Raw genomic sequence first — 57671 nt, forward strand, 5'->3', positions numbered from 1 at the left:
CGCTTCGGTGACTGCGCACCCGGCAGATTGGCCGGGCCTGTCAGGCCGCGATAGCCGGGATCGCCGCCGACCCGGGTGACGATCGCCTTGGCCGACAGCCAGACGTCTTCCAGTGTCGTGCCGATCACGCCGACGCAGCTGTGGCTCAGGTGGTCGTAGGATCCGCTGCGGTTGATGCCGCCGGTGCTCGGCTTGAAGCCGACGCATCCGCAAAAGCTCGATGGCCGCAATGTCGAGCCGACGACCTGGCTGCCGAGCGCGAGCGGCACGAAACCGGCACCGACGGCGGCCGTCGATCCGCTGCTGGAGCCGCCGGGCGTGCGCTTGGGATCATGCGGATTGGTCGTCTGTGCAAAGGTCGGTGAGGATGCAAATTCGGTCGTCGTCGTCTTGCCGAGGATGATGGCGCCTGCGTCCCGCAAAGCCTGGACCGTAGCGGAATCGCGCCCACTTTTGAACCCTTCCCACATGGGTGACCCCTGGCCGGTCGGCATGTCGACGGTTTCGATAATGTCCTTGATGCCGACCGGCATGCCGTCGATGGCGGAAAGCGGTTTGCCCGCCGTCCAGCGATCCGTCGATTCCTGCGCCTCGCGACGCGCGCGCTCGATGTCGATCGTCACGAATGCGCGTACCACGTCCTCGCTTGCGGAAATCTTCGACAGGCAGGTTTCGAGAAACTCGGCGGGGGATGATTTGCCGCTGAGGAAGTCGGGCGCGAGGGAGACATAGGAAGGCGAGGTCATGCGATCTGATCCTTTTTGCTGTCGTGAGTGATGGGAAGCGCCTGAACAGGCGGGGTGATGGAGATCGGCTGTCCTCTCGCTATGGCGAAGGCAAGGCCGGCGATCGCCATCAGAAGGGCATTGGCGATCAGGCCTCCGGCGGAACCGACCGAGCCGAAATCCGCAACGCTGCCGATCATGATCGGACCGATGACGAAACCCGCGTCGCCGAAGGTGCGCATCAATCCCATTGCCGGGCCATATTGCCGGACCGGTACGATCTCCGCGATATAGGCGGCTGTCGCAGGTCCGTTCAGGCCTCCGCCGATGCCGAGAACGGCGATGCCGATCCACAGCATCGCGACGCTATCACCGAAAGCGATCCAGATCAGTCCGATGGCGGTCACGATCGTCGAGGCGAATGTCAGACGACGGGCACCGTACCGATCAACCAGCATGCCGGTCAGCGGCAGGGTGGCGAAATTCATCGCCGCAAGCATGCTGAGCGCAAGTCCGATCTCGTCGACGCCCATGGCGTAACGCTCATGCGCCATCAGCGGGATTGCCTGCCATTGCGAGGCAGTGCGGGTGAAGAAGACGCCGAAATTGATGACGCAGGCCAGCAGGAAAGGCGGATCGCGAAGCACCGACAGGGACGCAGCCCGGGTTTCGGGCGCCGTGTTCGTAGGCGCTGCGGCCTCGACGGCACTGGCCGTCTGGTCGAGCATGGACCAGGCGATGAAAAGCGCCACGATACAGACCAGAGCATAGGCCCAGAACGGCGCGGAATAACCGAAATGGCTGGCGAGGATGCCGCCGATGGCAGGCCCAAGCCCGGTGCCGAGCAGCATGCCACCCTGATAGAGCGCCATCAGACGTCCGCGTTCTCCGGGCTGTGCCAGCGTCGCGATCGCGGCGCTCGAAACCGTCATATAGATGCCGGAGCCGATGCCCTGGACAAAACGCGCAATCAGCAGCGTTTCGAGATTGGTGGCGAGTGCGGCGACGATCGAACCGACGACGAGAATGGACGGTCCCGCCATCAGCAGAGGCCGGTGGCCGAGCCGCTGGGACAGGATGCCCGCCGGAATGTTGATGATCAGCCGGCCGACGCCGAAAAGCGTGATGATCATGCCGGCCATCGTCGCCGATGCGGAGAAGGTGGCGGCATAGACGGAAAGAATGGGAGAGACGAGGCCGACACCGGACATGATGAAGGTGGTGAGAGCCACCATGGCCGCGATCTGCGGATTGCGCCACAGAGGCGAGAGAAAAAGCAATATCTGGCGCATGGTCACTCTATCGATCGGCCGACACTATTGAACATGATCCGGCACGGTTATTCGCAAATTCACCCGGCACGGCTTGGGAGAGCCATGCTGAGGCAGGTGTCGCGTCATTAACGCGACACCGGTTTCAGGCCGTCGTCCGGCAGGGGCGGCCCCGATGGGGGACGCCTATGTCGAAATCCGACTTACGGAGGATTTCCGACCCGGCCGAGGCCTCAGGCGGATTTTGCCAGGACGGGTGTCAGATGCGGTACCTTGACGGAGGAGCCGGCGGGCAGGTTGAACTGGCCCTTCTCGATCGTGTCGAAGAACGAGAGGATCTCCTCGGTCTTCACCACATCGGCATATTTGGCATTCATGTCGCAGAGGTTGATGGCATGGCTTGCCTGGCTGCGGTCGAAGCAGGCTTCCTCGGCGACGGCGACACGGTAGTTGAGGCTGAAGGCGTCCAGCACGCTGGCGCGCACGCAGCCCGATGTCGTCGTGCCGGTCATGATGACGCTGTCGCAGCCGAGCAGCGTCAGATAGGAGGCGAGGTTGGTGCCGAAAAAGCCGGAAGGCTTTTGTTTGTAGACCACGATATCGCGCGGACCGGGCGCGATATCGGCAACGATCTCGTTGCCGTCGAGGTTAGATGCCGGCAGCGTGTCCTCCTTGGAGCGGTTGTTCTTCCAGCTCCACGAGCCGGCGTCCCAATTGTCGTCGCGCCGAACACCGGTCGTGTAGATGACGGGGATTTCGCGCTCGCGAGCCTTGTTGATCAAGGCCTGGAGGTAAGGCATCGCTTCCCAGGCATCCTCGCCGCAGGAATTGCGCCAGCGCTTGATCGCCTCCAGGATCGGCTCCGGCTTTTCGGAGCAGAAGGCCCAGTTGACGTCGATGATGATCAGCGCCGGCCGTTTGCCGAAGCCGCCGCGGGCGCCGTAACCGGATGCCGCAAAAACTTCCTTGTCGCGTTCGGTGAGAAACTTGTCCCAGATCCGTTCGGTCATGTCTTTCTCCTCAGTTGTGCATAGGGCGCGCGGTTCAGAGCGAGGGCTTGACGCTTTCGAAGATGCTCATGTCGATAATGTCGGCATAGGGAACATCCTGCTTGAGGATGCCGGCATCCATCACCACGGCCTTACCGGTCGTCCAGGATTCCGGCGTGATCGAGCCGTCCGGGCTCCACATCTCATCGGCGAACGAACGGTCCAGCGTCGCCTTCAGATCGACAAGCGACATGGTGGGGAATTCGAGGCGTGCGATCTCGGCCGCTTCCTCGTGATTGTCGTTGGTGAACTTGAGGCCTCGGGCCACGGCCTTGACGAAGCCGCGTACGAGTTCGGGATCCTTGTCGATCGACTCCTTGCGGACGTTCAGCGTCGAATAGGCATAGGGTCCGAGTTCCTTTGGGACATTGTAGAAGGGCTCGCCCCACAGGCCTTCACGAATGCCGGCCGTCAGCATCGGTTCGGTGACGACGCCGATATCCGCCTGCTTGGTCTTCAAGGCTGCGAGCGTGCCGGCGGATGCGGTGATTTCCTGAACCGTGACGTCCTTCTTGAAATCGAGGCCGGCCTTGTCGAGCACGTAGCGGGTGATCGAATTCGGCGTGCCGCCGAAGGCGCCGGTGGCGATGTTCTTGCCTTTGAGGAATTCGCCGATCTTGCCGTCGGTCGGCGGCGTCAGGCCGGTGCGGGCGACGAAATAGACGTTGCCGCGATTGACGACGTTGACGACGGCGCGCAGTTCCGCGCCCTTGGCCTTGGCGAAGGCATCGTGCTCGGGGCCGCCGATAAAGGCAAAGGCCTGCTTGGTCAGTACCGCATTGGTATGGGCGCCGCCGCCTTCCACCGTCATGATCGTCGCGTTGATGCCTTCATCCTTGAAGTATCCCTTGCGGACCGCGACGTAGAGGGGCAGGTAGCCAAGGCTGTGCAGCGGCTCTGCAACCACGATGTCCTTGGTTTCGGCATGAGACGTGCCTGCAAAAGAGGTCAGTCCCATCATGAGTGCGGCAGCTATTCCCGTTATTTTTTTCATTGAGAGCTCCATACGTTCTGGTTTTTAAGGGGCGTTCAGGTTTTTGGGGGTGGGCGAAATCAGTGCATCACGCCCTTCCGCAGCTTCTTTTCCAGCCACGAGACGGTGACGTACATGGCGATCGAGAGCAGCGAGAGAACCGTGACGGCGACCCAGACAAGCGCGATTTCATAGGTCTGGCCGGCATAGAGGATGGTGCGGCCAAGGCCGTATTGGGAGGCGATGAATTCGCCGACGATCGATCCCGTAAGCGCAAGGCCAATATTCACGCGCAGGACGGAAATGATCCAGGGCAGGCAGGACGGCACAACGAGCTTGGTGAAGACCTGCCAGCGATTGGCGCCGAGCGAATAGAAGAGCCGCTCGGAATCCTTGTCCACCGCCTTGACGCCGGCATAGGTCGTCAGCGTCGAGACGACGAGGGTGAGCGCCATGGCGATCGCCACTTTGGAGGCGAGCCCCATGCCGAAGACCAAGATGATCAAGGGCGCCAAGGCCAGTTTCGGCAGCGATTCGAAGCAGATGATGTAGGGCTGGGCGATCGCTGCGTAATTCTTCGACCACCAGAACGAAAGCCCGATCGCCGACCCGGCAAGGGTGCCGAGGAAAAAGCCCATCAGCGTCGAGCGGAAGGTAAAGGCGATGTCGGTATAGGCGCTGCCGGAGGCGAAGAAGATCTTTGCCGTTTCCCAGACCGACGAGGGCTGCGACCAGAAGAAAGCATCGATCAGGCCGATCCGCGCACCGATTTCCCAATAGGCGATGAGGGCTGCCACGATGCCGACCTGGACGAGGGCAATGATCCAGGTGGGCCATTCCTTGGCGACAGGCAGTCTGCGGTATCGCCGGGGGCGTGCCGCCGGTTTGGATGATGATGAGGAGGAAATGGCGATCGGGCTGGAAGTGGTCGTGTCCGTCATTTTTGATATCCTGGCGCTGAGGTCGGGTTCAGACAGCTTCTGCGAGCTCTGGCTGGACGTATTGCTGGTTCAGCAGGTCCATGCATGTCTGCTTCATCGAGATGAAATCGGCATGGTTGACGATCGAACGCGGCCGCGGGCGTGGAAGCGTTACGGTCATTCTTTCAATCACCCGGCCGGGCCGTGTGCCCATCACGCAGACCTCGTCCGACAGATAGATGGACTCGTCGACGTCATGGGTGACGAAGATGACGGTCTTGCCGAAATCGGCCCAGATCTGCAGAAGCCATTCCTGCATCTGCGCCTTGGTCTGCGCATCCAGCGCACCGAAGGGCTCATCCAGAAGCACGATATCGTTTTCGAGAAGCAGGGTTCGCAACAGTGCCGCGCGCTGGCGCATGCCGCCTGAAAGCGCACTCGGGTACTGGTTTTCGAACCCTCCCAGCCCGTAGCGCTTCATATAGGGGAGAGCCCGGTCGCGCGCCTCGCGTGCCGGTACTCCCTGGATTTCCATGCCCAGCACGATATTGTCGAGGACGGTACGCCATGGCAAAAGCAGGTCCTTCTGCAGCATGTAGCCAACCCGCCCGATCGTGCCTGTCGCATCATCATTGTCGATCAGGACGCGGCCTGCAGACGGGATCTGAAGGCCTGCGACGATGTTGAAGATCGTGCTTTTGCCGCAGCCGGACGGGCCGATCAGGCTGACGAATTTTCCCGCTTCGATCTCGAGATTGACCGGTGCCAGCGCCTGGAAGGACCCCGCCTGCGTATTGAACGTCATGGACAGGTCTTCGAGCCTGAGTTTCGATGCATAGGCCATGGAAATCTCTCCGTAAAACAGGGCGCCTGAACGGCGCAGGAATGCTGTCTTTGGGCGGGCGTCGAAAACCGGAAAGTCGTATTCGGTTCTGCTAATGACCCAGCCCATGTTTCACGGATACCGTTGCAAAGCCTGTGCCATTATTTTTTATCCAATTAAATCAGGTGGATGTCTGTCTCTCTCGTGCCATTTTTCATCTTTCCTGGCTTATGGCTTGCAGGCGGGTGTCGGTAATCGGGAGGGATCATTCTGCGTGGCGTAGGAGATGCCTCGTATATAGGCACTTCCGGAGCTGATTTTTGTCTAGAAAAATGATTTTAATCAACGGCTTGTTTGTCGATATTAGTTTGACTAATAGGTGATTGAGGCCATTGATCATCTGCGCGTCATCGGTGAAAGCGACTGGAACTATGAAAGCGCCACATGCGAAAGAAAATGTGGGTTCGCTCGATCTGCGAGCCCTGCAGATCTTTATCGCGGTATGCAATATGCGCAGCATGTCGAGAGCCGCCGAGCAGCTTGGCATAAGCCAGGGTGCGGTGTCGCAGCAGATCGCAAAGATCGAAACCAATTTCGGTTTGAACTTTTTCGACCGGCGCGGGCGGGATCTGGCAATCCTGCCTGCAGGCACAAACCTTCTGTTTCATGCCAGACGCATTCTTCAGGACGTCCGGCTTTGCGAGCAGTCGCTGCGCCGCTTCAACGGTTATGCCTATCCCAGCCTCTCGGTGACAATCGTCAACACGATGAGCAAGATACTTTCGCCGCCGATTATCGAGGCGTTGGATGGAATGGTTGAGAAAATCCATCTGCAGACATCTGTCAGTTTATTGCATGACCAGGAGATTTTGGCCGACAGAACCGATATTCTGATTTCCGCTCTTCCGTTCGATCCGGAGATTTACGAGATCCACCAGATTGCCAGCGAGCCCCTGGTCCTATTGACGCCAAGCGGGTTCTTTCCGCAGTCGGCGGAGGTCAATCTTGCGGAATTGGCGCGCGGTCTTCCGTTTGCTCACTTTTCAGATCGGCGGCGGATTGGCACCCTGGCAAATGGCTATCTGACAAAAGTCATGGGTTTTGTGCCTCGTTCGCTCGAGTTCGATCAAACAGCGACGATGATCGATGCCGTGCGCCGTCGAGCCGCTTGGGGCATCGCCACGCCTTTTTGCCTGTGGGGCTCAGATGTGTCGGCCGAGGAGATAGATGTGTGCGCCTTGCCACCACCTGCGCCGTATAGAGCCATCAACCTTATCACCAAGCGCGAACGTTTTGGTAGCATGCCGGCGAAACTGGCTGCAAACTGTCGAGCTCATATCAAAAGTGTGGTGCTCAGCGAGTTGGCTCCACTCGTGGCATCCGAGCTCATGCCGACAGTCGTCTAGATCAAGTTCGCGCTTCGAAGAAAAGCGAAGGTGATCTGACGGCAGGCGCGTTACATCCCGGACCTTAACCCGGGGACAAATGCGCAAGGGGTTCGGGGTTCAGCGGTCGGGCAATTCGCTCCACTGCCGAAGTGCCTGACCGAGCATCGAGACATCGTTACCATTTATGTTGGCGGCGGCGAGCAGATGATCCGAGAACATGCCGGGGCCGAGATCGGTGCGGCGGTCACTGGTATGGTCGAGGATTGCACCGGTATGCAGATCGATGCGGATCGTGTCGGAAATCGCGCCGTCCGAGGAGTTGCCGTGGATGCGCAGGTCGATGAACTGCAAACCTGCCGGCGGGCGGCCGATGACGAGGCCCTGACGGGTCGGCTTCAGCCAGTCGGGTAGCGGCCTTCCGTCTGCCAGCGTCACGCCGAAGGCGGCATTCTCGACGTCCCCATCAGATGACGGCATGATGTAGAGATAGTTCATTGCCACCAATGACTGGCTGTCCTGGGGCGCCAAGGTGAGCTTCAACGCGATGAAGCTTGCAAGCCTGCCGGCGGTGACCGACAAGATCGATGCACAGAAGGAAGTTCTGGATGCGCGGGCGCTTTCTGTTGCCATGGCAATCATGACGCAGGTCCATATCAGCCGCATCCGTTACGCCCATCTCAACAAGTCATACGGCACGGCGGCCGCGCTTTCCAATGTTTCGCACCGGATCCTCAAACAGGTCCGCGACGAGACGACGGCGCAGCGGACGAGCGAACAGATCCTCATCCGCGAGGAAATGAACGCGCTTCTGGCCGATGCCAAGCTCGATATGGCCTATGCCGACCTGCAGAACGCCTATGCCAATATCTATGCATCGCTCGGCGTCGATCCTTTCCCCACGGGGCTTTCGACCCGGTCCAGCGTCGACCAGATCGCAGTGCAGTTGAGGACCATGTGGACCGATACGGGTGGGCCGGCAAAAATCGAGGTCGCCGCCGCCAAATGATGGCGTCTGGATCATAGCGTAAGGAGTGCGTCATGCAGACATGGAATGTAAAGCGTCTTGTCCTTGCGGCACTTGTGAGCACCATCGCGGGCACCGGTCCGCTCCATGCGCAGCAAGGCGGCGAGACGCTGCGCGGCATCGTCCGATCCGTCAACGAGGCAATGATCGGAACGGACTTGATCTTTCCGATCGCGTCTCTGCCCTTCCGCGAAGGGCAGAGTTTCATGAAGGGTGATATTCTCGCCGCCTTCGATTGCAGCGATCTGGAAGCACAAGTGAAATCGGCTGAAGCCGTGCTACGGGCTGAAACGATCACCTTTGAAAACAACGCGAGGCTTGCCCGATCGAAGGCCGTCGGCACGTTCGAAGTGGCGCTTTCCGGAGCAAAGAGGGATCAGGCAGCAGCCGAACTGGAGGCCTATCGAAGCAAGATGTCACGCTGCGTCATCCGGGCGCCCTATGACGGCCGGATCGCCTTCATGCGCGCTCACGAACACGAAACACCCGAACCGAACCAGCCGCTGATGCAGATCGTCAGCGAGGGGGATCTGGAGATCGAGACGCTGCTGCCCTCAAGTTGGCTCCGTTGGCTGAAGCCGGGAACGCCGTTCGGCATCACGATAGATGAGACCGGCGAGAAAAAGCAGGCCCAGGTCTCCCGTATCGCCGCGATCGTCGATCCGGTCAGCCAGACGGTGAAGGTGACCGGGCGTTTTACCGGCGACACGAAGGGCATCCTGCCGGGCATGAGCGGCCCGACCGCGTTCAGCCCCGCATCGGGGGGATAGGCGATGGAACAGAATATCAAGGCCACACTTCGCCCGCCGCAGGCAACCGCTGCCGCTGATGCCGGAGGCGCTTCAAGAGGATATGAACTGCTTTTGAAGGTAGAGGCGGAGGCCCGGCAGGCACAGACGGTGAGCGAACTTGCCTTCCTTATTGCCAACGAAACAATCCGCATCACCAAATGCCGGCAGGTTTTTGCATTGGCCGGTCGGGCGGAAAATCTCACGGTAAAAGCCGTCACCTCGATCGGCGGCGTTGATCGCAATTCGCCGCGGATACGCTGGGTAGAGGCGATGGCGCAGTTGTTGCGTGCCGACAAGGGGCTTGCTGCGGCCTGCGATTTCACGCTGCCCGCCTATTGTCCGCCGGGCGACGACGAACATGCGAGCTATCCCTATCGTTTCATCGCCTGGCTGCCGCTCAAACTGCGGGACGGCACGGTATTTGGTGGCATGCTGCTGGCGCGGGAAATGCCTTGGGCCGAGCAGGATCTGCTGATTGCCCGGCGGCTTGCCGGCACATATGCACATGCCTGGGCCGCGCTTGCCGGCGAGCGGAGATTGAAGCGGCGTATCAAGGTGAAGCCGCTGCTTGCCGCGGGGGCTATTGCCGCGATCGCGCTCGGCTTTTATCCGGTTCCGCTCACCGTGCTGGCACCGGTGGAAGTGGCACCGATCGCGCCGCGCATCATTGCCGCGCCGATGGACGGGGTGATCGACAGCATCATCGTCAACCCCGATCAGGTAGTGAGACAGGGCGAGCCGCTGTTGAAGATGTCCGACGTTATGTTGCGCAACGAGCTTGCGGTCGCCGAACAGGATGTACGCGTCGCCGAAGCCAAGCTGATGCAGGTGACGCAGGGGGCCGTCGCGGACCCCAAATTGCGGGCCGATATTGCCGTTACTCGTAGCGAGCTGACGGTGGCGGCCGCCAAGCGCAACTACGCCCGTGATATGCTGCAGCGTTCCGACGTGCGGGCGCCGGCAGACGGTATCGCCATCTATACCGACCGGCGCGACTGGGTGGGCCGGCCGGTGACGACCGGCGAGCGGATCATGGAAGTGGCCGATCCAAACCGGATGCAGCTACGCATCGATGTTCCGGTGGCCGATGCGATCGCCGTTTCCAAGGGCGCCAAGGTTCGGGCATTTCTCGATTCCGACCCGCTCAATCCGGCGGGCGCGAAGGTGGTCGCCGCATCCTTCGAGGCCCGGATGATCGAGGGCGATGTGCTGGCCTATCGTATCTATGCGGCACTGGATGATGAGCCACACACGATGCGGCTCGGCATCCGCGGGACGGCGCAGATCAGCGGCGAGAAGGTGGCACTTGCCTATTACCTGTTCCGCAAGCCGATCTCGGTCATTCGCCAGCGGTTTGGGCTATGACGGCCGGCCAACCCCAGATCAGTCCGGCGCAAATCGGCCCGGCCCAGATAAGCCAGGCCCAGATCGGTCAGCCTCAGGACCCGCCGCTGCCGGCATTGCGGCAGGACCTGCAGATCATGCGGGTGGGGGCGAGCTATTCCGGGGCGCCGACCTGGGTGATCTTCGATCCGATCCGCAACCGGTTTTTTCGCATCACCTATGAGATGTTCCAGCTGTTGAGCTTCTGGAATGTCAGCCGCACGGTCGGCAATCTGTTGAAGGCGGTGAATGCCCGTTTCATCGAGCGGATGTCGGTGGACGATATAGGCACCGTCGTGCGCATGCTGGAGCACAATCTCCTGCTTGTCGAGCCGACCCGCGGTGCCTGGCGGGCGCTGCATCACAAGGCGCAGCCGCGCCATTCGCTGATGATGCGGCTCATCCACAACTACCTGTTCTTCAAGATCCCGCTGGTGCGGCCGGAACGCTTCATCCGCGCCACCTGGCCACATGTCGCCTTCCTGTTCAGCAAGGTCTTCTGGTGGATCACGGCGCTTGCGGGATGCCTCGGACTTTATCTTGTGTCCCGCCAGTGGGATGCCTTTATCGGCACCTTTCCCTTCGTCTTTTCGATGGAAGGCGCGGCGATCTCGATCCTGTCGGTGGTATTCATCAAATGCCTGCATGAGCTTGGCCATGCCTATGTGGCGCACCGGTTCGGCTGCCGCATCCCGACCATGGGTGTCGCCTTCATGGTGATGGTGCCGCTGCTTTATACGGATGTCAGCGATGCCTGGAAGCTGAAGTCGCGATGGCAGAGGTTGAGGATCGATTCCGCCGGCATGCTGGTGGAGCTGACGGTGGCGGCCTATGCGTTGCTTGCCTGGGCTTTCGTACCGGACGGGCCGCTGCGCAGTGCCGTCTTTGTGCTGGCGGCGACCGGCGTCGTCTTGAGCCTCGTCGTCAATCTCAATCCGTTCATGCGGTTCGACGGCTATTACATCCTGGCGGATATGCTCGGGGTGGAAAACCTGCAGCCGCGCAGTTTTCGGCATATGCGCTGGCGGCTGAGGGAGTTTCTCTTCCGCCCCGGTTATCCCGCGCCGGAAAGCTTTCCGCCGAAGCTGGATGTGATCCTGACGGCCTACGCTGTTGCCACCGCAATCTACCGGCTGGTGCTTTATCTCGGCATTGCGGTTCTGGTCTATCACTTCACCATCAAGCTCGTCGGCATTCTGCTGTTCATGGTGGAAATCGGCTTTTTTCTTATTCGCCCGGTCGTCATGGAAATGAAGGAGTGGTGGGCCATGCGTAGCGATATACTAAAAAGCCGCCGCAGTTACGTGACGGGTGCAATCCTGCTGACGTTGATCCTTCTGGCCTTCCTGCCGCTTTCGACCCGCATCATGGCGCCGGCCATCATCTATCCGCAGCAATTCGTGCGGCTTTATCCGCAGGAGCCAGGACGGGTCGAACGTCTGGAGATTGCAGCCGGCGAAGCGGTGAAGAGCGGCGACGTGCTGTTCGTCATCGACGCGCCGCAGATCAACGAGGAACTGAAGATCACCGATGTCGAGATTGAGCTTGCGCGCTCGCGTCTTGAGCGGGTTGGCGCCAATGCCGATGATCTTTCCCAGCGCAGCATCATCGCCAGCCAACTCGGCAGCCTGCTGGCCCGAAGGCAAGGGCTTGAGGAGCGCAAGGCGACGCTGATCGTCAGGGCACCCTTCGATGGTCGGGTCACCGAGATCAATCCCGACATCCTGCCCGGCCAATGGGTTGGGCGCAGCGAGCAGATCGCCTTCCTGTCTGCGGGTACGGGTTCCGTCGCGCGCGGATATGTGGCCGGCAATGACAGTGCGCGGCTCACTGTCGATGCCTCGGGCTGGTTCGTACCGGATGATCTCTCCCAGCCGCGGGTGCCGGTGACGCTCTCGGCCATCGCAGAATCCGGCGCACGGGAAATCGATGTGCCGCAGCTTTCATCGCGTTATCACGGTGCCGTCGCCGTTCATCCGGTCACCGAAGGAAAACGGCAGAGACTGGTGCCGGTCTCCGCCCAATATGCCGTTGTGGCGACGATTGGCGACGAGACCTTTGCCCCGGCGCGATCGGTTCAGGGCGTGATGCTGATCGACGGGCGCGGCGTCAGCTTTGCCGAACAAGCCTGGCGCCGGGTGCTGACAGTGCTGTTCCGGGAAGCCGGTTTCTGAGTTCTACCGGACGGCATATGGCCGGGTTTTTGCTCAGCCGTGATTGATCATCACATGCCGCACCGCCGTATAATCCTCCAGTGCATAGACAGACATGTCCTTGCCGTAACCCGATTGTTTCAATCCGCCATGCGGCATCTCATTGACCAGCATGAAATGCGTATTGATCCAGGTGCAGCCATATTGAAGGCGGGCTGCGGTTTTCATGCCGCGGCCAATATCCTTGGTCCAGACGGACGAGGCGAGACCATAATCGCTGTCGTTCGCCCAGTTGACCGCGTCTTCGACATCGGAAAAGCGGGTAACAGAAACGACCGGACCGAAAACTTCGCGGCGAACGATCTCGTCTTCCTGGGTCGCGCCGGCAATCACGGTCGGCGTAAAGAAGAAACCCTTGTCGCCAGCTGTTTTGCCGCCCGTGGTGATTTCCATATGCTTGTGCTCGGAGGCCCGCGCCACAAAACTTTCGACACGGTCGCGCTGGCGTTTCGAGATCAACGGGCCGATCTCGTTTTCGGTATCGTCTGCCTGATTGAACTTGATGCTTGAAACCGCAGAAGTAAGGTCGGCGACGAATTTGTCGTAGACTTTCGCATGCGCATAGATCCGGCAGGCGGCGGTGCAGTCCTGGCCGGCGTTGTAATAGCCGAATGTGCGAATGCCATGGACCACTGCGTCGATGTCGGCATCATCGAACACGATCACCGGTGCCTTGCCACCCAGTTCCAGATGCGTGCGTTTGACCGTTTTGGCCGCTGCGGCGAGCACCTTCTTGCCGGTCGCGACATCGCCGGCGATCGACACCATGGAAATCTTTGGATGATTGATCAATGCATTGCCAACGCTTTCACCGCGACCCAGCACGACGTTCACCACACCCTCGGGCAGGATATCGGCAAGCAGTTTCGCCATCTTGAGCGCCGTCAGCGGTGTCTGCTCCGAAGGTTTGAAGACGACCGTATTGCCGCCGGCGATCGCCGGAACCAGCTTCCAGGCCATCATCATCAACGGGTAGTTCCAGGGCGCGATCGAGCCGATGATGCCGATTGGATCGCGTCGGATCATCGATGTGTGGTTCGGCATATATTCACCGGCCACCGGGGCATGAAGGTTGCGCACCGCACCGGCAAAAAAGCGATAACAATCGACGATTGCTGGAATTTCGTCATTCAGCACCGCATTGATCGGCTTGCCGCAGTTAAGCGCCTCAAGCGTGGCGAAACTTTCCGCATCCTTCTCGATCGCATCGGCAATCTTCAATAGGTAACCGGAACGCTCACCGGGCGTAGTATGTGCCCAGCTGCCGAATGCCTTTTCTGCGGCATCTACCGCCGCATCGATCTGCGACAGCGAGGCTTCTGGGAGATCGAGGACGGTTTCGCCGGTCTTCGGGTTGAGAACATGTTCCTCGTATTCCGTGCCGGCTTCGAAACGCGCGCCGATCAGCATCTCGGTGTCCATCGGTGTCTCCCTTGTCATTTGTTGGAACCGGCGATCTGGTCGCCGTCGCGGGTGAGGTAATAGGCCGCCAGGATCGGCAGGAAGGTGACGAGCACCACGATCATGGCGACGACATTGGTGACCGGGCGCTGGCGCGGCCGGATCAGTTCCTCCAGCATCCAGATCGGCAGGGTCGATTGCTGGCCGCCGGTGAAAGTGGTGACGATGACCTCGTCGAAAGAGAGCGCGAAGGCCAGCATGCCGCCGGCAAGCAGCGCCGTGCCGATATTCGGCAGGATCACATGCCGGAAAGTCTGGAAGCCATCGGCGCCGAGATCCATCGACGCCTCGATCAGCGAGCCGGACGTGCGGCGGAAGCGGGCAACCGCATTGTTATAGACGACCACGACGCAGAACGTCGCGTGGCCGAGCACGATGGTCCAGACAGAGAAAGGGATGTCCAACAGGCTGAAGGCCGAGCGAAGCGCGATGCCGGTAATGATGCCCGGCAGGGCGATCGGCAGGATGATGAGCAACGAGATCGCTTCGCGGCCGAAAAAGCGCGTCTGGCTGACGGCGGCCGCGCAAAGCGTGCCAAGGACAAGTGCGATGGCCGTCGCGATACAGGCGACCTGCACGGACAGGCCGAGCGCCGACCAGACATCCGATCTGTTCCAGGCAACGCCGAACCATTTCCATGTCAGCCCCGGCGGCGGCCACTGATAGCTCTTTTCCTCGGTGGTGAAGGCGTAAGCGAAGATAAGCAGGATCGGCAGATGCAGGAAGAGCAGGCCAGCGCCGGCGGCGATCTTCAGGGGCAGGGGGGAGGAGACACCATGATCAGAGCGCATCGAAAGCCCCCATGCGTTTTGCAAGCCACAGATAGATGCCCATGATGACGATCGGCACGACCGAGAAGGCCGCGGCGAGCGGTACGTTTCCGGCTGTTCCCTGTTGCGCGTAGACGGCCTGGCCGATGAACAGACGCGATGAGCCGATGATCTGCGGTATGATGTAATCACCCAATGTCAGTGAGAAGGTGAAGATCGAGCCCGCGATGATGCCGGGCATGGCGAGCGGCAAGATGATGGTGAGGAAGGCCTGGCGTGGGTTTGCACCGAGATCGGCCGAGGCCTCGATCAGATTGCCCGGCACCCGTTCAAGCGCCGCCTGCGTCGGCAGGATCATGTAGGGCAGCCAGATATAAACAAAGACGATGAATGTGCCGAGATAGCTGACCGACAGTGAGTTACCGCCAATGACCGGTAGCGCCAGCACACCGTCGAGCAGCCAGGCACTATGAAATTTCGCGAAGAACCAGGTGACGATGCCTTCCTTGGCGAGGATCAGCTTCCACGCATAGACCTTGACGAGATAGCTCGACCAAAGCGGCAGCATGATGCCTAGGTAAAACAGTGCCTTCCATTTTCCTTTGGCATAACGTGCTGCGTAATAGGCCATCGGGAAGGCGATGAGCGCCGATGCGGCGGTAACCAGTGCCGCCATCAGGACTGTCCGCAGGATGATATCGAAATTGGCAGGGCTGAGCAGCTGGGCGTAAGTTGCCAATGTCGGCTCGTAGCTGACCATGCCCGAGAAATCGTCGATCGCGAAGAAGCTCTGTAGAAGCAGGGCGATCAGCGAGCCGATATAGATGATGCCGAGCCAGAGCAGGGGAGGCGTCAGCATCAGGAAAAGCAGAAGTTTTGGATGTCTCCAGAGCGCGTCCGACAGCACGCCGGCAAATCCGCTGCGACGGGGCAGGATCGATGTGGCGTGCGTCTCCATGCCGAGTATCGTCATGCGGCGTCATCCAGATAATGCAGGTCGCCATTCTGCCAGGCGAGGCGCACCGGCGCGCCGACATCCGGAACGCTTGCGCCAGCCGGCAGCGTGACGTGCAACCGCAGCCCGCCAAGATCGACCGCCAGCCGGGTTGCCGCCCCCATGAAACTGGCATTCTCGACAACGGCTTCCATGCCGGTGTCGGCGAGCCTGATTGCTTCGGGCCTGAGGCTTGCCCAGCGTTTCTCGCCGCCGAGGGCTGCCATCCTATCGGGCGGGATGACGTTCGACGAGCCGACGAAATCGGCGATGAACCGCGTTTTCGGCCGGCGGTAGATATCCTGCGGCGTACCATGCTGGACGATGCCGCCATTGTTGAAGACCGCCACCCGATCAGCCATGGACAACGCCTCGCCTTGGTCGTGGGTGACAAAGACAAAGGTGATGCCGAGCGCTCGCTGCAGGGTCTTCAATTCCTCCTGCATCTGTTCGCGCAGCTTGAGATCCAATGCGCCGAGCGGTTCGTCGAGCAATAATACTTTGGGCTTGTTGACCAGCGCACGGGCAAGCGCCACACGTTGCCTTTGGCCACCGGAGAGTTGGGCCGGCCGGCGGGCGCCGTAACCCGGCAGTTTGACCAGTTCCAGCGCCTTTTCCGCCTCGCGCAACCGTTCGGTTTTCGGTACGCCTTTCACCATCAGCCCGTAGGCGACGTTGTCGAGAATGGTGAGATGCGGGAAGAGCGCATAGTCCTGAAAGACGGTGTTGACGTTGCGGCGATAGGGCGGAACGCCGTCGGCCCGCTCGCCGAAGATTTCCACATGGCCCGATGTCGGCTGTTCGAAACCGGCGATCAGTCTGAGGCATGTCGTCTTGCCCGAGCCGGAAGGCCCGAGCATGGCGAAGAATTCACCGGGAGCGATTTCCATATCCACTCCATCGACGGCGCGGACCGGCCCGAAATGTCGGGCGACCTTGGAGAATGAGACGGCGGGGGGCATGGCAGCTCCGGGATTGATCATCTGTCGCAAAGTCGGCGTGACGCGCTTGGGCGGCACCTCTCCCCAACAGAGGGAGAGGTCAGAATAAAACGCATCCTTGCATGTCGAGACTTATCGGCCGCCGATCACGCCGATATAATCCGAGACCCAGCGATGATAGGGCACGCATTCGCTCTGCGATGTGCATTTGGCGACGGGCGTGCGCCAGAATTTGATCTTCTCGAAATGGTCGTAACCATTGCCGTTGCAGCCTTCGTCGGTGAGGAGTTCATTGCCTTTGCAGGCGGCAGGAACCGAAGGAACAGCGCCGAACCAGGCTGCCGCATCGCCCTGCACCTTCGCCTTTAACGAATGCTCCATCCACATATAGGCGCAGTTTGGATGCTCGCTGTCGGCATGCAGCATGGTTGTGTCGGCCCAGCCGGTTACGCCTTCCTCGGGGAAGGTCGAAGCGATCTTCTGCTTGTCGGCCACCATCAGGTTGACCTGAAACGGCCACGAGCCCGAGGCGACGACGCCTTCGTTCTTGAAGTCGTCGACCTGGATCATAGCGTCGTGCCAGTAGCGCGAAACCAGCTGACGCTGGCCACGCAGCAGATCGAGTGCTGCCTTGTACTGGTCTTCGTTCAGCTCGTAAGGGTCCTTGATGCCGAGATCCGGCTTGTGCGCCATCAGGTAGAGCGCTGCGTCGGCAATATAGATCGGTCCGTCATAGGCCTGAACGCGGCCCTTGTTGGATTTGCCGTCGGGAAGCGTTTCTTCCTCGAACACAACCTTCCAACTAGCCGGTGCCTTATCCTTGAAAGCATCGGTATTGTACATCAGCACATTCGGGCCCCAGAGATAAGGGACGCCATAATGGACGCCCTTGACTGTATGCCAGGGGGCATCCTGCAGGCGCTTGTCGACCGTCTTGAAGCTCGGGATCAGATCGGTGTTGATCGGCTGGACGCGCTTGCCGGCAACAAGCCTCAGCGAGGCGTCGCCGGATGCGGTGACGAGATCGAAACCGCCTTCGTTCATCAGGGCCACCATCTCGTCAGAAGTGGCGGCGGTCTTGACGGAAACCTTGCAGCCGCTTTCCTTCTCGAAATCTGAGACCCAGTCGTAAGCCTTGTCGGTTTCGCCGCGCTCGATATAACCGGCCCAGGCGACGATGCTGACAGCACCTTCCCCCTTTCCAATTGCCTTCAAAGGTTCTGCGGCGACGACTTGGGTGACGAAGCTGAGGCTCGCCACGGTAACGGTGCATGCTTTCAAGAGATGCTTCATCGTTCGTCTCCCGGTTCGGTGCCGCTTTTGCGGCGTTTTGTTCCCGAACGAAAAGGTGACGACCAAATTGCGTTTTCGCAAATTCATTTATCAGAAACGCGGTATCGGAAAATCCGATGGCTTGCCTGTCGCCGTGGTTGCAATTTCCTATCGGTTACGGCCAGAGCGCATGTTTTCGGCAACCGCAACGAAATCGCGGGCGGATTGCGGCAGGCTTGAGCCCTTACGCCAGACCATACCGACCTGCACAACCGGCAGGGAACCCGACACGTCCCGACTTTCGATCCGGTCACCTTCCAGCGACCAGGGGCGGTAGACGAGATCCGGCAAGAGGGCGACCCCGGCACCGGTGGCGACAAGGCTGCGAACCGCCTCCACGGAACGGGTGCGGAAGGCGACATGCGGGCGGGCGCCGAGTGCGCTCAGAAGTTTGCCGGTATTTTCCTCGATTTCATCGACGGTGAGCATGATCAGTGGTTCGCGGGCGATATCGGCCACTGAGATGATGTCGGCGGACACCAGCGGATGGCCGAGCGGAAGCCAAAGGCGATAGGGTGAGGTCTCCAGAATTTCTGCCTGCAATGCCATGCGGTCGCGAAGGTTTGAGATGACCATAACGGCAACATCCAGCTCGCCGCCGACCAGAAGATGTTCCAGATAACCGCCATTGTCCTCGATCGCGGTCACCTCGATATTCGGGCAAGCGCGACGATAGCGGGCAAGCATGTCGGACAGAACATAACCGGCAACCAATGACGTGACACCGATATTCAGCGTGCCGGGTGCCGCATCGCGTCCACCGCCGAAGCTGTTGCGCGCATCGGAGACGGTAGACAGAATATTCGTCGCATGCCGCAGAAACTGGTGGCCGTTATGGGTGATCGACAGGCCGCGCGGATGGCGCTCGAACAGCGTCACGCCGAGATCCGTTTCCAGTTCCTTCAACGCCTCGGTTACGGAAGATTGCGAGATCGAAAGGCTCTGGGCTGCACGCGTGACCGACCCCTGTTCGGCCACGGCGACGAAATACTGGAGCTGGCGGAGCGTGAAGGCCATAGCCGTTTAGATCACGCCGCCGCGCCCCGCTGCAATACGTTATCGATCACGGCGCAAGATCTACGCATATGTGGAGATAGCGATCGCCCTGCGTCTCCCGGCACGTTATTCGGCTCTTAGTCATTCGGTCGCATAGGTCTTGCCGTGAGATGCAGGTTTTGAAATATCTGTCCCGACCAGATCCCACTTGCTGCCGGAATCCGAATGTTCTTTACATATATGATGCGCTCCACCTGCCAGGGTCTCGTTGCCTTGGTTGTCATAGCCGCGAGTGTCGGGCTGCCAATGCCGGCGCAGGCGGATGGTCCGGTCCAAGCCTGGCCGCAGGTGCAGAGCGACCTTCCGGCCGATCCTGGCGTTAATTTCGGCACGCTGCCGAACGGCATGCGATTTGCGGTCATGCACAATGCAACGCCTTCGGGGCAAGCGGCCATTCGTTTTCGCATCGGCTCGGGTTCGCTCGATGAGCAGGACAACCAGCAAGGATTGGCGCATTTTCTCGAACACATGGCCTTCAAGGGCTCCAAACATGTCGCCGAAGGCGAGATGATTCGTATCCTGCAGCGCAAGGGACTGGCTTTCGGGCCGGATACCAATGCGCACACGTCCTATGGCGAAACCGTCTATTCGCTGGATCTTCCGAAAGTCGATGCCGATACGATTTCCACCGGGCTGAACCTGATGCGCGAAACGGCCAGCGAGCTGACGCTCGATGCCGGCTCGTTCGACCGGGAGCGTGGCGTCATCCTGTCGGAGGAACGGCTGCGCGATACGCCACAATATCGTGCGGGGATGGGCGTGATGAATTCCTGGCTTTCGGGCCAGCTCGTCACCATGCGTTCGCCGATCGGCAAGACCGACATCATCAGCAGCGCTCCCGTCGATCTTCTGCGTGACTATTACCGCGCCAATTATCGACCTGACCGCGCCACGCTGATCGTTGTGGGCGACGTCGATCCGGCAGCGCTCGAAACCGAAATCCGGCAGCGTTTCGGTGATTGGCAAGCGACCGGTCTCAATCCGGCAACACCTGACCTTGGCACGCCCAAGTCCAAGGGCGAAAGTTTTGACGTGATCGCCGTTCCGGGCACCACGACAAGCGTGCAGATCGCCTGGACACGGCCGTTCGACAAGGCGCGCGATTCGGTTGCCAAGCGCCGTGAACAGTTCGTCGAGGATCTCGGCCTGCTGGTGCTGCAGCGCCGGTTGAATACCCTCGCCAGCAAGGCCGACGCCCCGTTTATCGGCGCGAATACCGGATCGCAGGATGTGCTGAAGTCGGCTCATATCGTCTTGCTCACTGCGAACGCGGAGCCGGACAAATGGCAGGCTGCACTTGCGGCGATTGATCAGGAACAGCGGCGTATCGGAGAATTCGGCGTCAGCGAAGCGGAGATGAAACGCGAGATCGTCGAATACCGCTCGGCCTTGCAGGCGGCTGCCGCCGGTGCAGCAACGCGCACCACGACCGACCTCGCGTCGATGCTCGCAAGCAGCGTTGACGACGACCAGGTTTTCACCTCGCCGGCGGATGATCTGGCACTGTTCGAGACGATTACCGCACAGATCACCGTCGCTGACGTCAACCAGGCGCTGCAACACAGCTTCTCCGGCAATGGCCCGCAGGTGGTGCTGCAGGCTGCTCAGGCGCCGGAGGGGAATGTCGATGCCGTCCGTCGCGCCTATGAAACATCCCGGGCGGTCGGCGTCTCAGCGCTTTCAAATACCGACGACGTCGTTTGGCCTTATAGCAGTTTCGGTGAGCCCGGCGCCGTTGTCGAGCGCCGCAGCGTTGACGATCTGGGTGTGACGATGGTGCGCTTTGCCAATGGCGTGCGGCTGACGATCAAACCGACAAAACTGCGTGCCAACGAGATACTGGTCCGCGAGCATATCGGTCGAGGCCGGATGGGGCTGCCGAATGACCGCCCCATGCCCACCTGGGCTGCGCCCGCGGTCCTGCTGTCGGGCACAAGCCGGATCGATTACGAGGATATCCAGAAAGCCTTGGCGGCGAAAATCGTCGGCATCAATTTTTCGGTCGGCGAAGGTTCGGTGAGTTTCGATGGTCAGACGCGGCCCGAGGATCTTGAGACACAATTGCAGTTGATGGCTGCCTACACCGCCGATCCTGCCTATCGTGCCGAGGCCTTCAAACGGATTCAGCAAGCCTATCTTGGCAGCCTCGACCAGTATGGGGCGACGGCCGGGGGCGTGCTCGGACGTGATTTTGCGAGCCTCACCCATTCCGGTGATCTGCGGTGGGCCTTTCCTGATCGCGAACGGCTTTCGGCTGCAACGCCATCCGATTTCGAAGGCCTTTTCCGGCCGTTGACCTCACAGGGTCCGATCGAAATCATCATCGTCGGGGATGTGACTGTCGAAGACGCGATCCGTCTGGCGGCCGGAACCTCCGGTGCCTTGCCGCCCCGTCCGGAGCAATCGGGCGAGCCGGCCGGGGTTCGCTTCCCCAATGCCTCCGCGCAACCTGTCACCGAAACGCATAACGGCCGGGATGACGCTGCTGCCGTGGTCGTCGGTGCTCCGATCGGCGATCAGCTATCCGATATTCCGCGTTCTTTCGTCGCCAATATTTCGACCCAGATTTTCAGCAACCGGCTGCTCGACCAGTTTCGGATTGTTGAAGGGGCGACTTACAGCCTGCAGGGGGATGCCGATCTCTCGCGGGATATCCCAGGCTACGGATATTTCTATATTTATGCCGAAACGACGCCGGACAAGGTGAGCGGGTTTTACGCGCTGGTCGACAAGGTTGCCGCCAATCTCGAGACAGACGCCGTGTCAGCAGACGAACTTGCCCGCGCCCGTCAGCCGATCGTTGAAACACTGAAACGCCAGCAGCAGAGCAACGAATATTGGGCCGGATCGCTGCGACAGGCGCAAACCGATCCGCGCCGGCTGGACCGCGTCCGCGAGAGCCTGAGCGGTTACGAAAAGGTGAGCATCGATGATGTCCGCGCGTTTGCAAGGACGTATTTCCAGCCCGGCAAGTTCTGGAAACTGGAAATCCTGCCATCTGCTGTGCGGTAACTGCGAACGTCAATTGATAGGTAAATCACCGCCGCCAGAGGATTTTCAAGCTGATCTGAACCCGCCGGCGTCGGGCGGGTTTGGTCATCGGAGGACAGACATAATCCGGTCGGGCTGCATTTGCCCCTGCGCCTGCTTTAACGCCGCAGGCGAGGGCAGGTGTGTCGCCTCGCCACCCCTCAGACGCAATCCGGGCAATAGCGACGCCTCAGGCTGCCGCGGCCACGGGTTCGACCCCGAGACGCTCGGCGTCCCGCAGCAGCTTTTCCCAGGTGAGATCGGAGACCGTGACGCCTTTTGCCAGCGCATTGCGCCGTTTGGCGGCGGCGCTGTCTCCCGGCATGCGGACCGTACCCGTGTTCCATGAGGCTGGCGGATTGTCTCGGCAAGCAGCCGCCATCCAGTCGGACTGTTCGGTAAAGGCGTCGAGGCCGGCGAAAAAGGCCGGATCGGTGACCTGCAGATAGGCACTCTGCGACAATGGCCCGGCTTGGGTATTGGCGCGTCCCTTGCCGGAAAGTCCCTGTCCCATCAGCTCGACCATCAAACCGAGGCCGAAACCCTTGTGCCCCTTGGACTGGCCGCCAAGCGGCATCATCGAACCGCCCCGTTCGGTGATCTCCTTCGGATCGTCGCTGGGCTCGCCGGTGGCCGTCACTGCCCAGGCTTCGGGAAATTTCTGGCCGGCCTTGGCAAGGTTCTGGGTCATGGTGGTTGTGGTGATCGAACAGGAAACGTCGATCAGGATCGGATCGGAGGATGTCGGAAAACCCGCAGCCATCGGGTTGGGCGTCAGAAGCGGTTTCGTGCCACCATAGGGGGCGACGCGGCTGGCGGCGGGATTGGAAACCGATAGCTGTACGATAAGACCGCGGTCGGTGACCTGGCGCATGAAGGCAGAGAGCGCGCAGGTGTGGTGACAGTTGCGGATGGCGGCAGAAACGACGCCGAAATCGCGCGCCCGCTCGCAGGCCTGGTCTAGCGCTTCGGTCAGCAGCCACGCGCCGGGAAGCCGGTTTCCATCCCAGACAAAAGCCGCACCGCGATCGTTGATCACTTCGTAGGAGCCGGACTTGGCAAGCGATCCGTCTTCGAGAGACTCGACGTACCAGTGCAGCAGGCTGACCCCGTGGGTCTCGTGGCCGATCATGTCGCCTTCGACCAGAATGGCGGCGGTCGCATCGGCCTTGTCGGCCTCCATGCCGGCACTGGTCAGCAGGCGATAGGCAAAATCGGTCAGGGCATCGCGGTCTATATGTGGCATGGGTCAATCCATCAAATATGCATTTCGGTCGTCGCGCGAAGGGGCAGGTGGGCCGCGGGAAACGGCCCGCCTGCGGATGTCACTTGAACTTGATCTGCGACAGCTGCAGTTCCGAGTTTGCAGCAATCGTCGGCTTGAAGTCGAGGCGTGGCGAAACGCGGGTGAAGCCGACCATGTTGAACATCGGGATATCGGCGATGATCTCCTGATTGACCTTGGCAAAAAGCGCCTGCCAGAGCTTGGTTCGCTGCTCGCCCGTCGCGGCCGTCGCATCGGCGATCATCTTGTCGACCACCGGATCACGGACCATCGAATGGGAGCCGCCTGTGGCGTATTTCACGTAAGCGGTGAAGACGGGATCGCCGGTGGCATTGTCGTGCTGCGACTGGGTCAGCGTTGCGCCGGCATCGGCGACGAAGGGTGCAACGAAGTAGTTGTTCCAGACCGAGACGTCATACATGTCGAGCTTGACGTTGAGGCCTGTCTCCTGAAGCATCGCCATGATCGCTTCCATGGCTTCCGTGGCGTTCGGGTATTGGCCGTTGCGGCCGATGATGCGGATTTCCTTGTCGACCGGCACGCCATCGGCTTTGGCCTCTTCGACCAGCTTCTTCGCCCGTTCCGGGTCGTAGGGCCATGGCTTGATGTCGGCATTATATCCGAGCGTGGTCGGCACGACGAGCTGGGTTGCGATCTTTGCCTGTTCCGGGAACAGTGTGCCGAGCATGGCCTGACGGTCGATAGCGATATTCATCGCCTCGCGGATACGCCGATCGTTGAGCGGCGCGACCCGGGTATCGATGCGCAGCGAGGTGGTTTCCGAATTCGGATAGGCGAAATCGGTCTCCTTGTTGGTGGCGTCCTGGACGGACACCGACGGCACAATATCGGCTTCACCGGCATCGACCATGGCGGCTGCGACCGCGCTATCGGATCGGAACAGATAAGTCGCCTTTTCCACCTGCGGCTTGTCGCCCCAATAATCGGGGTTGCGCTTCAACACGATTGACTGGCCGACATTCCAGCTGTCGAACGTATAGGGTCCGGTGCCGACCGGCTTGCGTGTATATTCATCGACCGGTGTCGCGTCGGCGGATTCGACCGGCATGATGGTCATCAGCAGCGGCAGGATCGGCTGGGCGGGCTTGGTGGTGATGCGGATCGTGTGCGGATCTGGGCTTTCGAAGCTGAATTGCGTGCCGCCGAAATATTTGCCGCCGACTTCGCAGTTGACCTTCTTTGCGGTATTGCGCTCGAGCGAGAACTGCACGTCCTTGGCGGTGAACTCCTTGCCGTCATGCCATTTGACGCCCGGCCGCAGCTTGAATTCCCAGGTCTCGGGACTGAGTTGCTTCCACTCGGTGGCAAGACGCGGCTTCAGGCCGCCATTGGCATAATCGAACTCGACCAGCATTTCATTGACGTTTTCGGAAATGACGCGTCCGACATCCTGACGCGCGGCCATACAGGGCTCTACGACATCGACGGTTTCGGCCAGGACGACGGTGACGTCCTTCTTGGCGTCCTGGGCATAGGCTGCACTGCAGGCCAGGACGGCGAATGCGGCAGAAAGATTGACGGCTGCTAAACGCAGTTTCATTTCGGGCTCCTCCCTTTGCACCATCTCGGGTGCGTGTCGATCTCCAGGCTAATTTCGACCTTGCCGGTCGGTAATTCCGATACCTTGCCGCCTCTCTCCAACGGCCATATCGAACTGATGTATATCTACACTAATATTCCAGTCTGTGATGCCTTTCAAGACGCGACAAGGCTGCTTGCGGCGAGGAAGGCCATCAATTTGGCGTGTTGCTTGGGCGCCAGGGGCCACGCGGCCGGTGGCCTTGTCGGTCCGCAATCGTTTCCCATCGCCGCCAGCGCGGACTTGACGCCGGTGACATTTGTGCCGTTCATTTCCATGGCCCGAACTTCCTCAAACACCGCGATTTCAGCGATGAGTGCCCTGGCCAGCGCGTAGTCGCCGACCTCCAGCGTCGCATGGATCGCCAGTGATCGCTCCGGCCAGACATTGATAAGGCCCGATGTGAAACCGCGCGCACCGACAGCATAAAGTGTCGGAGCCCAGACCTCGGCGAGCCCGCCAACCCAGATGATCGACGGATCACAAGCGGCGATCGCTTCGGCGAGCTTGAGCGGATTGGGTGTCGCCCATTTGACGCCAATTACGCCCGGCACCGCACAAAGCGCCTCGATCGCGGCGGTACCGATCGTGTCGTTGCGCAGATAGAGCATCAACGGCAATCCGTCGCCGGCCTCGGCGACACGTCTGACGTAATCCACTACGCCGCGTGGTGCGGCAAAGGGATCGGGCGGCTGATGGACCATCAGTCCGGCGGCGTGTGACCGTTTTGCCGAAGCGGCAAGCCGGCAGGCGTCCTTGACCGACCGTCCGACGCCGGCAAGAACCGGCGCCCGGCCTGCCACCAGCGCGCAGACCCCGTCGGCCATCCGTTCCGCCTCGTCGATGGTCAGGGCGTAAAATTCGCCGGTGTTTCCATTGACGACCGGCACATGAAGCCCCGCTGCCAGCGCCCGGTCGATGATCGGAGCCAGGCGCTGCGGGGCGATTTCGTCATTGCTGTCGAACGGCGTGACGAGGATGCCCGAAATGCCGCCAAGCGCGGCCCGTAGGTTTGCCTCGGTCATTTGACGGACGCGATCAGGCTGCGCATCATGTCGACCTCTTCCTCTGTCAAGTCCGTCAGCGGCGCACGCACCGGACCTGCATCGAAGCCGCGAAGACGCACGCCGGCCTTGATGGCGGAGACGGCGTAACCGCTCTTGCGATCGCGAATCCTGGCGAAGGGGTAATAGAAATCGCTCAGCATCTTTTCGCAGGTCGCATCGTCGCCGGCGGTGAAGGCTGCATGGAATTTCAGCGCCGTTTCCGGCACGAAATTGAACACCGCCGAAGAATAGGTCGGCATGCCCGCGCCCTTATAGGCCTGGGCGAACAGTTCGTGGGTTGGCATGCCCCCGATATAGGACAGCCGGTCGCCCATGGCGATGGTGACACGTCGCACCGTGTCGATATCGCCGGTGCCGTCCTTGAAGCCGATCAGGTTGGGGCATTCGTCGGCGAGCTGAGCAAGCTGGTCCGGGGAGACGCGTGCCTGGCCGCGGTTATAGACGATGACGCCCATATTGGTCGATTTGCAAACGGCGCGGACGCGTGCCGCGATACCGTCCGCCGGAGCTTCTGTGAGATAATGCGGCAGAAGCAGGATGCCGTCGCCACCGGCCTTTTCGATCTCCTGCGCCATATCGCAGGCCATGCGGGTACCATAGCCGCAACCGGCGATCACCGGCGCATCGCCGGCGACGTTGCGGGCAACCTTGACAGCTTCGACGACCTCGCCCGGTGTCAGCGAAAACAGTTCGCCGGTTCCGCCGGCAACGATCAGGCCGGCAACCGGATAGGATGACAGCCATTCCAGATGTGCTGCAAAAGGTTTGGCGGCAAAGCGGTCATTGCCGTCGAATGGCGAGACGGGAAAGGAGAGCAGGCCGGTACGGATGATTTCGCGAAGGTCGTTCGGGGCGATCATGTCTTTCTCCTCACATCAATTGCGCAGATCTTGCGGCAGAAGGGCGGGCGGGAAATTCTGGTAGGCGACGGGCCGAAGGAACCTGCGGATCGACAGCGTGCCGACACTGGTGGCCCCAAAATTCGTCGAGGCCGGGTAGGGGCCGCCATGGACCATGGAATCGACCACTTCGACACCGGTAGGGAACCCGTTGACCAGCACCCGGCCGGCCTTTTTCTCCAGCACCGGCAGGAGATCCTGCGCGGCACCGAGGTCACCGTCATCCATATGGATGGTTGCCGTCAGCTGGCCATGAAAGGAAGCTGCCAGCGTCTTCATCTCGGCAGCCGAGCCGACCTTGACGATAAGCCCGAGCGGGCCGAAAACCTCTTCTCCCAGCGTATGGTCACCGAGCCAGGCATCGCCGGTGGTCTCGAAGAGGTTCGGCAATGCCTTGCGCTCGGCGCTATCGCTGGACAGTACCGGCTCCACCGCATTGCTGACCTTGAGACGCTCGACACCGTCACGATAGGCAGATGCGATGCCATCGGTCAGCATGGTCTGTGCCGCGACTTGCTGTAGCGCAGTTTTTGCCGATTCACGGAACCGATCCGCATCGGCACCGTCGATCACCACGGCGACGCCGGGATTGGTGCAGAACTGGCCGGCGCCCATGGCGAGCGACGCTGCCCAGCCGGACCCAAGCTGGTCCGCGCGCGCCGCCATCGCCTGCGGCAGCAGGAACATCGGATTGACGCTGCCGAGTTCGCCGAAAAACGGGATTGGCTCGGGGCGCTGGGCGCAAAGATCGAAAAGTGCGCGACCACCGGCAAGCGAGCCTGTAAAGCCGACAGCCTTGATCGCCGGATGGGTGACAAGTGCCGTTCCGACATCGCGGCGGCCGCCCTGGATGAGGCTGAAGACGCCGGCCGGCATGCCTGTGCGGACGATTGCCGCTGCGACCGCTTCCGCGACGATCTCACCGGTGCCAGGATGGGCCGAATGGCCCTTGACGACGACCGGGCAACCGGCTGCGAGCGCTGCTGCCGTGTCGCCGCCGGCGGTGGAGAAGGCGAGCGGAAAATTCGATGCGCCGAATACCGCGACGGGGCCGATCGGCCGCTGCACCAGCCGGATCTCGGGGCGTGGAGCAGGTTGGCGGTCGGGCTGTGCCGCATCGACGCGCAGGTCGAGATGGGCACCTTTCCGGATATGCGCGGCAAACAGTTTCAGCTGCCCCGTGGTACGGCCACGCTCACCGTTGAGACGCGCCTCCGGGAGGCCCGTCTCCTGGGTTCCGATCATGGTGATCGCCTCGGCGCGCGCCTCGATCTCTTCGGCGATCGCGTCGAGAAAGGCTGCCCGCTCATCGCGGCTTCTGGCGGAATAGTCGTAGAACGCCGCTTCTGCAGCAAGGCAAGCGCGATCGACCAGTTCGACGGTGCCGACGGAGAAGGCATGCGCCGGGCCGTGCGCGGGCTCCGAGGTGAAGGTCTTGTCTGCGGCGATCCATTCGCCTGCAATCAGATGTTTGCCGGACGGTTCCCAAGTCATAGTGATCCTCCTTGCCGGAAGGATGTTCCGGCTTTTTCAAGTTCGGCTTTGTGTATCGGGCAGACGGACTTAACGGCCGTTCGCCGCGCGCCATTTCGAAAACAGCGCCAGATTTTCCTCCCGCGTGGCCGGATAGAGGCCGACGATCGTTTCGCCCCCTTTGACCCGCTCGACGACGAAATCCTCATAGGCGGTCATCTCGACGGCTTCGTCGGCAATCTCGTCGGCGATTTCGGCGGGGATGATGATGACGCTGTCGTCGTCGCCCACCACGATATCGCCGGGGAAAACCGCGACATCGCCGCAACCGATCGGCACATTCATGTCGATGGCCTCATGCAGCGTCAGATTGGTCGGGCTGGACGGACGGTTGTGATAGGCCGGCATGTCCAGTTCAGCGATCCGCATCGCATCGCGAAAGCCGCCATCGGTAACGACACCGGCGCCGCCGCGCACCATCAGCCGGGTGATCAGGATGTCACCGGCAGAGGCCGCACGTGCATCCTTGCGGCTGTCCATAACCAGAACATGGCCTTCCGGGCAGGTTTCGATCGCAACGCGCTGCGGGTGCTCTGCGTTGCGGAAGACAGACATAGGATTGCGGTCTTCGCGGGCAGGCATGTAACGCAGGGTGAAGGCCGGGCCGACCATGTTGCGACCTTTGGGCCGGACCGGCCGGACATCCTGGATCGTCTGGTTCTTGAGACCGCGCTTGAAGAGCGCCGAGCAAAGGGTTGCCACGGAGACGCCTATCAGCTTTTCGCGGGTTTCTGGTTTCATTGCAATTTCTCCTCAGCCACCAAAGCTCTTTGTCTCGACCGTCCAGTCACGGGCCTTGTCGGTCAGGCTGCATCCCAGGCCTGGGCGGCCGGGCACGATCATCCGCCCGTCCCTGATTTCCAGTTCCTCGTTGAACAGTGGCGCCAGCCAGTCGAAATGCTCGACCCATGGCTCATGCGCGTAGGCCGCCGCCAGATGAAGGTGGATCTCCATGGCGAAATGCGGTGCAAGCCTCATGCGCTTGGCTTCCGCCTGGGCGCAGATCTTGAGGAACTGGGTAATGCCACCGACACGGGGCGCGTCCGGCTGAATGAAATCGACGGCATCGGCACGGATCAGCGCCATATGCTCGTCGGCGCTCGCCAACATTTCGCCGGTGGCAATCGGCGTTGCCAGTTCTCGCGCAAGCGCTGCATGGCCTTCGGCATCATAGGCATCGAGCGGTTCCTCGATCCATTCGAGGTTGAGCGGCTCGACCAGCCGGCCGAAACGCAAGGCGGTGGTGCGATCCCATTGCTGATTGGCATCGACCATCACCGGCACCCGCCCGGCGACATGAGTCATCACCGCATCGAGCCGGCGAAGATCCACCATTGGATCGGGCTGGCCGACCTTGATCTTGATGCCGCCGATGCCGGTCTCCAGCGACTTGTCGATGGCGGCCCTCACCTCCTCGATACTGGAGGACAGGAAACCACCGGACGTGTTGTAGCAGGCAACGCTGTCGCGATGGCTGCCGAGCAATTTTGCCAAAGGTAGTCCGGCGCGCTTCGCCTTCAGGTCCCAGAGGCAGATATCCATGGCGGCGATCGCCTGCGTGGCGATACCGGAACGGCCGACAGAGGCACCGGCCCAGCAGAGCTTGTCCCACAGCCTTGCCGTATCATTGGGATCCTCGCCGAGCAGGTTGTCGGCTATTTCGCAGGCATGGGCATAAAGTCCCGGACCACCGGCGCGTTTTGAATAGCTGAAGCCGAGGCCGCTATGGCCGGCCTCGGTGGTGATTTCGCAAAATAGGAAGGCGACCTGCGTCAGTGGCTTCTGGCGTCCCGTCAGGACCTTGGCGTCGCTGATCGGCCGTGCGAGTGGCAGATAGGCGAGCGAAAGCGTAACCGAGCGTATCGCATCCAGCTTTGCCGGCCCGCTCGCGAAACCGGCCTTTGGCGGCTGGGCGGGGATAGTCAGGTTATCGAAATTCAACATGATCTTCACCTCAGTTGATGACGGGATCGGCGGTCTTGCCGCCAAACTCCGTCTTAAGGAAGTCGAAGTCGCAGCCCTTGTCGGCCTGCTCGATATGCTTGGTGAACATGAAGCCGTAGCCACGTTCGAAACGGGGTTCGGGTGCAATCCAGGCTGCCCTTCGAGCCTCGAGCTCCGCTTCAGGCACCAGCATGTTAAGGCTGCGCGCCGGGATGTCGAGTTCCACGATGTCGCCGGTCTTCAGCAGGGCGAGCGGGCCGCCGACATAGGCTTCCGGGGTCACGTGGAGAACGCAGGCGCCGAAGCTGGTTCCCGACATGCGCGCATCCGAAAGTCGCACCATGTCGCGAAGCCCCAGTTTCAGCAGCGCCTTCGGCATCGGGATCATGCCCCATTCTGGCATGCCCGGTCCGCCCTGCGGACCGGCATTGCGCAGCACCAGAACCGTTTCCGGTGTCAGCGGATAATCCGGATCATCGATGATCTTCTTCAGGTCCGGATAGCTGTCGGCAACCAGTGCCGGACCGCGATGATGGTGGAACTTGGGGTCGCAGGCGGCCGGCTTGATGACCGCACCGTCCGGACACAGGTTGCCCTTCAGCACGGCCAGCGAACCTTCGTGATAGACTGGGTTGGTCAAAGGCCGGATGACGTCCTCGTTATAGATTTTCACCTCATCGAGCCCGTCGGTCAGCGGCTTTCCGGTGACGGTGATCGCGGTCGGGTCGAGCTTGTCGCCGAGCTGTTTCATCAGCGCCCTTAGGCCGCCGGCATAAAAGAAGTCCTCCATCAGATAGGTACTGCCGGAGGGGCGGATATTGGCGATGACCGGCGTGGTACGGCCGATCCGGTCGAGATCATCGAGTTCCAGCGGAATGCCGGCGCGGCGCGCCATGGCGATCAGATGGATGATTGCGTTGGTGGAACAGCCTGTCGCCATGGCGACCGTCACCGCATTGTTGACCGCAGCCTGGGTGATGATCTTGTCGGGCGTCAGATCTTCCCAGACCATGTCGACGATCCGTCGGCCACAGGCAGCCGACATGCGCTGGTGGTTGGCATCCGGTGCCGGGATGGACGAGGCGCCGGGCAGGGTGAGGCCCATGCCCTCGGCGATCGCCGTCATGGTGGAGGCCGTGCCCATTGTCATGCAATGGCCGTAGCTGCGGGCGATACCGCCCTCGATGCCCTGCCATTCCTCCTTGGAAATGGTGCCGGCACGGCGCTCGTCCCAATATTTGAAACCGTCCGTACCTGAACCCAGCGCCTTGCCGGCATAATTGCCGCGCAGCATCGGGCCAGCTGGAAGGTAGATAAATGGGATGCCCATGCTGACGGCGCCCATCACCAAGGCCGGGGTGGTCTTGTCACAGCCCCCCATCAGAACTGCACCATCGACGGGATGGCTGCGCAGCAGTTCCTCCGTCTCCATCGCCAGCATGTTGCGATAGAGCATGGTGGTCGGCTTGACGAAATTTTCCGACAGTGACAGCGCTGGAAGCTCCATCGGAAATCCACCGGACTGCAGAATGCCGCGCTTTACCCATTCGACACGTTCGCGGAAATGCATGTGGCACGGCTGCGCATCGGACCAGGTATTCAGGATCGCGATGATCGGCTTTCCCTGCCAGTCTTCCGGCGCATAGCCCATCTGCATCGTGCGTGACCGATGGCCGAACGACCGCTGGTCATCAGGCGCCATCCATCGCGACGAGCGCAATTGCTCGTAGGTCTTTTTCCGGATCATGCTCTTCTCCCTGCATGACCCCTCCAAGGCCATGCTTCCATGTTCGAACTAATATTTCAGTTAGACATTTATATCAACCGCTTTTTGCGTTAATTTCCCTCATCCATTCTTGTGGACTAGTGGGGCAGTGGATAAATTGCACGCAAAAGGAATTCATCGATGAACACACCACTTGCGGCCACATTGGGTCTTTCTGCGCCGGGCTTTCCGGTGATGTCGGGCGGCACAGTGCAGCGGATTTATGACGATCTGCGCAAGCGGATCATCACCATCCAGCTGCCGCCGGACACGATGCTGTCGCGTGCCGATCTGACCGAAACCTACGAGGTCAGCCAGACCCCGATCCGCGAAGCGATGCAGCTTCTCAAGCAGGAAGGCCTCATCCGAATCTATCCGCAGTCACGCACGGTGGTGACGCGGATCGACGTTCCGCAGGTCTACGAAGCACATTTTCTGCGTGTCGCGCTGGAGACCGAGGTATGCCGCCGGCTTGCGGCGGAACCCGATCCCGGAACCATCACGCGGGCGCGGTCCATCATCAAGATGCAGGAAGCGGTGGCGGACGACCCCGAGCAATTGTCGATATTCCAGGAACTCGACGAACTCTTTCATCAGACACTGTTTGCCGGGGTCAAGCGTACCGGGCTGCATCAGCTTGTACGTGAACGATCCGGCCATCTGGAGCGCATCCGTCGCCTCCACCTTCCCGAAACGGGCAAGATCCTCAGCATCCTCAGCGGCCACAAGGCCGTTATCGAAGCGATTGCGGTGAAGGACGAGAAGGGCGCGGTCGAAGCCATTCGCGACCACCTGAGCCGGACCGTTGCCCGCGTCGAGGAGCTGCGACAGAGTTTTCCGCAATATTTCGCATGACGGTGCCGTCCGCAATGGCGCGGACGGCGGGATCATACGTCAGTTCACCGGGGTGAGCAGCGGCTTTCCGGCGAAGAAGGCGGCGAGATTGTCGAGTGCAAGCTGGGCCATCCGGTCGCGTGTTTCCTCCGTCCCGCTGGCATGGTGCGGGTAGAGAGCCACGTTCTTAAGCGTTGCAAAGGCCGGATCCGGGTTCGGCTCGTTATAGAAGACATCAAGGCCGGCCGAAGCAATCCGTCCTTCCTGCAATGCACTGAGCAGCGCCGCCTCATCCACCACCGATCCACGGGCGATGTTGATGAAGCTGCCGGACGGACCGAGTGCATCGAGAACCGCGGCCGAGACAAGACCCTCGGTTTCGGGGCCGCCAGGCGTTGCGACAACGAGAACATCCGCCCATTTGGCAAGCGCGACGAGATCGGCGAAATAGTCGTAATCGATGCCCTGTTTTCGCGAGCGGCCATAATAACCGATCATCATGCCCATGGCTTCGCAGCGCTTGGCAATGGCCTGCCCGATACGCCCCAGACCGACGATCCCTGCCTTTTTGCCCGAGGTTGAGGAGGTCAGCGGCAACATGCCCTTGCGGCCCCAGTCGCCAGACCGGACATAGGCATCACCAACGACCAGCCTGCGTCTTGCAGCCAGCATCAGCATGATCGCTGTATCGGCAACGTCGTCGAGCAATGCGTCGGACGTGTTGGTCAGCTTGATGCCGCGCCGGGTCATCGCCGCGACATCCATCTTGTCGTAACCGGCGGAGGAGCACGAGGCGAGTTTCAGTGCCGGCAGCTTGTCGAGAAAGGCTTCGTCGACCGCTACATGCCCATTGATCACCATGGCTGTGCATCTGGGGCCGATCTCGGTCAGCATAGCCTCTCTGTCCTTGCCGGTCAGCTGGTCGAGACGGTGTGTCGTATAGATCGCCTCAAGTTCCGCCATCTGGCGGGGCATCAGCGGATAGGCGACGAGAACATCGGGTTTCATGCGGAAATCAGTCCTTTTTGTTGCTGCCGGGCATTGCGGCGGGCCGCCTGAACTTCCGGGTCAGGATCAAGACTCGCGGCAAGCAGCGCCTTTGTATAGGGCTGGCGGGGATGATCAAATATCTGCCGCACCGGCCCCTCTTCGATAATCTCTCCCGCCTTCATGACGATCACCCGGTCGGCGAAATCCCGAACGACCGGAAGGTCATGGGCGATGAACAGGTAGGATAGCCCGAATTCGCGTCGTAGTCCGTCGAGAAGTTCGATGACCTGCGCCTGGATCGAAACGTCGAGCGCCGAAACAGCCTCGTCGCAGACGATCAGTTTTGGCTCCATGGCAAGCGCCCGGGCAATTGCGATACGCTGGCGCTGGCCGCCGGAAAACTGATGCGGATAACGCGCCGCCATCTCCGGTCGCAGGCCGACCTTGACCAGCAATTCGGCAACCCGTTCCTTCCATTTCGACTTCGGCAGGATGGACGGATGGATCACCCAGGCTTCAGAGATCAGCTGGAAAACGCTCATCCGCGGGTTGAGCGACTGGGTGGGATCCTGGAACACCATCTGCAGATCGCGTCTGAGACCGAATAACTCCTTCTCCGGCATTTTCAGCAGATCACGGCCCTTGTAAAGCACCTCGCCGCCGTCGGCCTCGTCGAGCCTCAAGATAGCCCGCGCAAGTGTCGATTTGCCGGAACCGCTCTCGCCAACCACCGCAACAGTCTCGCCCGGCATGATCGTCAGGTCGATGCCTTTCAATGCGTGGAAGGCACCATACTTCTTCTGCAGGTTAATGGCGCGAAGCAGCGGCTCGCCGCTGCGGTCGCGTTCGTCCGGCATGTCTCCCTTGCCGGGCGCAGCATCAATCAGCTTTTTCGTATAGGCATGTTTGGGATTGCGATAGACTTCGGCGGCATCTCCGGTCTCGACGATACAGCCGGAATTCATCACCACGACCCGGTCGGCGATCTCTGCAACCACGCCGAGATCATGGGTGATGAGCAGCATGCCCATGCCGGTTTCCTGCTGCAACTCGTCCAGAAGCGCCAGAACCTGCGCCTGGATCGTCACATCAAGCGCGGTTGTGGGCTCGTCGGCGATCAGAATGTCCGGCTTGCAGGCAAGCGCCATGGCGATCATCAGGCGCTGGCGCTGGCCGCCGGAAAACTGGAAAGGATATTTGCGCATGGCCGCATCGGCATCCGGTATGCCGACACGTTTCAAGAGCTCGAGTGCAGAGCTTCTCGCCTTTTCTATGGTTTCGCCATGGGTGGTCATCATTTCGGCGATCTGCCAGCCGACCTGATAGACCGGATTGAGATGCGCCAGCGGATCCTGAAAGATCATGGCGATCTTGGCGCCGTTGATCGCCCGCCGTTCCTCGTCCGTCATCTTCAGCATATCGCGCCCGTCGAGCAGGATGGTGCCGGAGGTGATCTTGCCGGGCGGCATGTCGATCAGGTTCATGATCGCAGAAGCGGAAACGGACTTGCCCGAACCGCTTTCTCCCAGAATGGCGAGCGTCTCTCCCCGGTCCAGATGCCAGCTGACATTCTGGACGGCCTTGACGGTGCCGGCTGCCGTGTGGAATTCGACCGACAGGTCTTTCACTTCGAGCAGATGGTCAGCCATTTTTCCGTCCTCCCATTTCAAGGCGCCAGCGCTGCGTCGGGTCGAGCGCGATGCGCATCCAGTTCGACAGCAGGTTCAGTGAAAGCGTGGTCAGGATGATCGCAAGGCCCGGCCAGAACGACAGCCACCATGCGTTGGTGAGGTAAGGCCTGCCTTGGCTCACCATCAGGCCCCAGGTGATTGCAGGCGCCTGGATGCCGAGGCCGAGGAAGGACAAGGAGGATTCCGCCAGCATGACGAAGGCGAAATCGAGTGTCGCAATCGTCAGCAGGGTCGGCAGCATCACCGGCAGGATATGGCGGAAGATGATGCGCAGGTCCGACGCGCCCATCACTTTCGCCGCCTGGACGAACATCCGCTCGCGGATTTCCAGTGCCTCGGCACGCGATGTGCGCAGATAGATCGGGATACGGGTGATCGCCAGCACCAGCACGATATTGGCGACCGAGGGATCAAGCATGTAGAGGACGATGACTGCAAGCAGCAGCGAGGGGAAGGACATGATCACGTCCCCGAGACGCATGATCCATTGCGCGGCGTTGCGGCGGCTGTAGCCTGCAACAAGTCCGAGTGCGCTGCCTATGAGGGCGGAGGCAAAGACGGCACCGGCGGCAACGAGGATGGTGTTCTGCGCGGCGACGATCACGCGTGCCAGAAGCGGTCGGCCCAGGGCATCGGCGCCGAAGATGTAGAGCATGCCGTTCTGCAGTTCGAAGGGCGGCGCATTGCGGCCACGCAGGTTCATCTTACTGGCGGCATCCCCCAGGAGATAAGGGCCCAGCAGCGCGCAAAGGACGATGATCACCAGAAAAATGGCGGCAAAAAAGGCGAATTTGTCAGCCCACAACATCGACAGCCAGCGCGAGAACGCGCCGCTGCGTTTGGGCTTTTCTTCTGTGAAGATCTGTGTGTCGGTCATGGTCATTGCTCAATACCGAATTCGAGGGTCGAGCATCGCATAGGCGAGGTCGATCAGGATGTTCATGATGAAAATGGCCAATGCCGAAACCATGATCACGGCCAGCACGACGGTGAAGTCGCGCAGCAGGATGGAATCGATCATCAGTTTCCCGATGCCGGGAAAGCCGAAAACCGTTTCGACGACGACGGCACCATTGAGAATGGAGGCGGCCTGGTCGCCGATCACCGTGATGACCGGCAGCATGGCGTTGCGAAGTCCATGGACGAAAATGATCGACCGGCTGCGAACGCCCTTTGCCCGGGCGGTTTTCACATAGGCAGAAGACAGGACATTGATCATCGAGCCACGCACGACCTGCAGAATCAGGCCGAACGGCCGGATGAACAGGACACTGACGGGCAAAATCCAGTGCGAGATCGTGCCTGTGCCGGATGTCGGCAGCCAATGCAGCTTGACGGCGAAGATGACGATCGCGACGATCGCCACCCAGAAATCCGGAGCCGAGGCACCGACAAGCGAAAAGAAAGTCGCAATCCGATCGAAGACGCCGCCGACCCGGAAGGCGGCAAGCGAACCGATGACGATTGCTGCGAAGGTGACGATGGCCATCGTCACCGCGGCCAGACAGGCCGTCCAGCCGAACGCCTCAAGCACAACATCCATCGCAGGACGGGCCTGCCGCAGGGATTGGCCGAAATTCAGCTGCGCCAGATCGGCGACATAACGCCCGAACTGCAGGATGAGAGGATCGTTGAAGCCATGTGCCTCACGAAACTGCTCGCGCGCCTCTATCGAGGCATCCAGCGGCAGATAAAGATTAGTCGGATCTCCTGTCAGCCTCGATAGAAAAAATACCAGCACGATCAGGCCCAGCAGCGATACACCGCTTGCAATGGCCCGCTTGCCTAAAAAACTTCTCATGCGACTCCTCCCGAAGCGAATGATGCGCGGTTTTCACACCTGTGTTTGAGATTCTCCGCAAAAGCGAAGCAGCCGGGGCGGCGCCAATCTCCTCTATTGGCTCACGTGCCGTCCGATACGGAAGGCTACACCCATAATTGAAATACTAGTGCATCTGGAATTTTTGTGAACCACCTTTTTTGATAAATTCCAAAAAGACATCATTTCTGGCGACGAAAGTGTGTGCTGCCGGTGGCGAAAAGTGCCGATCCGAAAATGATCGCGGCCCCGATCCAGGTTTCAACGGGCGCGATTTCACCGAACAGCAGAAAGGCCAGCCCAGCGACGACCGGCAATCTGAGGAAATCGAACGGAGCCAGAAAGGACGCACTTGCCAGACCGAAGGCCATGGTGACCAGCGTCATGTTCAAGGCGCCCAAACCTCCCTGCAGGGCAAGCAAGGCGATCTGACTGCCAGTGGGCACCGTCCAGACCGGCAGCATGGCAAGGAAACCAAGCGGCACCGTGGCGATAAGGTTCCAGGCGACCAGGCGCTGCGTGCTGTCGTGATCCGCCATGCGACGCAGCATCAACTGGCTGGCGGCCATCAGGATCGCGCCGGCAAGTGCGAACAGAAGCCAGGGATCGAAAGCCGATGCTCCGGGTCGGATGATGATGACGATTCCGACGAAACCGGCGATCACGCCGGCAATGCTCGAAAGCCCAATCCTTTCGCCCAGGAACAACCATGCGCCGAGCACGAGGAAAACCGGCATGGTGAAATTGATGGCGGTGGCGTCTGCCAGCGGCGCATGCGCGAATGCGACGAACAGTGCAACGAGCGAAGCAAGCTTCAGGCCTGCCCGAAGAACATGCTGGAACCGATATGGCGATGCCCAGAGGTCAACCCGCATCAACACCCAGGGGAGGACAACGGCAAGGCCAAAGAAAGATCGGAAAAATCCGATCATCAGTGGATGCACTTCGCCTGCCAGCGAGCGAACGATAACGGCATCGATGCTGTTGAAGACGGCCGCCACGACCATAAGGGCTGCGGCTAGCAGGTTACGTTCAACGTTCATCAGGCTTGGCCCCTGCGAGAAGCCAAACGCCATATGCGCGCGGATCCGATGACAATGTCCGTTCACTGAACATGACGGCCTCCTCCCTGATCATTGTCTGGATAAGGATCGATCCGCAGCGCAGATCTCCTCGTTCTCCAAGACTGCAAAGCTGTCCAACTCTTCCTCAAGAAGCCGCATAGCGGTCTGTCGCATGTGAGCGTGCATGGCTTTTTGTGCCTGAACCGGATCCCCTGCGCGAATGGCGGCAAGGATCGAGCCATGCTCTTCGACGACGCGGGGGGCGACCTGATCGGCAGGACGCCCCTGAAGCTTTCGCGTGAACTCGACCGTCAGCTTGATCTGGCTGCGCATCGTCGCCAGAGCGAAGGTGAAATACGGGTTGTCGGTGGCTTCGGCGATTGCCATGTGGAAGGCAAAATCGGCTTCGAAGACACCTTCGCCCGGGGCAAGTGCCAGCATTCGTGATTGTGCTTCCTCGATGCGATCTATCGCGGCAGGGTCGCAGAGACGTGCGGCATCGGCCGCGGCGGCGCATTCTACGATCTGGCGAAAGCGCATGCAGCGCTTCATATCGAACACGGTGCGGATGGACAGGCTCGCGATATCGGACGCCCTGGATACGGCATCAACCTTCGGCTGAACGAAGTTCGCCGATCCGCGTCGCGATATGATGCGGCCGGTGTGGCGCAGATAGGCCAATGCCTTTCGAAGCACCGGGCGCGATACGCCGAACTGCTGAGCCAGCTCGGCTTCGGGGGGAAGCCGTCCACCATTATACCAGGATGGCGAATCCAGCATTTCTTCAAGCCGAGCGAGTACATGAGACGAAAGGTCCCGCATCGGGCGGCTCTGTTTGTTTATCTCGGTCATGATGGAGCCTAGCGCGGCAAGGCAGACTTTCCAAGCGTCAAATTTACTAATATTTACTGATATTGACAAATCTGGACTCAGGTCGATTAATAGGCTTCTGGAATGTGGAGGAGCGTTCCGACGCGGCGTGAGGAGACGCCGACGGTTCACGCTTTCGATCTTCCTGCCTCCCGGTTCGAGCCATCACCGGGCATTGCGAGATATCCAATCGACGAGGACAGCATGTTTATCCAGACGACCGAAAACAGTCACCACGACCTCCATCTTGCCAAGGAGATGGCCAGGATTGTCGCCGTCCGCGTCATACCTGTCGCCGGGCACGACAGCATGCTCTTGAATTTGAGTGGCGCCCATGCCCCGTTTTTCACTCGCAACATCGCCATCATCGAAGATGATTCCGGCCGCACCGGCATTGGCGAGGTACCTGGCGGCGAGGCGATCCGCAAAACGCTGGAGGAGGCGGCCGCTCTTCTCGTTGGTCAGGCGATCGGCAGCTACAACATGCTACTTGATCGCGTCCGCAAGGCGTTCAGCGACCGCGACAACGGCGGGCGCGGCCTGCAGACATTTGATCTGCGCACCACGATCCATGTGGTGACCGCTCTGGAATCGGCGATGCTCGACCTTCTCGGCCAGCATCTCGGCGTATCGGTCGCATCGCTTCTGGGAGAGGGACAGCAACGTGACCGCGTCGAAATGCTGGGTTACCTCTTCTTTGTCGGCGACCGCAATAAGACCGATCTGCCCTACCGCGCCGGCGGGGGTGCAAAGGACGATTGGGAACGCCTTCGTGACGAGGAAGCGCTGACGCCGGAAGCGGTCGTACGCCTGGCGGAAGCTGCACATCAGCGTTACGGGTTTCGGGATTTTAAGCTCAAGGGTGGCGTGCTTGCCGGCGAACGGGAAATCGAGGCCGTCACCGCGATCGCCCGCCGTTTCCCCGAGGCGCGTGTAACGCTTGACCCGAATGGCGCATGGTCGCTCGACGAGGCGATCCGCCTGTGCAAGGGACGCGGCGATGTACTGGCCTATGCCGAAGATCCCTGCGGCGCCGAACAGGGGTATTCCGGTCGCGAGATCATGGCGGAGTTCCGTCGGGCGACCGGCCTGCCGACGGCAACCAACATGGTGGCAACTGACTGGCGGCAGCTGTCTCATGCCATCCAGCTGCAGTCCGTCGATATTCCGCTCGCCGATCCGCATTTCTGGACAATGCAGGGCTCGGTCAGGGTCGCGCAGCTTTGCCAAGCCTTCGGCATGACATGGGGCTCTCATTCCAACAACCATTTCGACGTTTCGCTTGCCATGTTCACCCAGGTCGGTGCGGCTGCTCCCGGCCGGGTGACGGCGCTCGACACGCACTGGATCTGGCAGGACGGGCAACGCCTGACGTGCGATCCGCTGAAGATCGAGGACGGTCATGTGGCGGTCCCGGATCGGCCAGGCCTCGGCGTTGAATTGGATATGGAAAGGGTCGAGGAGGCTCACCAACTTTATCTCAGACATGGCCTTGGGGCCCGCGATGATGCCTCCGCCATGCAATATCTTGTGCCGGACTGGCGTTTCGACAACAAACGGCCTTGCCTGGTTCGGTAAGCACGGCAAACACCGGCCGTTCCGTACAAGTGTGCGGCCGGTGGCGAGCTCTCAGGCCGTGCCCCTGGCAACGATGCGAAAATCGACATTGATCATCGCCTCGACATTTTCGTCACCGGCAAGCTTCCTCAGGATCGACCGCGCCGCCTTGGTACCGATATCACGACGATCGATGCGGACGGTTGTCAGTGGTGGATGCGTATAGGGGGCAAAATCGAAATCGCCGAAGCCGACAATGGCAAGATCATCCGGCATGCTGCAGCCACGCGCATGGGCTTCCGCCAGCGCACCGTGTGCCACGACATCCGACGAGCAGAAAACGCCGAGTGTTCCGAGGCCGCGATTGAGAAGCTGCGCCATTGCCACCCGGCCGTCCTGGAAGGTGGAGGGAGTGCTCATCTCCATCGTTGGCAGCTCGACCTCAGCAATTCCCGCCAGCCGACTGACGAAGCCGTCGCGGCGTTGCACGGCGCGGGGATCATTGGCACCCACCTGCGCGTAACGGTCATAACCTTTGATCAGAAGATGTTCGGCGACCAGTGCCCCCACCGCGTAATGCGAAAAGCCGACGGCAGTATCCAGCGGCGATGGCGTGGAATCCCAGATCTCGACGATCGGCAGTCCGGCGCCTGTCAGCATGGCCCGCGTTTCCTTCAGATGCGAAACGCCAGTCAGAATGATGCCATCCGGTCGCCGTGCGAGAATGGCCCGGGTCAATTCGAGCTCCCGGCCGACATCATAGCCGGAGAGACCGAGCAGGAGCTGATAGCCTGCAGAAACCAGTTCGGCATTGAGCCCTTCGATGGTTTCGGCAAAGATCGTGCTGGCGACGGACGGAACGATCGCGGCGATCAATCGGGTCTTGCGGGAAGCAAGGCCGCCCGCCAGCAGATTTGGCACATAACCGGTTTTGGCGATCATGCGCTCGATGGCATCGAGTGTCGGAGGTTTGACCAGATGCGGCGTGTTGATTGCCCGAGAGACGGTGACCGGCGAAACTCCGGCGAGCCTCGCAATGTCGGCAAGAGTTACCGGCCCCTTGGTCGTGATATGTCTGTTCTTGTCCTGCCCAGCCATGTGCGCACTCCTGCCAAAATGAGTTACGCTTTCATTTTGCGTTCAATCAAGCGCTTTTGTGCATAGTTTCTCATTTAAAGGGCTTATGTGTTGATTCTTAATCACTTAAATTTTTCTTCCTGTGGTTGCAGCCAAGGATTTTGAAGCTACAATGGAAGCGCTTCCATTTCTTCGTCGGGAGGGTTTCGAAGAGTGGGTTAGTGGCACTGGCTGGAGGCCAGACAAGAGGAGGAGATATTATGAATCCCAAGCGTTTCATGACGTTTGCGGCCATCGCGGCCGTGATGTGCATGGCAGGTCTGCAGCAGAGCCGTGCCGCTGACTATCCATCGAAAACGGTTACGGTGGTCGTGCCGTTTGCCGCCGGCGGCAATACCGACACGTTCGGTCGCCTGGTCGCCGAGGAACTCGACAAGCGGCTGGGTCAGCGTTTTATCGTTGAAAACAAGCCTGGCGCCGGTGGCAATATCGGCCTTGGCGATCTGGCCCGATCGAAGCCGGACGGATACACGATCGGCATGGGCACGGTGAGCTCGAACGCCATCAACCAGACGCTCTACAAGACCTTGCCCTATGACAAGGAAAAGGGTTTTGCGCCGATTTCGCTGATCGCCAGCCTGCCGAACGTGCTCGTCGTCAACCCGGACAAGATCAAGGCGAATTCCGTTCCCGAACTGATCGAGTTCCTGAAGACGGAACCGGGCAAGCACACCTATGCTTCATCCGGCGTCGGCACCTCGATCCATCTCGCGGGCGAGCTTCTGGCGACGAAGGCCGGCGTGAAGATTACCCATGTACCCTACAAGGGTAGCAGCCAGGCCATCCTCGATGTCGTTGCTGGCCATGTGGACATGATGTTCGACAATATTCCGACAGCCACCCAGCAGGTAAAGGCCGGTAAGGTTAAGGCGCTCGCCGTGACAAGCCTGGAAAGGGCAGCTCTCCTGCCTGACGTACCGACCATGGCAAGCGTTATCCCCGGTTTCGAGGCGACTTCGTGGCACGGGCTGTTTGCTCCGGCCGGCACGCCGCCGGAAATCGTCGAGAAACTCAGCAAGGAAGTTCAGGCGATCATCGCCGAACCGGCGATGAAGGCCAAGCTTGAAGCCATGGGCGTGACCCCGGTTGGCAACAGCTCGGCGGAATTCCAGGTTTTCATCGACAAGGAAACCGCGAAGTGGGCAGAGGTCATCAAGGCCGCAGATGTTCCGCTTCAGTGAAGTAATCGGCCGGCCGGGTTCTTTTCTCCGGCCGGCCCGTCTTTCACACGGGAGTATCATGCGATGTTGAAGCTGAAAAACGGCCGCGACCTTGTCGCCGGCGTGACGATGATCTTTGCCGGACTTCTGTTCATCTGGTTCGGCCGGGAGCTTGAAGTCGGCAATTCCTTCCAGATGGGGCCGGGCTATTTCCCTATCATGCTGAGCCTGCTGCTTATGGCAATCGGCGCGATGATCATCGTGCAGTCCGTGGTCGTTGAGGCGGAAGGCCGCGAACCAGAAGCCTGGAACTGGAAAGCCTATAGCCTGGTGATCCTTGCGCCCGTCGGCTTTGGCCTGGGGCTTGCGGGGCTTGGTCTGGCGCCGACCATGTTCCTGATCATCGTCGGGGTTGCGACCGCCAGTCGCTATGCCAACTGGCGTCATTCGATCCTGCTCGGGCTTTTTCTGGCGGTCTGTTCCGTCCTGCTGTTCACCAAGCTCCTGGCACTTCCCGTCAGTGCCTTCGGACCCTGGATCCCCTTCATCGGCGATTTGTCCTGAACCTCGCCAATCAGCCGACGAAACCGGATTGGATTGCTTATGGATATCTTCTCTAACCTTTTGTTGGGTGCCTCGACGGCGTTTCTGCCGATCAACCTCTTTTATGGCTTTATCGGCTGTCTGCTCGGGACGGCGATCGGTGTTCTTCCGGGGCTCGGACCGACTGCCACGATTGCGATGCTGCTTCCCATCACCTTCGGCCTGCCGCCGGAATCCGCTCTCATCATGCTGGCGGGTATTTTTTACGGCGCGCAATATGGCGGTTCCACCACTGCCATTCTGATCAACCTTCCAGGCGAAAGCTCTTCCGTCGTCACCGCGATCGACGGTTACCAGATGGCGCGCAACGGCCGCGCCGGCGCCGCCCTGGCGACTGCTGCCCTCGGTTCGTTCTTCGCCGGCACTGTGGCAACCATCCTTCTTGCCGTGGCGGCACCGCCGCTTGCGGCGGTCGCACTCAAATTCGGGCCGGCCGAATATTTCTCGCTGATGGTTCTCGGTCTTGTCGCGTCTGTCGCACTTGCCAGCGGATCACTGCTGAAGGCGATGGCGATGATCGTTTTCGGTTTGATGCTCGGCACCGTCGGCACCGATGTCGAAAGCGGCACGCCGCGTTACATCTTCGACATTCCGGAGCTTTATGACGGGCTCAATTTCGTCGCTGTCAGCATGGGCATATTCGGGATCTGCGAGATCCTGCGCAATCTTGAGAACGAGCAGGAACGTTCGGTCGGCGTCAAACGCGTGACTGGCCTGATGCTGACGAAAGCGGACTTCCGGCGAATCTGCGGCCCCGTCTTGCGCGGCACGGCGCTCGGATCGTTTCTCGGCGTGCTTCCCGGCGGTGGCGCAATGCTTGCGTCCTTTGCCTCCTATGCGATGGAGAAACGCATTTCCCCGAACCGGGCCGAATTCGGCAAGGGGGCGATTGAAGGTGTTGCAGCCCCTGAATCCGCCAATAACGCCGGCGCCCAGACCTCGTTCATACCGATGCTGACGCTCGGCATTCCTGGCAACCCGGTGATGGCTCTGATGGTCGGCGCGATGATCCTGCAGGGCATCACGCCCGGCCCCAACGTGATTTCAGACGAGCCGACGCTCTTCTGGGGCATGATTGTTTCCATGTGGTCCGGAAATCTCATGCTTGTCATCCTCAACCTGCCGCTGATCGGGCTCTGGGTACGGATGCTGACGGTGCCCTATCATCTGCTATTCCCGGCGATTATCGGTTTTTGCTGCATCGGCGCCTACAGCATCAACAACAGCGTTTTCGACGTCTTCGTCATGGCCGGTTTCAGCGTCATCGGATTTGCCCTGAGCAAGCTGCGCTTCGAGCCGGCGCCGCTGCTTCTAGGCTTCATCCTTGGGCCGATGCTGGAGGAAAACCTGCGCCGCGCGATGCTGATCAGCCAGGGCGACCCGACGATCTTCGTGCGCAGTCCGCTTAGCCTTTCGCTGCTGATCTTCGCCGCCGCCGTTCTGGCGCTTGTCCTTTCCCCGAGCATTAGCCGCAAACGCGAGGAAGCCTTCACGGAATGAGGGGCAGAAAAATAAACGGCGCACCGGAGAAATTGCGGGTCTGGCAGATTGTCCTTTCGGAGATCTGCACAGTCATAGGGCACTCGTCCAAACTCGACTGGCTGGAGGAGCGTGTCATACTCCTCAGGGGCGTCGCGTCTTGTCCAGCGTCGTCTGCTCGTCGCAAGGGCTCAAAGAGCGAAAAATGCGGTAGCTACTTAAGTAGCTTAAAAGGTTGCGAGCTCAGGCGGTTTTGATCCACCGAAAGGTTGATTGTCCGCATGTTGTTCGTGCTTCACGCTCCTCGGGTCTCCATATCGACCCGGAAAGTGGCTTTGAAGACCTTCCATTCACACTCTGTTTTATCCAGTGACCCGCAAATATTGGCAAAGCTGGTGGTATTGATGCCTCCCGTCGCAATGGTCGCCAGCGCATGGTGGGTACTCGCGTCGATGATGGCCACCGTTATCGGTGCCGGAGACAGCGGGCTGATGGGGCCACAGATGCGGCTTTTATCCGATACCCTGTTCCAGAACGGCCAGCCCGCGAACTTCTGGCTAACCTTGTGCATCAGCCCCTCCGACGCTCCGTTATGGAGGATGGTCGCATCGACCTCAGGTATGGGGATAGTGATGGCTGTGGCAATGATGCTTCCATGCGCGTTTCCCGCCTGGCGGCATCTCACCAATTGGGGGGGGCGCCGTGAGAGCTACCTTTTCATGGGTGGCTACGTCGCCGTTTGGCTTGTCGCATCTCTGTTCCTGGCAGGACTTGATAAAGGCCTGGGTACTGCGTTTGGAGGATCGAGCCTTTCGACAGGACCTGTCGCTTGGATAATTTTAGCTTTGGCCGGTTTGTATCAGTTCACGCCGATAAAACGCTCAGCAATGCGGCATATGCAATCTGCGACCATGATCCAGGCTTACGGTTCGTTCATGCCGCAGGGCGCGCGCTATGCGTGTCATTGCCTTGGTGCCGATCTTCCGTTGATGGCGACGATGTTGGCTTTCGGGATGATGAACATTCCGGCGATGGCCATGCTGACGTTGATCATGCTCGCAGAGAAGATCACGCCTGGCCGCCTGGCGTCCGGCCTTGTCGGTCTGGGACTGATCGGGGCGGGTGGGTTCTTCTTGCTTGCGCCACTCTGACGTTTCAACCCGGCAGTCAACCGAACGGTGGATGGTCGCCGCTATAGAGCCCTCCAATAATAGCTTTCGAAGATCTGACAAGCGGCACCCCCCGCGTCACATGATGCTCCTTTAAGACACCCCACGATCATCAGAGGACCGACGTATGAAGCGCAAAAACCTGTTGCAATCCTTCAGTCAATCCCGTCGCGAATTCCTGCGGCAAACATCGGCAATTGCCGCCGGTATCGCGGCGGCAGGTCTTCTTCCCGCCACAGCACGGGCAGCAAGAGATAAGGAGCTGAACATCTATTGTTGGGAGGGATACAATTCGGACAAGGTGCTTGACCCTTTCCGGCGTGAATTCGAGACGAATGTGAAGGCACAGGGCCTGATTTCGGACCCCGACGCCGTCAACCAGCTGCGCGCAGGCGACACGAAAACCTGGGACATCATCAATCTCAACAATTCCTGGGGCCGCCGGCAGCTTTACCCCGAGAACCTCATCAAGCCTTTGACGAAAGCACGTTTCGAACCGCTCTGGGAGATGATGCTGCCGGAATTCAAATGGCCATACAAGTGGGCGACCTCCGACGATGGCGAGCAGCTTCTCGGAATGATCCAGCGTTACGGACCGTCCGGGCTCAACGTGAATACCGAAAAGGTCTCGGCCAAAACTGCCGCCGACGAAGGCTACGACCTGTTCCTGTCCAATGATTTCAAGGGCAAATATGCCGTTCTGATGTATGACGACTGGGTCATCATGCATGTCGCCATGGCAGCCGGTTTCAGCCCGTTCAAGGACTTGTCGGACGCAGAAATCGAAAAGTTCGACACTGTAATGCGAACAGTCATCAACAACGCCGCGTTCCTGAGCGACGACATGAATGCGATCGCGCTCAACATGATCAATGGCGAGATCGTCGGCAGCTTCCCGGGAAGCCTTTATACAATTTCTGCTGCGCGTCTCGATGGCAATCCGCACCTGGTCAACGTTATCCCCGACAAGGGGCCGGCCGAAACCGGAGGCAAGGGCGGTGTCTGCTGGATGGAGCTGACATCGGTCGTGAACAACCCGCAACTTTCACCACGCGCCGAGGATTTTCTGGAATATTGCTTCCGCCCCGAGACGGCGAAGAACGTGTCGTTTGCAGAGGGCACCTACAATCCCGTCGCCCAGATGGGTGACAAGCGGGTAATGGAACTTTTCAGCACCGAAGAACTGGAAGCGCTTCAATACGATACGCTTGCCGAAAACATGTCCAAATGCGCGGACTTTGACACGATCCCCAACTATCCGAAATTGCACGAGATCTTCTCGGCAGCGGTTCGCGAACGCAAGGCCTGATCGTTCAAACAGCTGGGCCGTCCGGAAATGACGGCTCTTGCCTCCTCGATCCGAGCAGCATGAAAGCGGAGCCCTGAAGATGACAGCAACTGATCTTGCCGATGCACCCCAACCGATCCTGCAATTGCGCGGGGTTGACAAGCTGTTCAACGATTTCCCGGCGGTTGACCGGATCGACCTCGATATCAACGAGGGAGAGTTCTTCACCATCGTCGGGCCGTCCGGCAGCGGCAAGACGACGATGGTTCGGATGTTGGTCGGAATGGACAAGCCGACAAATGGCGACATTCTTCTGCGTGGCACGCGGATCAACGACATACCTGCCAACAAGCGGCCGACATGTATGGTCTTTCAGTCTCTGGCGCTTTTCCCGCATCGAACGGTGGGACAGAACATCGAATTTCCACTGAAGATCCGGGGTGTGCCGGCACAAAAGCGCAAGGAGCGCGCTCTCGAACTGATGGCGCAGCTGCGTCTGCCGGAAAGCTACTACAAGAAAGGTGTGATGCAGTGCTCGGGCGGTGAGCGTCAGCGCGTGGCACTGGCAAGGGCGCTGGCTTTCGATCCCGAGATTCTGTTCTTCGACGAGCCTCTTTCGGCGCTCGATTACCGACTGCGCAAGCTTCTGGAAAAAGAACTGAAAGACATACACCGGGCCACCGGCAAGACGTTCATCTACATCACCCATTCGCTGGAGGAAGCGATGGTGATGTCGGATCGTATCGGCGTAATGAACAAGGGGCGTTTCGTCCAGATCGGTACGCCGAAGGAAATCTACGGCAATCCACAGAGCCGGTTTGTGTCGGAGTTCATGGGTGAGGTGAATGTCATCGACGTGAGCCAGAACAGCGATGGTATCGTGTCCGACGCCGCGACCGGCAACGCCTATATTGTGCCCGCTACGGGTGTTTTCAGAACCGGTACGCTTGTGGTTCGCCCAGAGGATATTCGTTTCCTCGGGGCAACGGAGGACGCGGACAATCAATTGGAAGGAAAAGTCTGTAACGAATATCTGCTCGGTTCAAGGATCCAGTACCAGGTCAAGGTCGGTGGAAATCAGATCATCCTTGTGGAGAGATTGCGCGACCAGATCCCGCTCGAAGATAAGGATGGGACGGTCCGCATCGGCTGGAATGCCGGCGATTCCATGCTGTTTCCGACAAACCGGCTACAGGGCTGAACAATGTTTGAGGGAGCGATATCATGACAGACGCAAGCCACCTTATCTCCAACAGACGCTCTGTCGCGAGTGAGCCGATCATCGAAGCCCGGGTATCCGTTGCCATCAAATGGCTGAAGATGAACATCAGTAATCCCGGATTTTTGGCGGCACTGCCAATCGGCCTGCTGTTTCTGGCCGGCTTCATCGGACCGCTGACGCTGGTGGTGCTGTTTTCCTTCATGCCCGCCTCGACGTTTTCGCTTTTGCAGATGCCAACTTTGCAGAACTACGCCGACATTATCGCCAACTCCTATTACATATCCTTTCTCGTTTCGCTGTTCATCGCCACGGTCACGGTGGCGGTGCTGCTGGTGATCTGCTACCCGCTATCGGTCGCCTTGGTCAGGGTGTTCGGCAAAAGAGGAGCCTTGCTCACTCTGCTCATCACCGCTCCACTCTTCGTCGCCGATAACCTTCGGCTCACCGGATGGATGCTGTTTTTCGTCAAGGGCGGAGTGCTTTCCGGAACCCTTGATATGATCGGCATCGAGATCGGGTCATTTCTGTATACGACGGGCGCCACTCTTTTTGGTCTGGTTTATATCTACCTTCCCTTCATGTTGTTCCCCATGGTGCTCGGCGTTTCGATGGTTCCGCCGCAGGCGCGCGAAGCGGCTTTCGATCTTGGGGCAAGCCGGCTTCAAATCCTGCGCGAGATCGACATCCCTCTCGCCATGCCGGGGATCATGATGGGTGCCTTGATGTGCTTTATTCTTACGACGGGAGCGCTTACCGAGGCGAAGGTCATGGGCGGCACGGCAGTCGTCACGATCGCGCAGGACATCCAGAGGGAGTTCACATTTGCGCAGAACTGGCCGCGTGGCTCGGCGTTATCCGTCCTTATGATTCTTCTCGCCGGAGCGCTTTCGCTGACCCTGCTCAAGCGTATTGATCTCGACAGCATCTTCGGACGGAGGTAATCAAATGAACGACTACAGCCGCACCGCACGTTATCTCTACGGCATGCTTGTAGCCCTGTTGCTGCTCTTCATGTACCTGCCGATGGTCACGATTGCGCTCGCATCATTTTCAAAGTCGAAATACTTCAAGTTTCCGGTGCCGGCCTGGTCAACACACTGGTATGGCGAGGTGTTGGCATCGCTGTCCATTCGTGATTTCTTCTGGACCTCCCTCGCGATCTCCGTTCTGGTGGGCATCCTGTCGACCGTTTTCGCCTTTTTTGGCGCTCTGGCCTTTGCCAGATATCGCTGGACGGGACGCAAGCTCTATCAGAAGTTGCTGCTTTTGCCGATCCTGTTCCCGCAGGCCGTACTCGGGCTGGCTCTTCTTTTGTGGTTTACTGCCATCGGGGTCGAGCCCACGTGGAAGTCGGCGGTTTTTGCACATATCGTTTGGATTGCCCCGGTTACGACGCTGATTATCGCCATCCCTGTTTATGGGTTCGATCCGGCGGTCGAGGAAGCTGCCTATGATCTGGGAGCATCGCGCCTGCAGGTCATGCGAGAAATCACCTTGCCCCTGCTTGCACCCGGGATCGTGTCAGGCTTTTTCTCGGCCTTCCTGCTCTCGTGGGCCAATTTTCCGCTGTCGATGTTTTCCACCGGCGCTGACCAGACCATACCGGAATGGATCAGTGCAAAGGTCCAGTCCGGCTACACGCCACAGGTTCCGGCTGTTGGAACGATCATGATGCTGGGGGCCGGGGTCATTCTTGGGCTTGGTTATGGTCTCGCTGCATGGCAGTCGAGCCGCCGACGCCGATCGGACGCTCTCGCGTGAGACATTCCTGATGGTCTTTGCCACCACATGGCCTGCAGCCGGTGCGTCGGATATTGCCAGGGAAATCTGGCAATAATTCAGGAAAATGCTGAAAACCGCGCCACCACGCCGGATCTCGTTTCCACTCCGGTTTTCTCGAATATCCGGATCAGGTGCGTCTTGACGGTAGAAACACCAATGCCGAGGCATGTCGCAATATCGGCATTGGTCCGGCCGAAGCACAGAAGTTTTGCAACTTCGGTTTCGCGCGGAGTGAGATGATAGGTTTTTGTGGCTTTGACCATCGGATCCGCCTTCGGCGTTTCCACATGGGTCCATAGCGCGTATTCGATGAACGGCTGCAGATCGCAAGCGAGCTGGAACGCCGCGTCGATCGGACGGTTGTCCTTCTGCTTCCAGATCACGCTCAAACCAGCCTTGATCTGGCCTTCGCTGCGAAACAATATGTCAATATTCTCAACGAAATCATAGTGCCGAAGGAAGCGCTTGTACTCATCGATTTCGTCCTGGTCCATATAATCCGGTGCCTCATGCATGCGCACAACCGGATCGGACCGGGCGGCCACTCGCCGTACGTGCAACGGATCAATCCTGTTCATATCGTTGAGGTAGAGGCGGAAGAATTCGCGCGGCAGACCCGCGCAACGAAAGTCGTAAAGGTTGCTTTCGTCGTCGACGGAATAAAATGCGAGGCTGCTCGCTCCCAGGGTTCGTCGCAACATCTCGAACGTGTTGTCGATAAACTCGTTCTTTCGGTTCGTGCATCTAGCCATAATAGCCTCGCGTTGGAACTAAGAGAGCGATCGCCTCAGCCATAGCAGAAGCGAGTGGACCACAAGATGAATAAGCAAGCCGCGTGCCAAACGGCAAGGATAGTTGGCTTATGAGGCCGCCCGGATTTTATCCGCGCAAATATCGTTCCTTGTGTCCACAAGTCGCTGAAAGGAAAAAGAAAATAGGGCGGCTATAAAAGCCGCCCGCTCAGATTTTTGTCTATGCAGAATTTGCAAACGTCATTCTGCGGCGTGAGATGCGCAGCAACTGGACTTGGAGGCGTGGCAACTTGCTTCATTTTTGGTTCTCGGCAGATCAATGACCGGATTTTGATCAAAGAAACCGGCCGGCATCAGCTTGAAGCCACACGAGATGCAGGGTTGAACCGGGTGATCCTCGGGACGGGGCAAATGATGCAGCCCGAACGCGTGCCATAACACGATGTCGGTGTTTTCGACTGGCCGGTCTTGTTCGACCCAGGTCGCCAGGCCATCGTCACCGGTCGACTGGTTGACAAATTCGCCGGCCGGATAGCGCTCATCGGCATCGTAGGCCGTCACCCAGACCTGATGCTCGATGAAGCGGCCGCGCTTGCCGGAAGGGCTTTCGGGATGGGTAAACGGCTTGACGGGCGAGGAGGCCTCAAGCTTGTAGGCCGTCGGAGTTCCGACCCAGTTCTTCACATTCGGGTTGACGATCTTCCAATAGCGCATCTTGTCGAAATCGACATTGCGCTTTGCACCGAGTTCGCTGACAAGCGGAGTAGCCTCGACGGCGAAGCCATTCAGATAAGGATTGTCCGGCCCAGGAGGCAGGGCAAGCGTGTCGCATTCCATCACCGTGTTGTTCGGTCCGTCCACTTCCATGTCGAGGCGGGCGCAGAATACGTGCTGATGTATGTGGCCAACGACACCTGGCGCGACTTCCGTGCCGAAACGGCCGGGTTCGCCAGGCATGCAGGCTGCCGTGTTGATCACACCGGTCGCCTTCATTTCAAATTCGATGCGTCCGTCCTGATGGAGATACCAGTAGGAAGCATATTCATAGTTGCCGATCGTCGAGATCGAGGAAATCACCAGCCGGCGGGCGCGCCGCACTTCGGTACGGTCGTTACGGACATCGAAGTGTTTCCAGGATAGACCAGCATCCTCCTCATGAAGGCATATCGCGTTTTTGATCGTGCGGGCGTCGCCGAAAAGGCCCGGCACCACGCCGTCGAAATAGTGGATCACCCCGAGGCAATCGCAGCCGAGCGAAAGCGAGTTTGCCATACGCCCGAAACCAAGCTCACCGTGGTCGAAGACATTCTTGTGATAATGATTGCGTTCAGTCGTTCCATAAGGGACGACGAGTTCGGCGATTGAAGCGCGGTATACGATGGGCCGTCGCGCGCCTTTATGGGTATAGCCGACAGTATAAAGAACGAGGCCCTCGCGCCCGTTAAAGCCGACACGGAAATCCCAGTTTTCCCAGGTGACCTTGTTGCCCTCCACCGCAAAGCCGGCGCCGGCGGACTGGACCACATCCAGCGGTGCCGACGGTGCTCGAAACTCGGTCAGGATATCGGCGTCGTAGTTGAGAGGTGTCAGGGGAACCGGGATGAAGTCCTCGGTGTCGGCGAAATAATCTTTTACTTCAAGGATCTCGAGCGTCGCGAGATCGACAAGTGGATGGATGCCTTCAACCGGGTGAGCGTAATAATTGTCATTCGGGAATGTGCGCATCCAGATGAAGCAGGACAGGACGCGGCGGCCCTGATGCAGTTCATGGCCGAAATTGCCGACGGTCCAGGGATCAACGCACATGAAGTCGAGTTCGCCGAGCAGACCACGGCGTTCCAGCGCCGCCTGAAAACGAGGGTCGGCCTTTACCGCTGCCTCGATTTCCAGAACTTCCTCGATCGCGACCATGGCGCGGGCTTCGGGATTGAAAATCTGCTGGGTGACCTTGGCGTCGTCCAAGTCGACCTTGCCGGACCAGACCCCCATGACGCCGCGCTGATAGACGTTAAAGCGGCCCATACGATGGATCACGTCTCCGGGCTTGAAGTTGCGGACGACGTCTTTTGAAGGCTCGTCAAGATCAATGGTTTCAACGCGAATATCGTCACCCCAGCCGAAGTGATCGCTGATGATTTTTGCCGCAAGAACCAGCTCGGACATGGAGAACGGATCCAGTGGATGGGACGCCGCTGCAGGAGTTTCAAAGTGGTGTTTCATTTCCGGAGCGTTATCCATCCTGTTCTCCCTTGGGTCTGTTACCCATCATCGCTGCTATATTTCGCGCGCATTCAGCGCCTGACAATCGTCAAGTTATCGAGAGCGAAGCTTGCGCGGCAATCGACCGTTCGGTTGACATCATCGCGCTTTTCGCGCCGCCGAAAACCGGAGAGTGGGAGGGTCCCGGGTGCAAACAACCCGCAACGCAATGGACCTCAGAGGTTTTCCTTCAGCAGAACCTCGATGCGAATCTTTTCCTGCGAGGTGACAGGTTCGCGCTGGTCGGATCGGGCGCGCATGATCCGGATCGCGCTGCGCACGGCATGCCCCGGATCCTGGGCGATGATGGCATCGATGGTATCGCTGCGCAAAGCGGCTTCCGTAAATGAGGTGCGCTCGTGAACGACGATGGTCATGTCGCGTAAGTCCACGGAACCGGCCATGGCTGCGACCGGCATGCGACATTCCGAGCTCATGACATAGGCCGCGCTTAGATCGGGATGATGTTGCATCACTTGGCGAATGACGGTGTTGGTACGCTTTTCATCGCCGTATGTTTCGAGCGAGGACAAGGCGGTCAGGTGCGGGAAACCGGCGTTGAGGATGCTGTCGAAGCCACGTCGGCGTTCGATGCTGTCGCGGGCAAACATGGTTTCCGCAACGACCATGATCTTCGCCGGTTCCCGGGGTAGAAAGCGACCGATGATCTTGCCGGCCGTCGCGCCGGCAGCAAAATTGTCGATGCCGACGAAATCCGCCGCCTCCAATCTCTCCTGGCCCGACAAAAACTGCACGACTTGGACGCCACGCTCCATCAGACGTCCAAGCGCGTCGCGGACCTGCGGAGATTCCGGCGCCATGACCGCAACGCCATCTACGAGGTCAGGGTCGAGAGAGGCCAGATGACGGGCAAGCTTGTAAGGATCGTCGACCGCGACCTGGTCCACCGCCACCTCCATGAGGTCCGTGCGGGCGATCAGGCGGGCTTCCTCCACGCGAACCAGCAGCTCGTCCAGATATTGGTCCCCCTTGGTCGGTAGGACGAAACGGAAATGGTAGACCTTGCTGCGAGCCAGCACCACGGCGGCAGGGTTGCGCACGAAACCGATCCGATCAATCGCTTCCTGAACCTGTCTTGCAGCCTTCGAGCTGACGTTCGGCCGGCCATTCAGGACGCGGTCGACGGTCGCAAGGCTAACGCCTGCCGCCTCAGCCAGATCCTTTGCCGTCGGTCTCATCATCTGAATTCATTTCCTTTTTGCCTGCCGTCGCATGCAAGCTTTCCAACAGTCTGAATAAAAAAGCAAGAAATTGAGGTGCGCACCTCAAAATTAACTTGCGCTGAGGTGCGCACCTCAACTAATGATATATTAACAACGATTGAGGGTGTCGCGCTGCGACATCAGGGAGCCTTTCGTTGGAGGGAGGGGCGTCCAGCTGAGCACGCCAGAACGTGAACAGCGCTCTATGGGGCGTGAGGAGTCGTGCCAGCAACAGGGCGGCTCCAAGGGAGGAGATCGTCATGACCATTTCATATTTGAAATCCGCGCTCGCGGCCGGCGTCGCAACCGGGCTTATGTCGTTTGCCGGCGCGGGAGCAGCGCAGGCAGAGGATCTGACACTGTGCTGGGCAGCATGGGACCCGGCGAACGCACTCGTCTCGCTCAGCAAAGACTTCGAGGCCAAGTCCGGGCACAAGATGCATTTCGAGTTTGTCCCCTGGCCGAATTTTGCCGACCGCATGCTGAATGAGCTGAATTCGGGCGGTAAGCTCTGCGACCTGATGATCGGCGACAGCCAGTGGATCGGCGGCGCGGCGGAGAACGGACAATACCTCAAGCTCAATGATTTCTTCGACAAGGAAGGGATCAAGATGAGCGATTTCATTCCCGCCACCGTGACCGGTTATGCCGAATGGCCGAAAAATACGCCGAACTACTGGGCGTTGCCGGCATTCGGCGATGTCGTCGGATGGAGCTACCGCAAAGACTGGTTCTCGAAGCCCGAGCTGCAAGCCGAGTTCAAGAAGAAATACGGCCGTGACTTGACGGTGCCGAAGACCTTTGCCGAACTCAAGGATATCGGCGAATTTTTCCAGAACCGGAAGATCGATGGCAAGACCGTCTATGGCGCGGCGATCTATACCGAACGTGGGTCGGAAGGCATCACGATGGGCGCGATGGATGTGCTCTACAGCTTCGGCTTCGAATACCAGAACCCCAAAAAGCCCTATGAGCTGGAAGGCTTCGTCAATTCCAACGACTCCGTGAAGGGACTGGAATTCTACAAGGCGCTCTACAACTGCTGTGCTCCTCCCGGATCCTCTGACGCCTATATGTCGGAGGATATCGACGCGTACAAATCCGGCCAGGTGGCAATGCATATGAACTTCGCCTTCACCTGGCCCGGCATCAATGCCGACCCCAATGTCGGTGGTGAGAAATCCGGCTATTTCCCCAATCCGGCTGGCCCTGGCGGCAAGCAGTTTGCCCAGCTTGGCGGTCAGGGTATTTCGGTCGTTGCCAATTCCTCCAAGCAGGGTGCTGCGCTGGAATATATCAAGTGGTTCGCCAACCCACAGATACAGGCCAAGTGGTGGCAGCTCGGCGGGTACTCGGCGCTGCGCGCCGTCGTAGAGGACCCGGGATTTGCGAAGAGCCAGCCGTATGCTCAGACATTCCTTGATTCCATGGCGATCGTGAAGGATTTCTGGGCGGAGCCCTCCTACGCCTCGCTGTTGCAGGCTTCACAGAAGCGCTTCCACAACTATGTCGTGGCAGGCCAGGGTACGGCCAAGGAGGCTCTCGACGGGCTGGTCAAGGACTGGACCGAGATCTTCGACGACGAAGGCAAATACTGAGACTGACGCTGCGCCTTGCGGCGCTCGATATTTCCGTGCGGGATCGGCCGTTTGCCGGCCCTCCCGCATGGAATTCTGCATATGTATCAGGGGAACATCATGCTCCAGTCTTCGATCGACCAGATTGCCCAGGCGACGCCGCCTGCAGTCGCAAACCGCGTCAGGGGCCTGTCGGACAGGGCTGTTGCATGGATATTCGTGGCGCCGTCGATCTTCCTGTTGCTCGCGGTCAACATCTTTCCGCTGATCTGGACGATCCGGCTGAGCTTTACCAATTTCCGCGTCAACAGGCCGAATGCGGATATCGAGTTCGTCGGGCTGAAGAATTACGTCGCCATCCTGACCAGCGACGATATCTGGCAGACGATGCAGGCCACGGCGCATTTCCTTATATGGACAATCGTACTGCAGGTTCTGATCGGCTTTTCGCTCGCCTACCTGATCAACAAAAAATTTCGCGGTAACGATTTATGGACGACGATCATCGTCCTGCCGATGATGCTGAGCCCTGCCGTTGTCGGCAATTTCTGGACATTTCTCTACCAGCCGCAGATCGGCCTCTTCAATTATGCGGTCGGTTATCTCACTGGAACCGATCCATCTGCATTCTCGATGATCGGCGATGTATCACTGGCGCCCTGGTCGATCGTCATCGTCGATACTTGGATGTGGACGCCTTTCGTCATGCTGATCTGCCTTGCCGGCCTGCGTTCGATTCCCAACAGCATCTACGAGGCGGCGGAATGCGATCGTGCCAGCAAGTGGCGGCAGTTCTGGACGATCACCATTCCGATGGTCCTGCCGTTCCTGATGCTTGCGATCCTGTTCCGAGGCATTGAGAACTTCAAGATGTTCGATCTCGTCGTGCAATTGACCGGCGGCGGACCCGGGTCGATCACCGAACTGACGTCGATCAACCTCAAGCGCGAAGCCTTCG

49 protein-coding genes (2 of these 49 cut by a window edge) are annotated in these 57671 nt (G+C 59.7%); 18 read left to right on the forward strand and 31 right to left on the reverse strand.

What is annotated here, in order from left to right:
* From AC2GXZ_RS16740 to AC2GXZ_RS16765, 6 genes are all read right to left on the reverse strand, one after another.
* Window positions 1-746: the 5' portion of an amidase gene (locus AC2GXZ_RS16740; protein WP_483760321.1), read on the reverse strand. It extends 598 nt beyond the left edge of the window; only the first 746 of its 1344 coding nucleotides appear in the window; the start codon lies at window positions 744-746; its stop codon lies off the left edge, out of view.
* The gene (locus AC2GXZ_RS16745) at window positions 743-2017 is read right to left on the reverse strand and encodes an MFS transporter (protein ID WP_483760322.1); all 1275 of its coding nucleotides are present in this window, start codon (window positions 2015-2017) and stop codon (window positions 743-745) included. Before AC2GXZ_RS16745 ends, AC2GXZ_RS16740 begins: the two co-directional genes overlap by 4 nt.
* A gap of 212 nt (window positions 2018-2229) precedes the next feature.
* On the reverse strand, window positions 2230-3006 hold the full coding sequence (locus tag AC2GXZ_RS16750; RefSeq protein ID WP_483760323.1) for an isochorismatase family protein: 777 nt from the start codon (window positions 3004-3006) through the stop codon (window positions 2230-2232).
* A gap of 34 nt (window positions 3007-3040) precedes the next feature.
* The gene (locus AC2GXZ_RS16755) at window positions 3041-4039 is read right to left on the reverse strand and encodes an ABC transporter substrate-binding protein (RefSeq protein WP_483760324.1); all 999 of its coding nucleotides are present in this window, start codon (window positions 4037-4039) and stop codon (window positions 3041-3043) included.
* A gap of 59 nt (window positions 4040-4098) precedes the next feature.
* Window positions 4099-4959 carry an ABC transporter permease gene (locus AC2GXZ_RS16760; protein WP_483760325.1) on the reverse strand — a complete coding sequence of 287 codons (861 nt, stop codon included), beginning with the start codon at window positions 4957-4959 and terminating at the stop codon, window positions 4099-4101.
* 28 nt (window positions 4960-4987) lie between these two features.
* The gene (locus AC2GXZ_RS16765) at window positions 4988-5782 is read right to left on the reverse strand and encodes an ABC transporter ATP-binding protein (RefSeq protein ID WP_483760326.1); all 795 of its coding nucleotides are present in this window, start codon (window positions 5780-5782) and stop codon (window positions 4988-4990) included.
* Window positions 5783-6192: 410 nt separating this feature from the next.
* Between AC2GXZ_RS16765 and AC2GXZ_RS16770 the strand changes: the two genes are divergently transcribed.
* Window positions 6193-7167 carry a LysR family transcriptional regulator gene (locus AC2GXZ_RS16770; RefSeq protein ID WP_483760327.1) on the forward strand — a complete coding sequence of 325 codons (975 nt, stop codon included), beginning with the start codon at window positions 6193-6195 and terminating at the stop codon, window positions 7165-7167.
* 99 nt (window positions 7168-7266) lie between these two features.
* Here AC2GXZ_RS16770 and AC2GXZ_RS16775 read toward each other — a convergent pair whose 3' ends face one another.
* On the reverse strand, window positions 7267-7677 hold the full coding sequence (locus tag AC2GXZ_RS16775) for a hypothetical protein (RefSeq protein WP_483760328.1): 411 nt from the start codon (window positions 7675-7677) through the stop codon (window positions 7267-7269).
* Window position 7678: 1 nt separating this feature from the next.
* Between AC2GXZ_RS16775 and AC2GXZ_RS16780 the strand changes: the two genes are divergently transcribed.
* The 4 genes from AC2GXZ_RS16780 to AC2GXZ_RS16795 are packed head-to-tail and all read left to right on the forward strand — an operon-like array spanning window position 7679 to window position 12521.
* The gene (locus tag AC2GXZ_RS16780; RefSeq protein WP_483760329.1) at window positions 7679-8155 is read left to right on the forward strand and encodes a hypothetical protein; all 477 of its coding nucleotides are present in this window, start codon (window positions 7679-7681) and stop codon (window positions 8153-8155) included.
* A gap of 32 nt (window positions 8156-8187) precedes the next feature.
* The gene (locus tag AC2GXZ_RS16785) at window positions 8188-8943 is read left to right on the forward strand and encodes an efflux RND transporter periplasmic adaptor subunit (protein ID WP_483760330.1); all 756 of its coding nucleotides are present in this window, start codon (window positions 8188-8190) and stop codon (window positions 8941-8943) included.
* A 3-nt stretch (window positions 8944-8946) separates the two neighbouring features.
* The gene (locus AC2GXZ_RS16790; protein ID WP_483760331.1) at window positions 8947-10329 is read left to right on the forward strand and encodes an efflux RND transporter periplasmic adaptor subunit; all 1383 of its coding nucleotides are present in this window, start codon (window positions 8947-8949) and stop codon (window positions 10327-10329) included.
* Window positions 10326-12521, forward strand: a complete 2196-nt coding sequence (locus AC2GXZ_RS16795; protein ID WP_483760332.1) for a site-2 protease family protein — start codon at window positions 10326-10328, stop codon at window positions 12519-12521. Before AC2GXZ_RS16790 ends, AC2GXZ_RS16795 begins: the two co-directional genes overlap by 4 nt.
* Window positions 12522-12554: 33 nt before the next feature.
* On the opposite strand, the gene AC2GXZ_RS16800 is transcribed toward AC2GXZ_RS16795, so the two are convergent.
* The 6 genes from AC2GXZ_RS16800 to AC2GXZ_RS16825 all read right to left on the reverse strand — a co-directional run bounded on the left by AC2GXZ_RS16800 (window position 12555) and on the right by AC2GXZ_RS16825 (window position 19075).
* A complete protein-coding gene (locus AC2GXZ_RS16800) occupies window positions 12555-13982 on the reverse strand; it encodes a gamma-aminobutyraldehyde dehydrogenase (RefSeq protein ID WP_483760333.1) in 1428 nt (475 codons plus the stop codon).
* Between the two features lie 14 nt (window positions 13983-13996).
* Entirely contained in the window at window positions 13997-14812 is an 816-nt protein-coding gene (locus AC2GXZ_RS16805) for an ABC transporter permease (RefSeq protein ID WP_483760334.1), read from the reverse strand.
* Window positions 14802-15764, reverse strand: a complete 963-nt coding sequence (locus AC2GXZ_RS16810; RefSeq protein ID WP_483760335.1) for an ABC transporter permease — start codon at window positions 15762-15764, stop codon at window positions 14802-14804. The genes AC2GXZ_RS16805 and AC2GXZ_RS16810 overlap by 11 nt, the downstream gene beginning before the upstream one ends.
* Window positions 15761-16747, reverse strand: coding sequence for an ABC transporter ATP-binding protein (locus tag AC2GXZ_RS16815; RefSeq protein ID WP_483760336.1), 987 nt, complete (start codon window positions 16745-16747; stop codon window positions 15761-15763). Before AC2GXZ_RS16815 ends, AC2GXZ_RS16810 begins: the two co-directional genes overlap by 4 nt.
* Before the next feature lie 111 nt (window positions 16748-16858).
* Complete coding sequence (locus AC2GXZ_RS16820) at window positions 16859-18019, reverse strand: ABC transporter substrate-binding protein (protein ID WP_483760337.1); 1161 nt, start codon at window positions 18017-18019, stop codon at window positions 16859-16861.
* 147 nt (window positions 18020-18166) lie between these two features.
* On the reverse strand, window positions 18167-19075 hold the full coding sequence (locus AC2GXZ_RS16825; RefSeq protein ID WP_483760338.1) for a LysR family transcriptional regulator: 909 nt from the start codon (window positions 19073-19075) through the stop codon (window positions 18167-18169).
* Window positions 19076-19360: 285 nt separating this feature from the next.
* Between AC2GXZ_RS16825 and AC2GXZ_RS16830 the strand changes: the two genes are divergently transcribed.
* On the forward strand, window positions 19361-22126 hold the full coding sequence (locus AC2GXZ_RS16830; protein ID WP_483760848.1) for a M16 family metallopeptidase: 2766 nt from the start codon (window positions 19361-19363) through the stop codon (window positions 22124-22126).
* A gap of 208 nt (window positions 22127-22334) precedes the next feature.
* On the opposite strand, the gene AC2GXZ_RS16835 is transcribed toward AC2GXZ_RS16830, so the two are convergent.
* The 8 genes from AC2GXZ_RS16835 to araD form a co-directional block, all read right to left on the reverse strand.
* Window positions 22335-23390 carry an Ldh family oxidoreductase gene (locus AC2GXZ_RS16835; protein WP_483760339.1) on the reverse strand — a complete coding sequence of 352 codons (1056 nt, stop codon included), beginning with the start codon at window positions 23388-23390 and terminating at the stop codon, window positions 22335-22337.
* Window positions 23391-23469: 79 nt separating this feature from the next.
* Window positions 23470-24990, reverse strand: a complete 1521-nt coding sequence (locus AC2GXZ_RS16840; RefSeq protein ID WP_483760340.1) for an ABC transporter substrate-binding protein — start codon at window positions 24988-24990, stop codon at window positions 23470-23472.
* Between the two features lie 155 nt (window positions 24991-25145).
* Window positions 25146-26054, reverse strand: a complete 909-nt coding sequence (locus AC2GXZ_RS16845; RefSeq protein ID WP_483760341.1) for a dihydrodipicolinate synthase family protein — start codon at window positions 26052-26054, stop codon at window positions 25146-25148.
* Window positions 26051-26956, reverse strand: a complete 906-nt coding sequence (locus AC2GXZ_RS16850) for a 5-dehydro-4-deoxyglucarate dehydratase (protein ID WP_483760342.1) — start codon at window positions 26954-26956, stop codon at window positions 26051-26053. The genes AC2GXZ_RS16845 and AC2GXZ_RS16850 overlap by 4 nt, the downstream gene beginning before the upstream one ends.
* Window positions 26957-26971: 15 nt before the next feature.
* Window positions 26972-28489, reverse strand: a complete 1518-nt coding sequence (locus tag AC2GXZ_RS16855) for an aldehyde dehydrogenase (NADP(+)) (RefSeq protein WP_483760343.1) — start codon at window positions 28487-28489, stop codon at window positions 26972-26974.
* A 69-nt stretch (window positions 28490-28558) separates the two neighbouring features.
* On the reverse strand, window positions 28559-29269 hold the full coding sequence (locus tag AC2GXZ_RS16860) for a ribonuclease activity regulator RraA (RefSeq protein ID WP_483760344.1): 711 nt from the start codon (window positions 29267-29269) through the stop codon (window positions 28559-28561).
* 12 nt (window positions 29270-29281) lie between these two features.
* Window positions 29282-30472, reverse strand: coding sequence for an L-talarate/galactarate dehydratase (locus AC2GXZ_RS16865; protein ID WP_483760345.1), 1191 nt, complete (start codon window positions 30470-30472; stop codon window positions 29282-29284).
* Window positions 30473-30482: 10 nt separating this feature from the next.
* Entirely contained in the window at window positions 30483-32219 is a 1737-nt protein-coding gene (gene araD, locus AC2GXZ_RS16870) for an L-arabinonate dehydratase (RefSeq protein WP_483760346.1), read from the reverse strand.
* 159 nt (window positions 32220-32378) lie between these two features.
* On the opposite strand from araD, the gene AC2GXZ_RS16875 reads away from it, so the two are divergent.
* Entirely contained in the window at window positions 32379-33092 is a 714-nt protein-coding gene (locus AC2GXZ_RS16875; RefSeq protein ID WP_483760347.1) for a GntR family transcriptional regulator, read from the forward strand.
* A gap of 39 nt (window positions 33093-33131) precedes the next feature.
* Here the strand turns inward: AC2GXZ_RS16875 and AC2GXZ_RS16880 are convergent, their stop codons facing one another.
* The 6 genes from AC2GXZ_RS16880 to AC2GXZ_RS16905 form a co-directional block, all read right to left on the reverse strand.
* Complete coding sequence (locus AC2GXZ_RS16880) at window positions 33132-34079, reverse strand: 2-hydroxyacid dehydrogenase (RefSeq protein WP_483760348.1); 948 nt, start codon at window positions 34077-34079, stop codon at window positions 33132-33134.
* Window positions 34076-35710: an ABC transporter ATP-binding protein gene (locus AC2GXZ_RS16885; RefSeq protein WP_483760349.1), complete on the reverse strand. Its 1635-nt coding sequence runs from the start codon at window positions 35708-35710 to the stop codon at window positions 34076-34078. The genes AC2GXZ_RS16880 and AC2GXZ_RS16885 overlap by 4 nt, the downstream gene beginning before the upstream one ends.
* Window positions 35703-36635: an ABC transporter permease gene (locus tag AC2GXZ_RS16890; protein ID WP_483760350.1), complete on the reverse strand. Its 933-nt coding sequence runs from the start codon at window positions 36633-36635 to the stop codon at window positions 35703-35705. Before AC2GXZ_RS16890 ends, AC2GXZ_RS16885 begins: the two co-directional genes overlap by 8 nt.
* A gap of 3 nt (window positions 36636-36638) precedes the next feature.
* Window positions 36639-37553: an ABC transporter permease gene (locus tag AC2GXZ_RS16895; RefSeq protein WP_483760351.1), complete on the reverse strand. Its 915-nt coding sequence runs from the start codon at window positions 37551-37553 to the stop codon at window positions 36639-36641.
* 200 nt (window positions 37554-37753) lie between these two features.
* On the reverse strand, window positions 37754-38614 hold the full coding sequence (locus AC2GXZ_RS16900; protein WP_483760352.1) for a DMT family transporter: 861 nt from the start codon (window positions 38612-38614) through the stop codon (window positions 37754-37756).
* A gap of 90 nt (window positions 38615-38704) precedes the next feature.
* The gene (locus tag AC2GXZ_RS16905) at window positions 38705-39487 is read right to left on the reverse strand and encodes a FadR/GntR family transcriptional regulator (RefSeq protein ID WP_483760353.1); all 783 of its coding nucleotides are present in this window, start codon (window positions 39485-39487) and stop codon (window positions 38705-38707) included.
* A 276-nt stretch (window positions 39488-39763) separates the two neighbouring features.
* Between AC2GXZ_RS16905 and gudD the strand changes: the two genes are divergently transcribed.
* Window positions 39764-41083: a glucarate dehydratase gene (gudD, locus tag AC2GXZ_RS16910; RefSeq protein WP_483760849.1), complete on the forward strand. Its 1320-nt coding sequence runs from the start codon at window positions 39764-39766 to the stop codon at window positions 41081-41083.
* A 51-nt stretch (window positions 41084-41134) separates the two neighbouring features.
* Here gudD and AC2GXZ_RS16915 read toward each other — a convergent pair whose 3' ends face one another.
* The gene (locus tag AC2GXZ_RS16915) at window positions 41135-42160 is read right to left on the reverse strand and encodes a LacI family DNA-binding transcriptional regulator (RefSeq protein WP_483760354.1); all 1026 of its coding nucleotides are present in this window, start codon (window positions 42158-42160) and stop codon (window positions 41135-41137) included.
* A gap of 239 nt (window positions 42161-42399) precedes the next feature.
* Here AC2GXZ_RS16915 and AC2GXZ_RS16920 point away from each other — a divergent pair, with 239 nt between their 5' ends.
* From AC2GXZ_RS16920 to AC2GXZ_RS16955, 8 genes are all read left to right on the forward strand, one after another.
* Entirely contained in the window at window positions 42400-43380 is a 981-nt protein-coding gene (locus tag AC2GXZ_RS16920) for a Bug family tripartite tricarboxylate transporter substrate binding protein (RefSeq protein WP_483760355.1), read from the forward strand.
* Window positions 43381-43443: 63 nt separating this feature from the next.
* Window positions 43444-43923, forward strand: coding sequence for a tripartite tricarboxylate transporter TctB family protein (locus AC2GXZ_RS16925; RefSeq protein ID WP_483760356.1), 480 nt, complete (start codon window positions 43444-43446; stop codon window positions 43921-43923).
* 39 nt (window positions 43924-43962) lie between these two features.
* Window positions 43963-45462 carry a tripartite tricarboxylate transporter permease gene (locus AC2GXZ_RS16930; protein WP_483760357.1) on the forward strand — a complete coding sequence of 500 codons (1500 nt, stop codon included), beginning with the start codon at window positions 43963-43965 and terminating at the stop codon, window positions 45460-45462.
* Window positions 45463-45776: 314 nt separating this feature from the next.
* Window positions 45777-46592, forward strand: a complete 816-nt coding sequence (locus AC2GXZ_RS16935) for a DUF2182 domain-containing protein (protein WP_483760358.1) — start codon at window positions 45777-45779, stop codon at window positions 46590-46592.
* Between the two features lie 145 nt (window positions 46593-46737).
* Window positions 46738-47919 (forward strand): ABC transporter substrate-binding protein, encoded by a 1182-nt coding sequence (locus AC2GXZ_RS16940; RefSeq protein WP_483760359.1) that lies wholly within the window; start codon window positions 46738-46740, stop codon window positions 47917-47919.
* A gap of 79 nt (window positions 47920-47998) precedes the next feature.
* The gene (locus tag AC2GXZ_RS16945; RefSeq protein WP_483760360.1) at window positions 47999-49099 is read left to right on the forward strand and encodes an ABC transporter ATP-binding protein; all 1101 of its coding nucleotides are present in this window, start codon (window positions 47999-48001) and stop codon (window positions 49097-49099) included.
* Window positions 49100-49122: 23 nt separating this feature from the next.
* Complete coding sequence (locus AC2GXZ_RS16950) at window positions 49123-50061, forward strand: ABC transporter permease (protein ID WP_483760361.1); 939 nt, start codon at window positions 49123-49125, stop codon at window positions 50059-50061.
* A 4-nt stretch (window positions 50062-50065) separates the two neighbouring features.
* Entirely contained in the window at window positions 50066-50881 is an 816-nt protein-coding gene (locus AC2GXZ_RS16955) for an ABC transporter permease (protein ID WP_483760362.1), read from the forward strand.
* Window positions 50882-50958: 77 nt separating this feature from the next.
* On the opposite strand, the gene AC2GXZ_RS16960 is transcribed toward AC2GXZ_RS16955, so the two are convergent.
* The 3 genes from AC2GXZ_RS16960 to AC2GXZ_RS16970 all read right to left on the reverse strand — a co-directional run bounded on the left by AC2GXZ_RS16960 (window position 50959) and on the right by AC2GXZ_RS16970 (window position 55112).
* Entirely contained in the window at window positions 50959-51654 is a 696-nt protein-coding gene (locus tag AC2GXZ_RS16960; protein WP_483760363.1) for a helix-turn-helix transcriptional regulator, read from the reverse strand.
* A 240-nt stretch (window positions 51655-51894) separates the two neighbouring features.
* Window positions 51895-53892 carry a primary-amine oxidase gene (locus AC2GXZ_RS16965; RefSeq protein ID WP_483760364.1) on the reverse strand — a complete coding sequence of 666 codons (1998 nt, stop codon included), beginning with the start codon at window positions 53890-53892 and terminating at the stop codon, window positions 51895-51897.
* A 197-nt stretch (window positions 53893-54089) separates the two neighbouring features.
* Window positions 54090-55112 (reverse strand): LacI family DNA-binding transcriptional regulator, encoded by a 1023-nt coding sequence (locus AC2GXZ_RS16970; RefSeq protein ID WP_483760850.1) that lies wholly within the window; start codon window positions 55110-55112, stop codon window positions 54090-54092.
* A gap of 299 nt (window positions 55113-55411) precedes the next feature.
* On the opposite strand from AC2GXZ_RS16970, the gene AC2GXZ_RS16975 reads away from it, so the two are divergent.
* Window positions 55412-56734: an ABC transporter substrate-binding protein gene (locus tag AC2GXZ_RS16975; RefSeq protein ID WP_483760851.1), complete on the forward strand. Its 1323-nt coding sequence runs from the start codon at window positions 55412-55414 to the stop codon at window positions 56732-56734.
* 99 nt (window positions 56735-56833) lie between these two features.
* Window positions 56834-57671: the 5' portion of a carbohydrate ABC transporter permease gene (locus AC2GXZ_RS16980; RefSeq protein ID WP_483760365.1), read on the forward strand. It continues 110 nt past the right edge of the window; 838 of the gene's 948 nt are visible here — the first part of the coding sequence; the start codon lies at window positions 56834-56836; its stop codon lies off the right edge, out of view.

The organism is Aliirhizobium sp. YIM B11859 (genome assembly GCF_057163345.1).

Bases quoted from the DNA above. Each gene is read 5' to 3' on its own strand.
- AC2GXZ_RS16745 (WP_483760322.1), bottom strand. From the start codon at position 2,017: ATGCGCCAGATATTGCTTTTTCTCTCGCCTCTGTGGCGCAATCCGCAG.
- AC2GXZ_RS16750 (WP_483760323.1), bottom strand. From the start codon at position 3,006: ATGACCGAACGGATCTGGGACAAGTTTCTCACCGAACGCGACAAGGAA.
- AC2GXZ_RS16755 (WP_483760324.1), bottom strand. From the start codon at position 4,039: ATGAAAAAAATAACGGGAATAGCTGCCGCACTCATGATGGGACTGACC.
- AC2GXZ_RS16760 (WP_483760325.1), bottom strand. From the start codon at position 4,959: ATGACGGACACGACCACTTCCAGCCCGATCGCCATTTCCTCCTCATCA.
- AC2GXZ_RS16765 (WP_483760326.1), bottom strand. From the start codon at position 5,782: ATGGCCTATGCATCGAAACTCAGGCTCGAAGACCTGTCCATGACGTTC.
- AC2GXZ_RS16770 (WP_483760327.1), top strand. From the start codon at position 6,193: ATGAAAGCGCCACATGCGAAAGAAAATGTGGGTTCGCTCGATCTGCGA.
- AC2GXZ_RS16785 (WP_483760330.1), top strand. From the start codon at position 8,188: ATGCAGACATGGAATGTAAAGCGTCTTGTCCTTGCGGCACTTGTGAGC.
- AC2GXZ_RS16790 (WP_483760331.1), top strand. From the start codon at position 8,947: ATGGAACAGAATATCAAGGCCACACTTCGCCCGCCGCAGGCAACCGCT.
- AC2GXZ_RS16795 (WP_483760332.1), top strand. From the start codon at position 10,326: ATGACGGCCGGCCAACCCCAGATCAGTCCGGCGCAAATCGGCCCGGCC.
- AC2GXZ_RS16800 (WP_483760333.1), bottom strand. From the start codon at position 13,982: ATGGACACCGAGATGCTGATCGGCGCGCGTTTCGAAGCCGGCACGGAA.
- AC2GXZ_RS16805 (WP_483760334.1), bottom strand. From the start codon at position 14,812: ATGCGCTCTGATCATGGTGTCTCCTCCCCCCTGCCCCTGAAGATCGCC.
- AC2GXZ_RS16810 (WP_483760335.1), bottom strand. From the start codon at position 15,764: ATGACGATACTCGGCATGGAGACGCACGCCACATCGATCCTGCCCCGT.
- AC2GXZ_RS16815 (WP_483760336.1), bottom strand. From the start codon at position 16,747: ATGCCCCCCGCCGTCTCATTCTCCAAGGTCGCCCGACATTTCGGGCCG.
- AC2GXZ_RS16820 (WP_483760337.1), bottom strand. From the start codon at position 18,019: ATGAAGCATCTCTTGAAAGCATGCACCGTTACCGTGGCGAGCCTCAGC.
- AC2GXZ_RS16825 (WP_483760338.1), bottom strand. From the start codon at position 19,075: ATGGCCTTCACGCTCCGCCAGCTCCAGTATTTCGTCGCCGTGGCCGAA.
- AC2GXZ_RS16830 (WP_483760848.1), top strand. From the start codon at position 19,361: ATGCCGGCGCAGGCGGATGGTCCGGTCCAAGCCTGGCCGCAGGTGCAG.
- AC2GXZ_RS16835 (WP_483760339.1), bottom strand. From the start codon at position 23,390: ATGCCACATATAGACCGCGATGCCCTGACCGATTTTGCCTATCGCCTG.
- AC2GXZ_RS16840 (WP_483760340.1), bottom strand. From the start codon at position 24,990: ATGAAACTGCGTTTAGCAGCCGTCAATCTTTCTGCCGCATTCGCCGTC.
- AC2GXZ_RS16845 (WP_483760341.1), bottom strand. From the start codon at position 26,054: ATGACCGAGGCAAACCTACGGGCCGCGCTTGGCGGCATTTCGGGCATC.
- AC2GXZ_RS16850 (WP_483760342.1), bottom strand. From the start codon at position 26,956: ATGATCGCCCCGAACGACCTTCGCGAAATCATCCGTACCGGCCTGCTC.
- AC2GXZ_RS16855 (WP_483760343.1), bottom strand. From the start codon at position 28,489: ATGACTTGGGAACCGTCCGGCAAACATCTGATTGCAGGCGAATGGATC.
- AC2GXZ_RS16860 (WP_483760344.1), bottom strand. From the start codon at position 29,269: ATGAAACCAGAAACCCGCGAAAAGCTGATAGGCGTCTCCGTGGCAACC.
- AC2GXZ_RS16865 (WP_483760345.1), bottom strand. From the start codon at position 30,472: ATGTTGAATTTCGATAACCTGACTATCCCCGCCCAGCCGCCAAAGGCC.
- araD (WP_483760346.1), bottom strand. From the start codon at position 32,219: ATGATCCGGAAAAAGACCTACGAGCAATTGCGCTCGTCGCGATGGATG.
- AC2GXZ_RS16875 (WP_483760347.1), top strand. From the start codon at position 32,379: ATGAACACACCACTTGCGGCCACATTGGGTCTTTCTGCGCCGGGCTTT.
- AC2GXZ_RS16880 (WP_483760348.1), bottom strand. From the start codon at position 34,079: ATGAAACCCGATGTTCTCGTCGCCTATCCGCTGATGCCCCGCCAGATG.
- AC2GXZ_RS16885 (WP_483760349.1), bottom strand. From the start codon at position 35,710: ATGGCTGACCATCTGCTCGAAGTGAAAGACCTGTCGGTCGAATTCCAC.
- AC2GXZ_RS16890 (WP_483760350.1), bottom strand. From the start codon at position 36,635: ATGACCATGACCGACACACAGATCTTCACAGAAGAAAAGCCCAAACGC.
- AC2GXZ_RS16895 (WP_483760351.1), bottom strand. From the start codon at position 37,553: ATGAGAAGTTTTTTAGGCAAGCGGGCCATTGCAAGCGGTGTATCGCTG.
- AC2GXZ_RS16900 (WP_483760352.1), bottom strand. From the start codon at position 38,614: ATGAACGTTGAACGTAACCTGCTAGCCGCAGCCCTTATGGTCGTGGCG.
- AC2GXZ_RS16905 (WP_483760353.1), bottom strand. From the start codon at position 39,487: ATGACCGAGATAAACAAACAGAGCCGCCCGATGCGGGACCTTTCGTCT.
- gudD (WP_483760849.1), top strand. From the start codon at position 39,764: ATGGCCAGGATTGTCGCCGTCCGCGTCATACCTGTCGCCGGGCACGAC.
- AC2GXZ_RS16915 (WP_483760354.1), bottom strand. From the start codon at position 42,160: ATGGCTGGGCAGGACAAGAACAGACATATCACGACCAAGGGGCCGGTA.
- AC2GXZ_RS16920 (WP_483760355.1), top strand. From the start codon at position 42,400: ATGAATCCCAAGCGTTTCATGACGTTTGCGGCCATCGCGGCCGTGATG.
- AC2GXZ_RS16925 (WP_483760356.1), top strand. From the start codon at position 43,444: ATGTTGAAGCTGAAAAACGGCCGCGACCTTGTCGCCGGCGTGACGATG.
- AC2GXZ_RS16930 (WP_483760357.1), top strand. From the start codon at position 43,963: ATGGATATCTTCTCTAACCTTTTGTTGGGTGCCTCGACGGCGTTTCTG.
- AC2GXZ_RS16940 (WP_483760359.1), top strand. From the start codon at position 46,738: ATGAAGCGCAAAAACCTGTTGCAATCCTTCAGTCAATCCCGTCGCGAA.
- AC2GXZ_RS16945 (WP_483760360.1), top strand. From the start codon at position 47,999: ATGACAGCAACTGATCTTGCCGATGCACCCCAACCGATCCTGCAATTG.
- AC2GXZ_RS16950 (WP_483760361.1), top strand. From the start codon at position 49,123: ATGACAGACGCAAGCCACCTTATCTCCAACAGACGCTCTGTCGCGAGT.
- AC2GXZ_RS16955 (WP_483760362.1), top strand. From the start codon at position 50,066: ATGAACGACTACAGCCGCACCGCACGTTATCTCTACGGCATGCTTGTA.
- AC2GXZ_RS16960 (WP_483760363.1), bottom strand. From the start codon at position 51,654: ATGGCTAGATGCACGAACCGAAAGAACGAGTTTATCGACAACACGTTC.
- AC2GXZ_RS16965 (WP_483760364.1), bottom strand. From the start codon at position 53,892: ATGGATAACGCTCCGGAAATGAAACACCACTTTGAAACTCCTGCAGCG.
- AC2GXZ_RS16970 (WP_483760850.1), bottom strand. From the start codon at position 55,112: ATGAGACCGACGGCAAAGGATCTGGCTGAGGCGGCAGGCGTTAGCCTT.